General features: G+C 66.5%; 54 protein-coding genes (2 of these 54 only partly in view). 11 read left to right on the forward strand and 43 right to left on the reverse strand.

Annotated elements, in window-relative coordinates:
* Both ABD53_RS04765 and gatB read right to left on the reverse strand, forming a co-directional pair.
* A protein-coding gene (locus tag ABD53_RS04765; protein WP_152670583.1) for an IlvD/Edd family dehydratase crosses the window boundary here: on the reverse strand, positions 1-1,272 show its 5' portion. 114 nt of this gene lie to the left of the window's left edge; 1,272 of the gene's 1,386 nt are visible here — the first part of the coding sequence; the start codon lies at positions 1,270-1,272; its stop codon lies off the left edge, out of view.
* 3 nt (positions 1,273-1,275) lie between these two features.
* Positions 1,276-2,760 carry an Asp-tRNA(Asn)/Glu-tRNA(Gln) amidotransferase subunit GatB gene (gene gatB / locus ABD53_RS04770; protein ID WP_053057682.1) on the reverse strand — a complete coding sequence of 495 codons (1,485 nt, stop codon included), beginning with the start codon at positions 2,758-2,760 and terminating at the stop codon, positions 1,276-1,278.
* A gap of 154 nt (positions 2,761-2,914) precedes the next feature.
* Between gatB and ABD53_RS04775 the strand changes: the two genes are divergently transcribed.
* Complete coding sequence (locus ABD53_RS04775; RefSeq protein ID WP_047864606.1) at positions 2,915-3,832, forward strand: GGDEF domain-containing protein; 918 nt, start codon at positions 2,915-2,917, stop codon at positions 3,830-3,832.
* A gap of 23 nt (positions 3,833-3,855) precedes the next feature.
* Here the strand turns inward: ABD53_RS04775 and gatA are convergent, their stop codons facing one another.
* The 14 genes from gatA to nth all read right to left on the reverse strand — a co-directional run bounded on the left by gatA (position 3,856) and on the right by nth (position 18,534).
* Positions 3,856-5,322: an Asp-tRNA(Asn)/Glu-tRNA(Gln) amidotransferase subunit GatA gene (gene gatA, locus ABD53_RS04780; protein ID WP_047864607.1), complete on the reverse strand. Its 1,467-nt coding sequence runs from the start codon at positions 5,320-5,322 to the stop codon at positions 3,856-3,858.
* A gap of 2 nt (positions 5,323-5,324) precedes the next feature.
* The gene (gatC, locus tag ABD53_RS04785) at positions 5,325-5,606 is read right to left on the reverse strand and encodes an Asp-tRNA(Asn)/Glu-tRNA(Gln) amidotransferase subunit GatC (RefSeq protein ID WP_047864608.1); all 282 of its coding nucleotides are present in this window, start codon (positions 5,604-5,606) and stop codon (positions 5,325-5,327) included.
* 88 nt (positions 5,607-5,694) lie between these two features.
* Positions 5,695-6,438 (reverse strand): GNAT family N-acetyltransferase, encoded by a 744-nt coding sequence (locus tag ABD53_RS04790; RefSeq protein WP_047864609.1) that lies wholly within the window; start codon positions 6,436-6,438, stop codon positions 5,695-5,697.
* A gap of 5 nt (positions 6,439-6,443) precedes the next feature.
* Positions 6,444-7,286 (reverse strand): bifunctional methylenetetrahydrofolate dehydrogenase/methenyltetrahydrofolate cyclohydrolase FolD, encoded by an 843-nt coding sequence (gene folD, locus ABD53_RS04795; protein ID WP_047864610.1) that lies wholly within the window; start codon positions 7,284-7,286, stop codon positions 6,444-6,446.
* A gap of 10 nt (positions 7,287-7,296) precedes the next feature.
* Positions 7,297-8,919 (reverse strand): putative manganese-dependent inorganic diphosphatase, encoded by a 1,623-nt coding sequence (locus tag ABD53_RS04800; protein WP_047864611.1) that lies wholly within the window; start codon positions 8,917-8,919, stop codon positions 7,297-7,299.
* Between the two features lie 97 nt (positions 8,920-9,016).
* On the reverse strand, positions 9,017-11,254 hold the full coding sequence (gene pcrA / locus ABD53_RS04805) for a DNA helicase PcrA (protein WP_047864612.1): 2,238 nt from the start codon (positions 11,252-11,254) through the stop codon (positions 9,017-9,019).
* 43 nt (positions 11,255-11,297) lie between these two features.
* On the reverse strand, positions 11,298-11,999 hold the full coding sequence (locus tag ABD53_RS04810; RefSeq protein WP_053057683.1) for a class I SAM-dependent methyltransferase: 702 nt from the start codon (positions 11,997-11,999) through the stop codon (positions 11,298-11,300).
* A gap of 10 nt (positions 12,000-12,009) precedes the next feature.
* Positions 12,010-12,468, reverse strand: a complete 459-nt coding sequence (locus ABD53_RS04815; RefSeq protein WP_053057684.1) for an RrF2 family transcriptional regulator — start codon at positions 12,466-12,468, stop codon at positions 12,010-12,012.
* Positions 12,469-12,680: 212 nt separating this feature from the next.
* Positions 12,681-13,406, reverse strand: coding sequence for a phosphate signaling complex PhoU family protein (locus ABD53_RS04820; RefSeq protein ID WP_047864613.1), 726 nt, complete (start codon positions 13,404-13,406; stop codon positions 12,681-12,683).
* 84 nt (positions 13,407-13,490) lie between these two features.
* Entirely contained in the window at positions 13,491-14,255 is a 765-nt protein-coding gene (gene pstB, locus ABD53_RS04825) for a phosphate ABC transporter ATP-binding protein PstB (RefSeq protein WP_047864614.1), read from the reverse strand.
* Positions 14,256-14,485: 230 nt separating this feature from the next.
* Positions 14,486-15,361: a phosphate ABC transporter permease PstA gene (pstA, locus tag ABD53_RS04830; protein WP_053057685.1), complete on the reverse strand. Its 876-nt coding sequence runs from the start codon at positions 15,359-15,361 to the stop codon at positions 14,486-14,488.
* Entirely contained in the window at positions 15,358-16,323 is a 966-nt protein-coding gene (gene pstC / locus ABD53_RS04835) for a phosphate ABC transporter permease subunit PstC (protein ID WP_235401342.1), read from the reverse strand. Before pstC ends, pstA begins: the two co-directional genes overlap by 4 nt.
* A gap of 154 nt (positions 16,324-16,477) precedes the next feature.
* Positions 16,478-17,680, reverse strand: a complete 1,203-nt coding sequence (gene pstS / locus ABD53_RS04840; protein WP_084709313.1) for a phosphate ABC transporter substrate-binding protein PstS — start codon at positions 17,678-17,680, stop codon at positions 16,478-16,480.
* Positions 17,681-17,853: 173 nt separating this feature from the next.
* A complete protein-coding gene (gene nth, locus ABD53_RS04845) occupies positions 17,854-18,534 on the reverse strand; it encodes an endonuclease III (RefSeq protein WP_235401344.1) in 681 nt (226 codons plus the stop codon).
* Positions 18,535-18,681: 147 nt separating this feature from the next.
* Here nth and ABD53_RS04850 point away from each other — a divergent pair, with 147 nt between their 5' ends.
* The gene (locus ABD53_RS04850) at positions 18,682-20,322 is read left to right on the forward strand and encodes a protein O-mannosyl-transferase family (RefSeq protein WP_235401346.1); all 1,641 of its coding nucleotides are present in this window, start codon (positions 18,682-18,684) and stop codon (positions 20,320-20,322) included.
* 28 nt (positions 20,323-20,350) lie between these two features.
* Here ABD53_RS04850 and ABD53_RS04855 read toward each other — a convergent pair whose 3' ends face one another.
* The 20 genes from ABD53_RS04855 to ABD53_RS04950 form a co-directional block, all read right to left on the reverse strand.
* Entirely contained in the window at positions 20,351-20,941 is a 591-nt protein-coding gene (locus ABD53_RS04855; RefSeq protein ID WP_235401367.1) for an LOG family protein, read from the reverse strand.
* Between the two features lie 44 nt (positions 20,942-20,985).
* A complete protein-coding gene (locus ABD53_RS04860) occupies positions 20,986-21,942 on the reverse strand; it encodes a UDP-glucuronic acid decarboxylase family protein (RefSeq protein WP_047864617.1) in 957 nt (318 codons plus the stop codon).
* Entirely contained in the window at positions 21,935-23,380 is a 1,446-nt protein-coding gene (locus ABD53_RS04865; RefSeq protein ID WP_084709315.1) for a UDP-glucose dehydrogenase family protein, read from the reverse strand. Before ABD53_RS04865 ends, ABD53_RS04860 begins: the two co-directional genes overlap by 8 nt.
* 117 nt (positions 23,381-23,497) lie before the next feature.
* Positions 23,498-24,883, reverse strand: a complete 1,386-nt coding sequence (locus tag ABD53_RS15705; protein ID WP_152670586.1) for a sugar transferase — start codon at positions 24,881-24,883, stop codon at positions 23,498-23,500.
* 104 nt (positions 24,884-24,987) lie between these two features.
* A complete protein-coding gene (locus tag ABD53_RS04875; protein WP_047864618.1) occupies positions 24,988-26,139 on the reverse strand; it encodes a glycosyltransferase in 1,152 nt (383 codons plus the stop codon).
* Between the two features lie 4 nt (positions 26,140-26,143).
* On the reverse strand, positions 26,144-27,094 hold the full coding sequence (locus tag ABD53_RS04880; RefSeq protein WP_152670587.1) for a sulfotransferase: 951 nt from the start codon (positions 27,092-27,094) through the stop codon (positions 26,144-26,146).
* A gap of 15 nt (positions 27,095-27,109) precedes the next feature.
* Positions 27,110-28,861 (reverse strand): flippase, encoded by a 1,752-nt coding sequence (locus ABD53_RS04885; protein WP_047864619.1) that lies wholly within the window; start codon positions 28,859-28,861, stop codon positions 27,110-27,112.
* A gap of 120 nt (positions 28,862-28,981) precedes the next feature.
* Entirely contained in the window at positions 28,982-30,355 is a 1,374-nt protein-coding gene (locus ABD53_RS04890) for a sulfatase (RefSeq protein ID WP_047864620.1), read from the reverse strand.
* Positions 30,356-30,442: 87 nt separating this feature from the next.
* Positions 30,443-31,090, reverse strand: a complete 648-nt coding sequence (locus ABD53_RS04895) for a hypothetical protein (RefSeq protein ID WP_047864621.1) — start codon at positions 31,088-31,090, stop codon at positions 30,443-30,445.
* Between the two features lie 79 nt (positions 31,091-31,169).
* The gene (locus ABD53_RS04900) at positions 31,170-32,663 is read right to left on the reverse strand and encodes a sulfatase (RefSeq protein ID WP_053057689.1); all 1,494 of its coding nucleotides are present in this window, start codon (positions 32,661-32,663) and stop codon (positions 31,170-31,172) included.
* 150 nt (positions 32,664-32,813) lie between these two features.
* The gene (locus ABD53_RS04905) at positions 32,814-33,617 is read right to left on the reverse strand and encodes a WecB/TagA/CpsF family glycosyltransferase (RefSeq protein WP_053057690.1); all 804 of its coding nucleotides are present in this window, start codon (positions 33,615-33,617) and stop codon (positions 32,814-32,816) included.
* Between the two features lie 17 nt (positions 33,618-33,634).
* Positions 33,635-34,612 carry a sulfotransferase gene (locus ABD53_RS04910; RefSeq protein ID WP_160309628.1) on the reverse strand — a complete coding sequence of 326 codons (978 nt, stop codon included), beginning with the start codon at positions 34,610-34,612 and terminating at the stop codon, positions 33,635-33,637.
* Positions 34,613-34,637: 25 nt separating this feature from the next.
* The gene (locus ABD53_RS04915) at positions 34,638-36,212 is read right to left on the reverse strand and encodes an O-antigen ligase family protein (protein WP_047864623.1); all 1,575 of its coding nucleotides are present in this window, start codon (positions 36,210-36,212) and stop codon (positions 34,638-34,640) included.
* Positions 36,199-36,861 carry a CpsD/CapB family tyrosine-protein kinase gene (locus tag ABD53_RS15710; RefSeq protein WP_053057691.1) on the reverse strand — a complete coding sequence of 221 codons (663 nt, stop codon included), beginning with the start codon at positions 36,859-36,861 and terminating at the stop codon, positions 36,199-36,201. The genes ABD53_RS04915 and ABD53_RS15710 overlap by 14 nt, the downstream gene beginning before the upstream one ends.
* On the reverse strand, positions 36,854-37,603 hold the full coding sequence (locus ABD53_RS17185; protein WP_160309629.1) for a YveK family protein: 750 nt from the start codon (positions 37,601-37,603) through the stop codon (positions 36,854-36,856). The genes ABD53_RS15710 and ABD53_RS17185 overlap by 8 nt, the downstream gene beginning before the upstream one ends.
* Positions 37,593-38,399, reverse strand: coding sequence for a tetratricopeptide repeat protein (locus tag ABD53_RS04930; RefSeq protein ID WP_047864625.1), 807 nt, complete (start codon positions 38,397-38,399; stop codon positions 37,593-37,595). Before ABD53_RS04930 ends, ABD53_RS17185 begins: the two co-directional genes overlap by 11 nt.
* 239 nt (positions 38,400-38,638) lie before the next feature.
* Positions 38,639-39,565 (reverse strand): LPXTG cell wall anchor domain-containing protein, encoded by a 927-nt coding sequence (locus ABD53_RS17610; RefSeq protein ID WP_053057692.1) that lies wholly within the window; start codon positions 39,563-39,565, stop codon positions 38,639-38,641.
* Positions 39,566-39,790: 225 nt separating this feature from the next.
* On the reverse strand, positions 39,791-40,357 hold the full coding sequence (locus ABD53_RS15720) for a CAP domain-containing protein (protein WP_160309630.1): 567 nt from the start codon (positions 40,355-40,357) through the stop codon (positions 39,791-39,793).
* Between the two features lie 244 nt (positions 40,358-40,601).
* Positions 40,602-41,378, reverse strand: coding sequence for a hypothetical protein (locus ABD53_RS04945; protein ID WP_047864626.1), 777 nt, complete (start codon positions 41,376-41,378; stop codon positions 40,602-40,604).
* Positions 41,379-41,593: 215 nt separating this feature from the next.
* Positions 41,594-42,136 carry a hypothetical protein gene (locus ABD53_RS04950; protein ID WP_152670589.1) on the reverse strand — a complete coding sequence of 181 codons (543 nt, stop codon included), beginning with the start codon at positions 42,134-42,136 and terminating at the stop codon, positions 41,594-41,596.
* A gap of 119 nt (positions 42,137-42,255) precedes the next feature.
* On the opposite strand from ABD53_RS04950, the gene ABD53_RS04955 reads away from it, so the two are divergent.
* From ABD53_RS04955 to ABD53_RS04975, 5 genes are read left to right on the forward strand one after another with little or no spacing between them, the layout of a single operon-like run.
* Entirely contained in the window at positions 42,256-43,635 is a 1,380-nt protein-coding gene (locus ABD53_RS04955) for a M20/M25/M40 family metallo-hydrolase (protein ID WP_053057694.1), read from the forward strand.
* Complete coding sequence (locus ABD53_RS04960; protein ID WP_047864628.1) at positions 43,625-44,221, forward strand: hypothetical protein; 597 nt, start codon at positions 43,625-43,627, stop codon at positions 44,219-44,221. Before ABD53_RS04955 ends, ABD53_RS04960 begins: the two co-directional genes overlap by 11 nt.
* 34 nt (positions 44,222-44,255) lie before the next feature.
* The gene (locus tag ABD53_RS04965) at positions 44,256-45,413 is read left to right on the forward strand and encodes a hypothetical protein (RefSeq protein ID WP_047864629.1); all 1,158 of its coding nucleotides are present in this window, start codon (positions 44,256-44,258) and stop codon (positions 45,411-45,413) included.
* Between the two features lie 20 nt (positions 45,414-45,433).
* Positions 45,434-47,503 carry an ATP-binding protein gene (locus ABD53_RS04970; protein ID WP_047864630.1) on the forward strand — a complete coding sequence of 690 codons (2,070 nt, stop codon included), beginning with the start codon at positions 45,434-45,436 and terminating at the stop codon, positions 47,501-47,503.
* A gap of 29 nt (positions 47,504-47,532) precedes the next feature.
* Entirely contained in the window at positions 47,533-49,170 is a 1,638-nt protein-coding gene (locus ABD53_RS04975) for an alkaline phosphatase D family protein (RefSeq protein ID WP_047864631.1), read from the forward strand.
* A gap of 20 nt (positions 49,171-49,190) precedes the next feature.
* Here the strand turns inward: ABD53_RS04975 and ABD53_RS04980 are convergent, their stop codons facing one another.
* Complete coding sequence (locus ABD53_RS04980; RefSeq protein WP_047864632.1) at positions 49,191-49,448, reverse strand: type II toxin-antitoxin system RelE family toxin; 258 nt, start codon at positions 49,446-49,448, stop codon at positions 49,191-49,193.
* Positions 49,445-49,660: a hypothetical protein gene (locus ABD53_RS04985; protein WP_047864633.1), complete on the reverse strand. Its 216-nt coding sequence runs from the start codon at positions 49,658-49,660 to the stop codon at positions 49,445-49,447. Before ABD53_RS04985 ends, ABD53_RS04980 begins: the two co-directional genes overlap by 4 nt.
* Before the next feature lie 140 nt (positions 49,661-49,800).
* Between ABD53_RS04985 and ABD53_RS04990 the strand changes: the two genes are divergently transcribed.
* The 4 genes from ABD53_RS04990 (at position 49,801) to ABD53_RS05000 (ending at position 55,035) form a co-directional block, all read left to right on the forward strand.
* Positions 49,801-50,268 carry an ASCH domain-containing protein gene (locus tag ABD53_RS04990; RefSeq protein ID WP_053057695.1) on the forward strand — a complete coding sequence of 156 codons (468 nt, stop codon included), beginning with the start codon at positions 49,801-49,803 and terminating at the stop codon, positions 50,266-50,268.
* A 24-nt stretch (positions 50,269-50,292) separates the two neighbouring features.
* Positions 50,293-50,919 carry a hypothetical protein gene (locus tag ABD53_RS16810; protein WP_152670590.1) on the forward strand — a complete coding sequence of 209 codons (627 nt, stop codon included), beginning with the start codon at positions 50,293-50,295 and terminating at the stop codon, positions 50,917-50,919.
* A gap of 106 nt (positions 50,920-51,025) precedes the next feature.
* The gene (locus tag ABD53_RS17415; RefSeq protein ID WP_235401370.1) at positions 51,026-52,177 is read left to right on the forward strand and encodes a metallophosphoesterase family protein; all 1,152 of its coding nucleotides are present in this window, start codon (positions 51,026-51,028) and stop codon (positions 52,175-52,177) included.
* Complete coding sequence (locus tag ABD53_RS05000) at positions 52,174-55,035, forward strand: AAA family ATPase (protein WP_047864636.1); 2,862 nt, start codon at positions 52,174-52,176, stop codon at positions 55,033-55,035. The genes ABD53_RS17415 and ABD53_RS05000 overlap by 4 nt, the downstream gene beginning before the upstream one ends.
* Here ABD53_RS05000 and ABD53_RS05005 read toward each other — a convergent pair.
* The 5 genes from ABD53_RS05005 to ABD53_RS05020 all read right to left on the reverse strand — a co-directional run.
* Positions 55,032-55,739 (reverse strand): MOSC domain-containing protein, encoded by a 708-nt coding sequence (locus tag ABD53_RS05005; protein ID WP_235401348.1) that lies wholly within the window; start codon positions 55,737-55,739, stop codon positions 55,032-55,034. The genes ABD53_RS05000 and ABD53_RS05005 overlap by 4 nt on opposite strands.
* A gap of 24 nt (positions 55,740-55,763) precedes the next feature.
* Positions 55,764-55,922, reverse strand: coding sequence for a hypothetical protein (locus tag ABD53_RS17195; protein ID WP_160309631.1), 159 nt, complete (start codon positions 55,920-55,922; stop codon positions 55,764-55,766).
* A 108-nt stretch (positions 55,923-56,030) separates the two neighbouring features.
* Entirely contained in the window at positions 56,031-56,441 is a 411-nt protein-coding gene (locus ABD53_RS05010) for a type II toxin-antitoxin system VapC family toxin (RefSeq protein ID WP_047864637.1), read from the reverse strand.
* The gene (locus tag ABD53_RS05015) at positions 56,438-56,677 is read right to left on the reverse strand and encodes a hypothetical protein (protein ID WP_047864638.1); all 240 of its coding nucleotides are present in this window, start codon (positions 56,675-56,677) and stop codon (positions 56,438-56,440) included. The genes ABD53_RS05010 and ABD53_RS05015 overlap by 4 nt, the downstream gene beginning before the upstream one ends.
* Before the next feature lie 57 nt (positions 56,678-56,734).
* On the reverse strand, positions 56,735-57,671 hold the 3' portion of the coding sequence (locus ABD53_RS05020) for a PH domain-containing protein (protein ID WP_047864639.1). It continues 638 nt past the right edge of the window; 937 of the gene's 1,575 nt are visible here — the last part of the coding sequence; its start codon lies off the right edge, out of view — the gene reads right to left on this strand; its stop codon occupies positions 56,735-56,737.

Consider the following 57,671-nt stretch of genomic DNA (forward strand, 5'->3'; position numbering starts at 1 on the left):
GCGGTCCTCCATCTCCTGGGCGCTAACGTTTGCCCGGATCCTCTCTTCCAGGAGATCCAGGCGCAGGCTGTCCCCGTCCCGCAGGCGGGAGATCACACCCCCACCGGCGGCCTCGGGCCACACCGGGGAGGCCCACGCGCCCCGGGCCCCGTCGGGGGCCAGGCCGTCGGTAAAGACGGGGATATCTTCGAGACCGGCCTCCCGCAGGGCTCCGGAGAGCCGGTCCAGCCGCCACAGTCCGGGAGCGCCCCGCCCCCCGAGGCCGCCGACCACCAGGATCTGCCCCTCCTCCAGAGCGCCGTTCTCCACGGCGCCGAGCGCCTCTTTCTCGGACCAGAAGACCCGGCACTCGCCCCGAACCTCCTCTGCCCCGGGCATCTGCCGGCAAGGCGTCTCGGTCGCCGAGGCCCGGCCCTCGATCAGGACCAGCCGGGAGCCCGAGAACGGGCCGCTCCCCTCGTCCTCTGAATCTTCGACCGCTTCGGGGAGGGAGGTCTTGAGACGGCCGGAGACGGTCGGGGCGTGGTGCAGGTCGCCGGAGATGTGCGCCAACAGTCCCGGCACGCCGCGGCGGCCGAACCACTCCGAGGCAGGCTCGGCGACCACCGGCGTCTCCGGGATGAGCACCCGGAGCATGCGGGCGCATCCCGCTACCCCGGCCTCCCGGCCCAGGGCGGAGAGGTGGATCACGGTCTCCGGTCCGCCGCCGAGGGAGAGCCCGGCGCGCAGCGCGTTCGCCAGCGAGAAGCTAGAGACCAGCCTGCGGGCCGTGGGCTTGCCGGCTCGTCCGAGCTCCACCGCCGTCTCCGCCGCAGATAGAGTCTCCTCGGCCCCTTCGGTGGGCCCTGCGGAGAACGGCACGAGACCGAGCGCCGCCATGCTGGCCGAGAACGGCGCGGGGGTGCCGTTTAGCGGGCCGCCGAGCGGAGCGTCGAGGACCACGGGCAACTCCGCCCGCAGCGCGGCGGAGATCAGCCCGGCGAGCCGCTCCGGTGGACCATCCGGGATCAAGAGCGCCGCCGCGCCGGTGGCCGCGAGACCGAGATGTGCGGCGTCCGCGATCCACTCCCGCACGAGCGCGACGCCCCACTCCGGGGAAAGGGGCGGCTCCGGGAGGTTTACCGGCTCGCCGCCGGCCTCCCTCACGGCCTGCATCAGGCCCGGCGAGTCCGCGGGGACGGCGATCCGGGGAGCCGGGCCGCCGCTTTCACCGGGCGTGGCCCGCGCGGCGTCCTGGGGGTTTTCCGGAGAAGGCTCGGACACGGCAGACACAGGCTAGCCGGAGAGCTTCTCCAGGATAAGCTCCCGCGCCCGGCCCCCGTCCGCGCTACCACGGGTCCTCTTCATCACCTGGCCGACGAGGAAGCCTATGACCTTCTGGTCGCCGTTCTCGACACGCTCCGCCTCCTCGGGGTTTGACGAGATCACCTCGTCCACGACGCCGCCGAGCTCGTCGCCCCCGATCTGGGCCAGCCCCTCGCGCTCGACGATCTCGGATGGCTCTCCTTCTCCGGAGAAGACCTTGCCGAGCACCTCCTTCGCGGCGGCCCGGGAGACGGTTCCGTCCTCGACGAGGCAGATGATCCCGACCATCCGCTCCGGCGTGACGCGGGTCTCCTCAACGCCCATGTCCGCGTCGTTGAGGTACGACTGGAGCTCGACCGATACCCAGTTCGCGGCCTGCTTGGGGTCGACCCCGTCGGCCGCGGCGACCCGCTCGTAGTAGCGGGCGAGGGCGCGGTCGGAGGCGAGGACGCCGGCGTCGTACTCGGAGAGGCCGTACTCGGAGACGAAACGGGCGCGCATCGCGTCGGGCAGCTCCGGCATCCGGCTTTCGAGGTCGGCGACCCAGCCCGAGTCGAGCGCGAGCGGCATCAGGTCCGGCTCCGGAAAGTAACGGTAGTCGTGGGCGAACTCCTTGGTGCGCAGCTCGTGCACCTCGTCGGTCTCCGGATCATAGTGGAGCGTGCTCTGGGAGACCGTCCCGCCGTCTTCGAGGACCTCGATCTGGCGCTCTATCTCCCTCGCGAGGCCGCGCTCTACGAAGCGGAAGGAGTTCATGTTCTTGAGCTCGGTCTTGGTGCCATAGGAGCCGTCGGGGTTGCGGATGGAGACGTTGGCGTCGCAGCGGAGCTGACCCTTCTCCATGTCGCACTCGGAGACCCCGATGGACTGCAGCAGCTCCTTGAGGTTGTTCGCCGTTGCGCGGGCCGCCTCGGGCGAGGGGATGTCGGGCTCGGTGACGATCTCCATCAGGGGGGTGCCGCCGCGATTGTAGTCTATGCGCGAGCCGGTGGAGCCATGCATCCGGCCCGACTCGCCGGTGTGTACGTTCTTCGCGGCGTCCTCTTCGAGGTGCAGCCGGGTAATTCCGACGCGGACCGTGCCATCCGAGGTCGGCACGTCCATGTGGCCGCCGGTGCAGATCGGCTCGTCGTACTGCGAGATCTGGTACCCCTTTGGCAGGTCGGGGTAGAAGTAGTTCTTGCGGGCGAACACGGCCCTGTCGGCTACCCGGCAGTTCAGCGCGAGACCAGCCATCACGCCGAGCTCGACGGCCCGCTCGTTGGTCACCGGGAGCGCGCCGGGATGTCCGAGGCATACCGGGCAGGTGTGAGTGTTGGGCTCGTCGCCGTAGGTCACCCGGCAGCCGCAGAACATCTTGGTCCGGGTGGCGATGTGGGCGTGGAACTCCAGCCCTATTACCGCCGTGTAACCCTGCCCCTCACGCGCCGTCTCGACCTTCTCGGTCTTCTCCAACCTCACACCTCGTTTGCCTCGTTTACTCCGTTTAAACCGTTCGCACAGCCCGGTCTCGTCCCGCCACGCGCCCGGTACCGGATCACACCCGCCGCATTCAGACCGTTAATTCTAGCACCTGCCCCGCCGTATCCGGGTGCTATATTGTCTCACGATGCAGGAGACAGAGCCGCAAAATCAGACGCAGTACGAGCTGCAAAACGGGAGATGCGAAGCCTCCGGCGGAGACGGCGCGGGGGACGTTGGAGAGGATCTCGCACACTTCGTAGTGCTGCAGGGTCCGAGCTTCGGCGACGTTTGCCGGCTGGAGGGCGAGGACCTCGTACTGGGCAGCGACCCATTCCGGGCGGACGCCGTGATCCGGGACGCCACCGTGGAGCCGCGCCACGCCGAGGTCATAGCCTGCGGCGACTGCGGCTACGTGGTGCGCGACCTGTCGGGCTCCACCCGGGTCAACGGGGAACTGGCGGACGGCAGACACACCCTCCTGGACGGCGACCGGGTGTTTCTGGGATCCAGCGTGCTCGAGTTCTCCTGCGGCGACCCGATAAAGTCCCGCTTCCACGACTCGCTGAATCGCCTGATAAACGAGGACTACCTCACGGGCCTCTTGTCCAAGAGCCGCTTCAACGAGGAGTTCGAGCATTCGCTGAAGGCCGCGCGCGCCGACCGTCAGCCCCTCTCGATACTGATGGCCGACATAGACAACCTGAAGAAGATAAACGACGCCCACGGACATCTGATAGGGGAGTTCGCCGTGGGCGAGGTCGGCAGCGTGATCGGCAGCCTCCATCGCGCGGACGGACGCTTCGCAACCCGCTTCGGCGGCGACGAGTACCAGAGCATCCTGCCCGGCCTCACCCGGGAGGAAGCCCTCGGAGTCGCGGAGAAGGTGCGGTCCACGGTAGAGGAGTACACCTTCAAGCGTAACGGCGTCTCCACGAACCCCACCCTCTCCATAGGCGTCGCCACCTATCCCGGAGACGGCGACACGCCGGAGACCCTGACCAGGGCCGCCGACGCAGCCCTGTACCGGGCAAAAAGCTCCGGCGGTAACACGGTAAGAGATTAGATGCCGACACCGGGAGCCGGCGTCTAGGAGGGCCTGATCTCGAATCCGAGGTCTGCCACCTTCTCGGCAGCGCGGGCGGCGCGGAGCATGGTCGGCTCGTCGAAGTGGTTCGCCATTAGCTGCACGCCGACCGGCAGGCCCTCCGAGAGCCCGCCCGGCACGCTGACCGCCGGTACACCGGCGAGGCTCGCCGGTACGGCGCAGATGTCCTGGAGGTACATCGCCAGCGGGTCGTCGGACTTCGCACCGAGCTCGAAAGCCACCGACGGCGCGGTCGGCGATAGCAGCACGTCGTATTGGGCGTAGGCGTCGCGGAAGTCCTCGATAATGCGGGTGCGCACCTTCTGGGCCTGGGCGTAGTAGGCGTCATAGTAGCCGCTCGAGAGGGCGTAGGTTCCGAGCATGATCCTGCGTTTGGCCTCCGGCCCGAACCCGGCGTCCCGGGTGCGGCGGTACATCTCGTGTACACCCTCGGCTGGCTCTCGCAGCCCGTAGCGCACCCCGTCGAAGCGGGCGAGGTTGGACGATATCTCCGCCGGAGAGATTATGTAGTAAGCCTCAAGAGCGTAGTACGTGTGGGGCAGCGTCACCTCCCCGACCTCGGCCCCCGCCTCCCGGAGACCGTCGGCCATCCTCTGCGTAACCTGACGCACGCCGGGGTCTATACGCTCGTCCATGAGCTCCGTGACGAGACCGACCTTCAGTCCCTCCACCCCATCCTCTATCGTGGCGAGGTAGTCCGGCACGGCGGCGGCGGCGGTCGTGGAGTCGCGGGGGTCGCGGCCGGCTATCGCGCCGAGGAGCATGGCCGAGTCCCGCACGTCGCGGGTTATGGGTCCGATCTGATCCAGGGACGACCCGAACGCTATGAGCCCGTAGCGCGAGACGCGTCCGTAGGTAGGCTTGAGCCCGACGACGCCGCACAGAGATGCGGGCTGCCTTACCGAGCCCCCGGTATCGGAGCCGAGCGCCCACCAGCCCTCTCCGGCGGCCACCGCCGCGGCCGACCCGCCCGAGGAGCCGCCCGGGACCCGCGTCGTGTCCCAGGGATTGTGGACGACGCCGTAGGCCGAGTTCTCGTTGGAGGAGCCCATCGCGAACTCGTCGCAGTTGGCCTTGCCGACCATTACGAGATCCTCGCCGAACCTGCCGAGCACGGTCGCGTCGTAGACCGGCTCGAAGCCTTCCAGCATCTTCGAGCCCGCCGTGGTCCTTACGCCCTTCGTAGAGAGGTTGTCCTTGACCACGAGCGGCACGCCCTCCCACGGCTTTACCCCGCCGGAGCCGCCGTTAGAGAGCCGGGAGTCGATCCTGCCGGCGCGGTCCAGCGCGATCTCCGGCGTGGGCGTGATAAACGCGTTGATCCCGCCCTCCGCCTCCGAGACGCGGTCGTTGGCGGCTTCGGCGGCTTCGCGGGCGGAGACCTCGCGGGAGGTTATCTTGCCCGAGAGCTCGCGGGCGGATAGCTTGAGTAGCTCGCCTGCGCCCACGGCTAGTCTATCCTCGGGACGCCGAATAGATCACCCTCCGGCTCGGGGGCCGGCGAGAGCGCCTCCTCGCGTGAGAGCTCCTCGCGGGGCTCGTCGGGGCGCAGCACGTTCACGGCGGCGAGCGGGTTCGCCGTGGGCCGTACGCCGGACAGGTCGAGCCCCCCGATCTTCTCCACGCTGTCCAGGATCGCACCGAGCTCTCCGCTCATCCGCGACACCTCCTCCTCACTCAAGCCGAGCCGGGCTAGCTCGGCCACGTGCCGCACCTCTTCTTCGGATATCATCTGAACGCTCCTCTGCTCTTACCTGCTGCTATTAACCGGCTCTTATCAACCAGGACCCCGCTCTGCCGCGATCCCGGCCCCGTCCATCTTAGCGCACCGCTCCCGGGGCCGTATCTGTGTCACCGGCTCCCGGATGGAACACGGCGGCCTCGTCCACCGGCACGAAGCCAAGCCTGGCCGCGAGCGCGAGGGAGGCGGCGTTCGGCTCCTCCGCCCCCCAAACCGGGATGAGCCCCTCCCTCTCCATGATCCCGACCATGTAGGAGACGCAGGCCGTCGCCAGCCCGAGCCTGCGGAAACCCTCGGCGGTGGCTATGGATACGTCCCACAGGGTCTCCGTGCGGGCGGCGGCGTAGCAGAAGGAGACAGGGGCGCCCTCGAAGGTGGCGGCGGCCACGGGCGAGCGGCGGACGGCGATCCTCAGCTCCCGGCGCAGCTCCTCGGAAACCCCCTGTAGGGACTCCTCGACCTCGCGGTCCCCGATCAGCCGCACCGTATCCCCCGACGTCTCGGGTACTCGCAGGCCGTCGTCTCCGGGCAGGTGCAGGACGGCCCGCACGACCTCGTAGCCTGGCAGCGCCTCTGCCACGTACCCGCGATTCTCCGGGGCGCACAGCACGGCCCGCGCCCCGGAGAGCCCGAGAGCGGCCTCGCGGATGTCGCCGGCCGCCGGCTCTCCGAAGATGCAGACTAGCCCGTCCTCCGCGTCCGCCACCACGAACCCGTCGCCGGAGGCTCCGGACACCTCACCGCTGCCGGAGAGCAGCAGGGAGCGGGTTTCGAGCCAGCGGGGGGTGTTCGGGACCCTGCGCAGAAGCTCTGTATCCCGCACGGTGGCTATCTCCCCCTCGCCGCCTCCAGCGTGTTGTAGAGTAGCATGGCGCGGGTCATCGGGCCGACGCCGCCCGGGACCGGGGTAATGGCGGACGCCTTCGGCTCGACGGCCTCGAAGTCCACGTCTCCGGTAAGTCCGCCCTCCTCTGTGCGGTGGATGCCCACGTCCACGACGACCGCGCCTTCCTTCACGTGATCCGCGCCGACCACGCCGCGTTTTCCGGCCGCCACGACCAGGATGTCGGCCCGGCTGGTAACCTCGGCGAGGTCCCGGGTCCGGGAGTGACAGATGGTGACGGTCGCGTTCTCCCGCAGGAGGAGCTGGGCCGCGGGCTTTCCGACGAGGTTGGAGCGGCCCAGCACGGCCGCCCGGCGGCCCTCGATCTCGACGCCGCTGCGTTTTAGTAGCTGGAGCACGCCGTGCGGGGTACAGGGCAGCAGCGCGGGCAGCCCCAGCGCGAGCCGTCCCGCGCTCAGGGGGACGAGGCCGTCCACGTCCTTGTCCGGTGAGATCCCGGCCAAGAGCCCGTTCTGGTCTACGTGCTCCGGCAGCGGGAGCTGCACGAAAAAGCCCGAGACCTCCTCGGCGGCGTTAAGCTCCTCCACCAGCCGTTCGAGACCCTCCTGAGAAGCGTCCTCCGGGAATCGGTGGACGCGGGACTCTATACCCACCTCGGCGCAGTCGTTCTCCTTGTTGCGGACGTAGGTCACGGAAGCCGGGTTCTCGCCGACCAGGATCACGTCCAGCCTCACCGACACACCCTGACGCCCTAGCTCCGCCACCCGGCCCGCTACCTCCGAGCGGACCTCGGCGGCGATGGCCTTGCCGTCTATGATCTCCGCCATCCCGTACCCCCTAGAACGCCGAGAGCAGCTTCGGGGCGACCTGCTTCTTGCGGCTCATCACACCCGGCAGGTCTATTACGCCGCCGTCCGCCTCGGCCTCGAAGGCCCGCTCCACGGAGGCGCAGTCCCCGGCGCACAGGAGCTCGGTGCCCTGCTCGATGATGTCGGTGACCATGAGCGCCGTGAACAGGTAACCGTTCCGCTCGCGCTCTTTTTCGAGCGCCTCGAGCAGCTCGCCCTTGCGCTCCAGCAGACCGCTGCCGACCGTCTCCACCTGGGCGATGGACATCTTCGCGCCGCCGGAGACCTCGTACTCCTTGGCGTCCCGGGCCGCTATCTCCTCCGCCGACAGCCCCGAAACGTCCGAGGAGGCCTCGAACATCGCCATGCCGAACTCCTTGTGGTCCAGGTCTAGATACTCCTCCAGGTACTCGACCACCTCGTGGTCGCGGTCGGTGGTCGTCGGAGAGTTGAGGACTACCGTATCCGAGAGTATTGCGGAGAGGAGCATCTTCGCCGTGGACGCCTCGGGGTCGAGGCCGGTCTTCCGGAAACGCTCCGTTATGAGCGTCGCCGTGGAGCCCACGGGGTCGAAGGTCGCGGCTATCGGGGTCCGGGTCTGGATGTCGCCGACGTGGTGGTGGTCCAGTATCTCCACGACCTGCGCCTCCTCCACCCCGGCCACGCTCTGCCCGACCTCGGCGTGATCCACCAGTATCACGCGCCGGGGGTCCGGGTTCAGGAGGTTCGTGCGGGTCACGACGCCGAGGGGCACGTTATCCTCGTCAACCGCGATGGCGGCCCGGTAGTGGACCTCCATCACCCGGTCGGTTATGTCGGTCAAAAGCTCGTCGGGCGAGACGGTCAGGGGATGCTCGCTCATCACCTCCCCACACGGGACGGAGAGCTGGATCATGCGGCTCGTGACGTAGGAGTCGAGTGAGGAGAGCACGACGGCGGTACCGTTCCCGCGGGCCCTCTCCAGGACCTCCTCCTCCGGCCGGGCCCCGTTTGAGACCACGAGCACCCCGACCCCGAGCTCCAGGGCCCGGAGCTGCGCCTCCTTGCGGTCGCCGACGATCACCACGTCGCCCTCCCGCATGGTGCCCCCCATGGACTCGACGCTCATCGAGACCACCCACAGGGTGCCGAAGACGTCCTTGCCCTTGCCGGCGACCAGCTCGCCTTCGAGAACCTCGACTATCAGGTCCACGGATACGGGGGTCTCCGAGAAGCTCGACGCCCCGCGCGACTCGCGGATGTACATCCGGGCCAGGTCACGCTCGGTAATGATCCCGGCCAGGGTCCCGTCGTCGTCCACTATCGGGACCTGGCTTATGTTCTTCTGGGACATCACGAGCCCGACGTTGCGCAGCGGGTCGCGGGTGCCGGCGGTCGTGATCTCACCGCTCATCACATCCTTTACCCGCAGCATGATGTGCTTGATCTGCTTCGGAGCCCTGGCCCCGCTCTTGTCTAGCGCCCACTGGGTCTGGGAGTTGACCCGGCCCAGGCAGGCCGGAGCGTAGAGGTTGTCCGGGTCCACCAGGTTCTTGTACTCGGCGTACCCGATGGCCGAGGCTATGCTATCCGTGTCGGGGTTCTTGTGCCCCGTGATGTAGACGTGCGCCAATGCTCCTCCTTGTGCCACTCGCACCGCTTATCCCGCTCTACCCGTGCGTCCCTTGCCCGGCCTCCGGGCTCGCGAAACTCCCGAAGACTCCGGGGCCCTAGGAGACCTTGCTCAGGGGCGCGAGACCCGGCACGAAGGTCTTCTCCTCGGAGCCGAACCGCACGACCACCTTGCCGCCCCCGGTGGAGACGACCTCGCCCTCGCCGAACTTGCCGTGCCTCACCCGGTCGCCCTTCGAGAACCCTCCGTCTCCGGCGTCCCCGGCGTCGGAGGCGGCACTCCGGTTCCCTCCGCCCTTACCGGTGCCGGACGAGGAGAGCGCGCTGCCCCAGCCCCCGCGCCCGACGGTCTGCCCGGATCGCGAAGAAGCTCGCGAGGAGGAGCCTGGAGAACCGCCCATCGAACCCCCGACGCCGGACCGGAACTCGTCCGGGATCTCATCCAGAAAGCGCGAGGGCATCTGGTACTCCCGATCGCCGCCCCAGCTCGAACGCAGCTTGGCGTAGGTCAGGGTAAGCGTTTTCATGGCCCGGGTGATGCCGACGTAGGCCAGCCGGCGTTCCTCCTCGTCGTTCTGCTCGTCCAGCGAGCGCGAGTGCGGGAAGGTACCCTCCTCCATCCCCACGATAAACGCGTGCTCGTACTCGAGGCCCTTGGCGTTGTGCAGCGTCATCAGGGTCACCGTCCCGCCGGAACGGGCCGCGTCATCCAGCTTGTCGGATTCGGAGTACAGTGCCTGCTCCTGCAAGAAGCCGTCCAGCGTGGGCCCGGGCTCGGTGCGCTCGTACTCGGCGGCGGCGTTAAGTAGCTCGGCCAGGTTTTCCAGCCGCGCCTCGGACTCGACGGTATTGTCCTCCTGAAGCTCGCGCCGGTAGCCCGAGTCGTCGAGCACCGCCCCAATGAGCTCCGACGGCGGTATCTCCTGAGCGGCGACCCGCCAGCCCTCGAAAAGCTCGCGCACCGTGGCGCACGCCTTCTGCGCCTTGCCCGAGACCCCGGCCTCGGCGGGCTCATCCAGAGCCTCGTACAGCGAGATGCCGTTGCGGGCCGCGTACTCCCGCAGCTTCGCCACGGAGGTGTCGCCGAGACCACGTTTGGGGACGTTGACTATGCGCTCCAGGGAGACGGAGTCGGCGGGGTTTGCGATCACGGATAGGTAGGAGACGGCGTCCTTGATCTCGGCCCGCTCGTAGAACTTCTGGCCGCCCACGATCTGGTACGGCACCCGCTCGCGCGTCAGCACGTCCTCCAGGGCCCGGCTCTGGGCGTTGGTGCGGTAGAAGACCGCGACCTCGTCCCTCGAAGCGCCCTCTTCTACGAGCCGCTCTATCTCGGAGACCACGTATCGCGCCTCGGCGTACTCGTCGGCGGCGGTGTGGACCCGGATCTTCTCGCCTTCTAGCCCCTCAGTCCACAGCTCCTTGGCCTTGCGCGAGGCGTTGTTTGCGACCACGGCGTTCGCTGCCCGAAGGATAGTCTGCGTCGAGCGGTAGTTCTGCTCCAGGCGCACGACCTTGGCCTCGGGGTAGTCGCGCTCGAAATCCAGGATATTGCGTATATCCGCTCCTCGCCACGAGTACACGCTCTGATCGTCGTCACCCACTACACAAAGGTTGCGATGCGAGGCGTCGGAGGCAAGCAGGTTCACGAGCTTGTACTGGGCGTGGTTGGTGTCCTGGTACTCGTCCACGTGGATGTAGCGGAACTTGGTCATGTACCGCTCCTGCACGTCGGAGAACATCTCGAACAGGGAGACCGTGTTCATCAGCAGGTCGTCGAAGTCCATGGCGTTGTTCTCGTACAGGCGCTTCTGGTACAGGTCGTAGACCTCGGCGATGTTCTCGGCCATGTAGCCCTCGGTCCGGCGCAGGTAGTCGTCTGCGGAGAGGAGGGCGTTCTTTGCCGAGGAGATCTGGGACTGAAACGCCCGCGGGTTGAACCTCTTGGGGTCCTTGTTGAGGTCTATGATGCAGCGCTTGACGAGCCGCTGCTGGTCTGCGGCGTCGTAGATGGTGAACTCGCGCTTGTAGCCGAGCTTGTCGGCGTGCGCCCGCAGGATGCGCGAGCAGAAGGCGTGGAAGGTCGAGACCCACATCTTCTTCGCCTCGGGACCTACTAGCTCGGAGACGCGCTCTTTCATCTCGCGGGCGGCCTTGTTGGTAAAGGTGATGGCGAGTATCCCGTCGGGCTCTGCGAGGCCCTGATCCAGGATATGCGCGATGCGCTGGGTCAGCACGCGGGTCTTGCCGCTACCGGCTCCGGCGAGTATGAGTAGCGGGCCCTCGACGTGGGCGACGGCCTCTCTCTGGGCGGGGTTTAGCGAGTCCAAAAGCACTGCACGGGGAGTATAGCAGCGAGACGCGTCTCTGCTGCAGGGGTTAGCTCCGGTACAGGCGGTGGATCGTACTCCTCACCTCGGGCTCGCCCTCGACGGTGCGTACCGTAGCCTCCGACTCGAAGCCCCTGCGGCCCATCTCCTCGAGAAACTTTCCGGCCTCGCGGCGGCCCGGGTCGGCGAAGAGCGCCTCGCCCTCCGGTGTGAGCAGGGCCTCGACCACGTCCGCCAGAGGCTCGACGTTGCGCGGCTCGTACAGGACGTCGGCCCCGAGCAGCACGTCGAAGCGCCCGGCCTCCGTGGCGTCTCTCCAGGTCTCGGGGACACGCCAGTCGAGCATCGCAGCGGCGAACGAGCAGCCCGTGTTCTCCCGGGCGTTGTGGAGGGCGAAGTCCAGCGCGGCCTCGTAGTGGTCGGTGACGGTGACCTCCGCGCCGTTCGTGAGCGCGGCCATCGCCGGTAACCCGACGCCACAGCCGACCTCGACGACCCTCTTGCCCGAGAGGTCCATCCCGGAGACGTGGCGGGCGAGGGCGATGGAGCTCGGCCACAGGTCGGCCCAGTACGGCAGCCGCTCGTCGCGGTCGAACTCGGCCTCGTCTATCAGGGCGTCGGCGGTCTCGGGCTGGTAGACACGATACACCTTGCCGCCGACCATGACGGAGGGCGTGGTAATACCGGTCCTGCCGGCGACGTGCCGCTCCAGATTCCGCGAGTGCTGCTCCGGGCGATCCAAACGGTCCAAGTCGCGGCTGCTAGTTGCCGGAGGGATGGGCCACGGCGGCGTCGTGATCGGCGCGGCTCCGGCTCTCCTCCTCGGCGAGCTCGGCGATGGTGTAGCGGCCGAAGACGTCCTCTATGGCGACGCGGGCCTCGTCCCAGATCTTGCTCGTCACGCACAGCGGCGCGTCGGCGATGTAACACACCCCGCCGGCCGAGCACCGGGCCGGACGAACCTCGCCGTCAAGTATCTCGACGATGTCGAGGACCGTGATCTCCTCGGTGGGCACCGCGAAGCAGAAGCCGCCCCTGGCCCCCCGGCGGCTCTCCAGAATCTCCGCCCGCCGCAATTCGCCGAAGAGCTGCTCCAGAAAGCGCTCCGGTATCTTCTGCCGCCGGGCGACCTCCGAAACCCCTAGCGGGCTCTCGCAGCCTTCGACCGCAAGCTCCACGAGCGCCCTCACGGCGTACTTGCTTTTCTGGGTAAGCCTCAAAGTGAAAGAACCATCCACATCGTAGTGTAAGTTACCTTTTCCGCCGCCCGGGGGATTCCACAAACAGATTTCCAGACCCGGCGGCCGGAGCTTTATTTACGTGTAATTCTACCAGAGTCCCGGGGAGCCTAGCCAGAAATTTCGCCGGCCGGTGCAGTGAAAGAGATTGCTCGTCGTTATACTCGTTATACGTCAGTGTACGTCAGTGTACGTCAGTGGTCCTCTTCGTCCTCGTCTTCCTCGTCTCCCTCTGAGTGGAGGTCGCGGTCGAGGTACTGTCGCATGGCGCTCTCCATGCGTTCGCCGGTCACCAGAAAGACCGTACGGCCGCCGATGTCCACCCCGTGGTCGCTGATGCGTTCGAGGTAGTGGACTATGAGCGCGGCCCGCATGCGCCACTCCGGCGAGCCAGCCTCGGAGACGGCGGGGTTTACCACGAGGTTCATGGCCTCGGAGTAGAGGAGGTCCACCTTGTCGTCGGCGGCCTGCAGGTCGCGGGCCCGGTCTATGTCGCGGGCCTCGAAGATCTCCAGCCCCTGGTGAAACAGGCTCCGGGCGGAGCGGGCCATCTCCAGGAGGGCGACGGTGAGGTCCTCGTCGCGGTCCTGGTCGGCGGTGTCGGCGATTGCGCGGCAGATGTGCTCGCAGAGGGTGCCGACGCGCACGATGTGGTTGGTGACCGCCTGCACCGTATACACGAGCCGCAGGTCGCTCGCCACCGGGGCCTGGCGGGCCTGTATCAGCATGCACGCCTCGTCGATCTCCTCCCCCCGGGACTTGAACCGGGCGTCCACGCCGAGCTCTTGGCGGGCTATTCCGGCGTCCTGGGACTCCATGGCCTCGACCATGTTGCCCAGGCAGGACTCCACCTCCTGGCCGAGGGCTACGATCTCGGCGTAAAGCTCGTCAAGCTCTCTCTGGAAAGACTCGCGTGGCACTTCTACCTCCGGTACTGCTCTCTACGCTGATTAGTTACCCGGAGGAAGCCGGGGCCAAGCAACCCTACGCCCCTCCCTACGGGCCTAGCCGAAGCGGCCGGTGACGTAGTCCTCGGTCTCCTGGCGGGCGGGGTTGGAGAACATCTTTTGCGTCTCGTCAAACTCCCAGAGCTTGCCGGGCTGCCTCATACCGTCTATGTAGAAGAAGCCCGTGTAGTCCGAGGCGCGGGAGGCCTGCTGCATGTTGTGGGTGACGATCACGATGGTGTAGTTCTGCTTGAGCTCCAGCATCGCGTCCTCGATCTTCTGCGTGCTCATTGGGTCCAGGGCGCTCGCCGGCTCGTCGAGGAGTATGATCTCGGGCTCCACCGCCAGCGTGCGGGCTATACAAAGCCTCTGCTGCTGCCCTCCCGAGAGCGAGGTGCCGCCGGAGTTCAGCTTGTCCTTGACCTCGTCCCACAGCGCGGCCTGCTTGAGAGTCCGCTCCACGATCTCGTCCAGATCGCTCTTCTTGCGGCGCTTTTCGAGCTTGAGGCCGGCGACCACGTTGTCGTAGATGGTCATCGTGGGGAACGGGTTCGGCTTCTGGAAGACCATCCCGATCTTGCGCCGGATCTGGACCGGATCCAGGTCGGAGTCGTTTATGTCCCGGCCGTCCAGGTACAGCTTGCCTTCCATGCGCGCCCCCCGGACCACCTCGTGCATCCGGTTCAGACAGCGGATGTAGGTGGATTTGCCGCAGCCCGAAGGGCCTATGAGGGCCGTGATCCTGTTCCGCTCTATGTTCATGGAGATGTCGTCGAGAGCCTTGAACGAGCCGTAGTACGCCGCCAAATTCTCCGCGACCATCGCGTTATCCGGGGGGCCTTGCCGTGACTGCTGTGACGGCCTACTGAGCTCTCCGGCCTGTTCGTTGGGCTGAGACACACCCCGCTCCCGCTCTGTAGCTTTCCGGTCCGTTCGATTCGTTTTGCGGTCCGCCTTGCGATCCGCCTTGCGATCCAATCCGTCCGTCACCCTACATCAACCTCTCTCCGGTCGCTCGCCGACCACCACGCTCGCCAGACCGTACCTCTGCTCTACCGGGCACGGCGGCCCCTGAAGAGCACTCGCGCCGTCAAGTTTAACGCCACCACTATGACCAGGAGCAGCAGCGCCCCACCCCAGGCCGTCTCAAGAACCTCACCCTGGTAGGAGGATTGCGTGTACACGACGACCGGCAGCGCGGCCATCGGCCCCTCGAACGGGTTCAGGTTCGTGAAGTTGTTGGTCCCGACGGTAAACAACAGCGGCGCTGTCTCCCCGGCGGCCCTGGCGGTTGCCAGGATCACACCGGTTACTATCCCGCTCATGGCGGTCGGGACCACCACCCGCAGTATGGTCTTCCAGCGCGGCACACCCAGCGCCAGCGAGGCCTCCCGGAGATCCCCGGGCACGAGCGAGATGATCTCCTCGGTGGCCCGCGTGATCACGGGCAGCATGAGTATCGCGAGCGCCATGGAGCCGAAGATGGCCGCGTCCTCGCCCGTGGCCACGACGAACACGGCGTAGCCCACGATGCCGATAACCACCGAGGGCGCGCCGGTCATCACGTCGGCGACGAACCGCAGCGCGTCGCCCAGGCGGTTGTCGCCGTACTCGGCCAGGTAGATCCCGGACAATACTCCTACCGGGATGGCCATCAGCGCGGCGATGCCCACGATGATGCCGGAGCCGATTATGGCGTTGTATACCCCGCCGCCGTCGCCGTAGGTGGAGGGCGTGTCGGTAAAGAACTGCGCGTCCCAGGCCGGTATCCCCTTGAGAAACACCTCGATGATGATCGCGGCCAGCGGGATTATGGCGATGACGGTACAGGCGTACGCCAGCACGGTCATCGTCCTGTCGGCCAGCTTACGCCGCCGGTACTCTCCCGCGTTTCTCGTAGCTCTGGTAACGCCGCTCGTGTTGCTCATACGTTCGACTCCGAGGGTTGATTGCTAATACCGGAGACCAGCAGCCGGGCCCCCACGTTTATGAGGAAGGTGATCAGGAACAGTATCAGCCCGATCTCAAGCAGCGAGGACCGGAGCACGTCGCTGGTCGAGGCCCCGAACAGCGAGGCGATGGCCTGGGCCATCGAGGAGCCCTGCTGAAAGAGCGAGGTGAACATCACCTGGGCGTTTCCGAGCACGTAGGTCAGGGCTATCGTCTCCCCGACCGCCCGCCCGAGGCCGAGGAGTATCGCCCCGAGCACGCCGCTGCGGGCGTAGGGGAGCACCGCCGTCTTGAACATCTCCCAGCGGGTCGCCCCGAGCGCCAGCATGCCCTCGCGCTGGGTGTCAGGGACCGCGCTGAGCACGTCGCGCGAGATCGAGGCAACAGTGGGCAGGATCATGACCGAGAGCACCAGGCTCGCGGTAAATACCGTGGAGAGCACGAAGTCGCCCGCGAAGATTGGCGTCCAGCCGAGCGTGGCCTGCAGGGGCGGCACCACCCAGTCCCGCAGGAAAGGGGCAAAGACGAAAAAGCCCCAGATACCGTACACGATAGAGGGTATGGCCGCGAGTATCTCCACGATAAAGCCCACCACGGAGTTTATGCGCGGAGACGCTATCTCCACCAGAAAGGCCGCTATGCCGACTCCGATCGGGCCCGCCAGCAGTATCGCTATGCCGCTGGTGACCAGCGTGCCGTAGATGACCGTGAGCGCGCCGAAGACCTGATCTCCGTTGCTCCAGGTCGGATCCCAGAGAAAGCCGATGCCGAACATCTCGCGGGAGACCTCGCTCTGCCGCCACAGGACGACGAAGATCGCCAGGATGGCCAGCGGCAGTATGAGAGACAGCAGGAGCGTGAGCCCCTGGAATACGGTGTCGCCCTTGTTGCCCCGCCGCAAGTTCTTGAAAAGCTCGGAGATTTTCGAGATCGTGCTCAACCCGTTCCCCCCCTGGGGCGGGAATCGTCCGCTACCAAGATTACCAAGACCCTACTCTTCCCCTCTCGCGCCGCCGTGTAGACTAACAGTGGCAGATCCTTTCAAAAAGCTAATCCAAAAAGCTAGAGATGGCCTCCCCGCAGCCGCCCGGAGGTTATCCATCAGAGGTGGTCTCCCCCATCACCGAGCCGCCGGTAGTACCTTCACCCTCTATCGTGGTAGTGCCGCCTCCGGGGACACCGCTGTCCTTGTAGCACGCTTCGCCTCCGGCCTGCATCTTCTCGATCTGGCCCTGACTCTTCCGGGCCAGGCTCTCGGGTAGCGGCACGTAGTTGTTCTCGGGGGCGAGCTTCTGGCCGTCGGTGATCATGTAGTGCGCGAGCTTTGCGACTCCCCGACAGGTTGCGGCGTCCTCCATCCGGGTCCTGACCAGGAGCCAGGTTATGCTGGTGATCGGGTATATGTTCTCCCCCTGAGCGTCCGGCGTATACTGCGTGAGCACCTCGTCCAGCGAGGGCGGGAGCTCGTCGGAGACCGCGTCTATGGCGTTGGAGGCGGTGTCGGTGTCGGGCTTTACAAACGGCCCGTCCGGGCCGCTGGCGACGCTCGCGTAGGGCAGGCTGCCCCCGTCGCTCTCGGCGTACTCCAGCCCGACGTAGCCGATGGAGTTCTCGGTCTGGGAGATCTGCTGCGTGACGCCGTCGTTGCCCTCGCCGCCGACACCGACCGGCCAGTCTATCTCGTCGGAGACGCCGGGACCCTCGGACCAGGCCCGGCTCAGGCTCGCGAGGTAGGTGGTGAGGATCTCGGTCGTGCCCGAGCCGTCGGAGCGGTGTACGGCCGTGATCCCGGCGTCCGGCAACCGCGCCTCGGGGTTCAAGCCCTGTATCGCCGGGTCGCTCCAGTTGGTGATCTCGCCGAGGAAGATCCGCGAGACTACCTCGCCGGTCAGGTTCAGAGGCTGATCCTCGTCAAGACCGGGGACGTTATAGGCCATGACGACCGCGCCGCCGACCGCGGGTACGTGTACCGGCGAGCCGCCGGCCTGCCGCAGCTCTTCCTGGTCCATGGGGGCGTCGGAACCGGCGAAGTCCACGGTGTCGTTTATGAACTCCTCGCGGCCGCCACCGGAGCCGACGGGATCGTAGTTGACCTGTACGCCGGTCTCCTCGTTGTAGGCCTGGAACATCTGCTGATACACCGGGTCGGGGAACGAGGCTCCGGCACCGGACAGGTGTCTGACCTCGGAGTCTTCGCCTCCGCCAGCGCTTCCGTCTCCCCCGCAGCCGGCCACGGCCAGAGACAGCGCGACTATCACGCCTAAGGTGGGCACCCTCCACGGCGAGGTCTTTCTCAACCCGGCACTCTCCCTTCTCGCACTCGTCTACCGCCGGAGACACCCGGTGGAGGCCCCCTCGGAGTGAGCCGCAAGACCGGCCTTCCAAACGACACCGTGGATAATAGAACAGCGCCGCGCACCTTTGGTTGCACTCCCGTTAACCAGAGGTTAAATCGCGGTTAAACGGCAGTTCAAACTGTGGAAGAGGGACAGATGTCGTTCAGCACACAGGCGGGGCAATCGGGCTTTCGGGCCTTGCAGACGTTGCGGCCGTGGAAGATCAGGAGGTGCGAGAAGGCGGCCCAGTCCTCCTCGGGCACGAACTCGACGAGGTCGCGCTCCACCTTCTCTGGGTCGTCCTGCTCCGTAAGGCCGAGCCTTCTGGAGAGCCGTTTTACGTGGGTGTCCACTACGATTCCTTCGGGCTTGCCGAACGCGTCGCCGAGCACGACGTTCGCCGTCTTACGCCCGACGCCCGGCAACTTCACGAGCTCCTCGAGGCTGTCCGGTACGCGCCCGTCGTGGTTCTCGATCAGGCCGCGCGCCATGCCCTGGATGGACTTCGTCTTGTTGCGGTAGAAGCCGGCGGGGCGTATCTCCTCTTCGAGGGCCTCCGGCTCGACTCCGGCGTAGTCCCCGGCGGTGCGGTAACGCTCGAATAAGCCGGAGGTAACCTGGTTTACTCGCACGTCGGTGCACTGGGCGGAGAGGATGGTGGCGACCAAAAGGTCGAGCGGCGTGTCCCAGACGAGCTCGGTGCGGGCGTCGGGGTACTCGGAGCGCAGGCGGCTTATCATCTCCCCGACCGGCGCGGCCGCGTGCTGCCCCTCACCCTCCGTACCCCCCGTGGCTCCTGTAGAACGACTCCCCAAGACCTCTGGATTATATACTCCACAACTCCGTATACTCCACCGCACGCCGCCCGGCGCGGCAACCCCTCGTCGCGGCCACGCGTAGCCGACGTGCGGAAGGACGGGGTTTCTGGGGAGGCGTCCCGGGATATGGTAGGTTTCTCTGTCGTGAGTTGGAGAGTGAAAAAGGCGAGCAAGAGGTTGGGCGGGCCGTGGTCGCGCAGGGCCATACCGCCCGTCGCGGGCGCGGTCGTGGGAGCCGGGGTGTTCGTGCTGTACCTGTTGACCCTGGCTCCGGGGGTGATGCACTACCAGCGGCCCGAGGTGCTGGACTCCGCGATGCTCCAGGTCCACGCGGCCACGCTCAGCATCACCCATCCGACCGGCTACCCGACCTGGACCATGCTCACCCACCTCTTGACATACCTGCCGCCCGGCAACGAGGCCTACATGACCAATTTGGCTTCCGCGATCCACGGCGCGCTAGCCGTCGCTTTCGTGTACGCTGCCGCGTACGCGCTGACCCGCAACGTAGTCGCCTCCGGGGTCGGGGCCCTCGCCTTCGGGCTGGGGCAGGCGTTGTGGTCCCAGTCGAACCTGGCCGAGATCTACGCCCTGAACGCCCTGTTCGAGGCGCTCATGATCTTCACCCTGCTGCTCTGGCGTGCCCGCCGCGAGAGGCCGGACGGCGGTAGTGGCGACCGCTATCTGCTGGTGGCGTGCCTGCTGCTGGGCCTGGCGATGACGAACCACATGACCAGCGGTCTGCTGCTCCCGGCCGGCGCGCTCTTCGTGTTCCTGGTGGACCGGAGCCGGTTCACGGACCTCGGGCTCGTGCTCAGGGGCGCGGGACTTTTTCTGGTCGGGCTTCTGCCCTACGCCTACCTGCCCATCCGCTCCTCCATGAACCCCGACAGCATGGAGTTCGACCCGTCGAGCCCCGGGCGCTTCTTCCAGCTCGTCAGCGGCAGCTCGCTAAACGGTAACCTGATCGGCCTCCGGCCCTCCGACCTTGTGGGCAAGCTCGGCGACTACGCCGGGTACCTGGTAAACAACCTCAACTGGGCTCTGCTCGCCCTGGCGGCCGTAGGGCTCGTCTCGCTGCTGCGCCGTGACAGGGCCGCCGCGGCCTTCACGGGCTTTCTGTTCGCGGGCTGGCTAATACACGCCCTGGCCTACAACATCCTGGACGTGTACATCTACTTCATCCCCACGTACATGGTCCTCTCCCTGTGGGCCGCCACCGGGGCAGCCACGATACTCGGCGCCGTCTGGTCCCTGGCCAGCCCGCATTCGGGCTACTCGCGCAAGCTGGTCGGAGCCTCCTACGCCGTGGTCGCCGGGGCTTTCGTGCTGTTCTCGGTGGCCGGCGTCCAGCAGAAATACGAGGGCGTGGACCGCAGCGACAGCGACCAGGGACGGCGCACCATCGAGGCCGTCGCCGACAACGTGGAGACCGGGGCGACCGTGATCCAGCACCGCAGCCCGCTGTGGTACATGGTGCTGGTCGAGAAGCGCCGCCGCGACCTTACGCTGCTCGACCCCTACTACCCGACCATCGGTCCGGGTCACTACGATACGGTCTGGCCCGGAGACCTTACCCCCGAACAGGCCCAGCGCCGCTACGCTACCCACAACGATGACTTCGGGGTCGAGACCGCCCGCCGGGCAGCAGAGAAAGGCCCGGTCTACATCCTGGACAGCGGGCTGGTAAGCGGCCAGGCCTTCCAGGAAGCGGGCTTCGACGTGATCCACGTGGAAGGCGGCATCCTGTACGAGCTGGTTCCGCGCGAGAGCCAGCCCGGCTAACAATCAAACAAGCTAACGAAGGTGGAGCCTACAGTTCCTCCGGGACGACCCACTTCCCGGTGGCGGGCGGGGTGTGGCTCTGTAGGAGGTTCAGCATCCTCTCCGGATCGTTCTCCAGCAGGACCAGCGAGCGGTGCTCGGCGCGCACGAAGCCCTCGCTTGCGGCGTGGTCGAAAAGCGAGACCAGCGGCCTGTAGAACCCGGCGGTATCGAGGAGGCCGCACGGCTTCTCGTGCAGGCTGAGCTGGGCCCAGGTAAGCATCTCCAGAAACTCCTCGAAGGTGCCGTAGCCGCCGGGCAGCGCGACGAAGGCGTCGGCGAGGTCGGCCATGATCGCCTTCCGCTCGTGCATCGTGCCGGCAACCCGCAGCTCGGTCAGCCCCTGGTGCCCGACCTCCTTCTCCAGCAGAGCCTCCGGCATCACACCAACCGCCTCGCCGCCGGCGTCCAGCACGGCGTCGGCGACGACACCCATCAGGCCCACCCGCCCGCCGCCAAAGACCAGCCTCATGCCGCGGCCGGCAAGCGCGGTCCCGAGCCCGCGGGCCGCCTCCGCATACTCCTCACGCGCGCCCTCGCTCGAACCGCAGAAAACGCACACCGTGCCCACCATATCCACCTTCGCCAATACAGTCCTCTCCTTTCGTCTAGACGCCCACCGCCTTAGCTCCCCGGCTGGCCCAGTGAGAGCAACGTCCTTTCGAGACCTTCTCGCGCGGGCACCCGTGGAGCCCAGCCGAGCGAGCCGCGGGCGCGGCCTATGTCCGGGCAGCGTCTGACGGGGTCGCCCTCGGGGAGTGGCCGGTATACCAGACCGCCCGCGCCGCCGCAGAGGTCGAGGATCATCTGCGCGATCTCCTTTACGGTGTGCTCCTCGGGGTTGCCGAGGTTTACCGGACGGGGCTCGCCGGAGCGCATGAGACGCACCAGCCCCTCTACGAGGTCGTCCACGTACTGGATGCTGCGGGTCTGGCCGCCGTCGCCGTATACGGTCAGCGGCTCCCCGGCGAGGACTTGGCCGAAGAAGTTCGGGACCATGCGCCCATCGTCCGGCCGCATGAGGGGGCCGTAGGTGTTGAAGATCCGGGCTATCCGGGTGTGTACGCCGTACCGGCGGCTGTAGGCTGTGGTTAGGGCCTCGGCGTAACGTTTGGCCTCGTCGTAGACACCCCGGATACCCACCGGGTCCACGTTACCCAGATACTCCTCGTGCTGGGGATGCACGAGCGGGTCACCGTAGACCTCGCTCGTGGAGGCGAGCAGGAAGCGCGCGCCGGTGTCCCGGGCGAGCTCCAGCGCGTGACGGGTCCCCTCGGAGCCCGCGCGGAGGATCTGTATCGCCCGGCTCTCAAAATCCGCGGGGCTGGCCGGTGAGGCCAGATGATACACCTCGTCCATGTCGCCGGACACCTCCAAGGGGCTGGTAACGTCCGCCTGCACGAGCTCGAACCCCTTCTCCATCAGCAGGGGCCCGACGTTCGAGACGGAGCCGGTGCTAAGGTCATCCAGACACACGACGCTATATCCTTCCGAGAGGAGCCGCTCGCAGAGGTGGCTGCCGACGAACCCGGCCCCGCCGGTCACCAGCGCGCGCCGGGGCTCCCCGTGGGCGCTAGCCACGCCCGAAGCCCTCGTAGCGCAGGCCCTGGGCGCGGGCCTCGGCCGGGTCCAGGACGTTACGGCCGTCCACGAGCATCTTCGGCTCCTCCATCTCCCGGGCGGCCCGGGCGAGGTCGAGGCTCCTGACCTCCTCCCAGTCCGTGACGATTACCGCCGCGTGGGCCCCGCGCAGCGCCTCGTGTGGATCTTCGGCAACTTCTAAATCCACCCCCGAGGAGGCCAGCACCTCCCGGGCCTTCTCTCCGGCGACGGGGTCGTAGCCGACCACCCGGGCGCCCAGAGAGCGGAGTTCCCGGGCAATGTAGAGGCTCGGGGCGTCGCGCAGGTCGTCGGTACCGGGCTTGAAGGCGAGCCCGAGGAGGGCGACACGCCGGTCTTCGAGGTTACCAATCTCCTGCTGAAGCTTGGCGACGGCCAGCCCGCGCTGGCGCTCGTTCACGGCGACGGCGGCGTCCAGGAGGCCGGGCTCGTAGCCACGCTCGCGGGCGGCGGCGCGCAGGGCGGAGACATCCTTGGGAAAACACGAGCCGCCCCAGCCCGCCCCGGCGTCGAGAAAGCGGGAGCCTATGCGGCCGTCCAGTCCGATACCCTCGGAGACGCTCGTTACGTCGGCCCCGACAAGCTCGCAGATGTTCGAGATCTCGTTTATGAAGCTGATCTTGGTCGCCAGGAACGCGTTCGCGGCGTACTTGATCATCTCCGCGCTCTGGAGGTCCGTGGTCACGAACGGTACGCCCCCCTCCGGGAAAGGCCCCGGGCTCGTGCCGTACAGTCCGCCCAGGCTGCCCACGCCGCTCATACTCGGCACTGGTTCGAAGCTCCGCTCGATAATGGGCCGGTAAAGCTCGCGCATCGTCTCGAACGCCGCCTCGGACTCCGAGCCGAGCACTATCCTGTCCGGGAACAGCGTGTCGTGTACGGCGCTGCCCTCTCTCAGGAACTCCGGGTTGGAGACCACCCGGAAGTCCGCGCCGTTACCCTCAGCCTCCGCCACACCCGACATGCCTTCCCGCACCAGCATCGAGACATAGTCACCCGAGCCGACCGGGACGGTGCTCTTGTTGACCACCAGTAGCGGCGAGCTTCTCCCGCCCGGATCGGCAGCAAGTATCCGGCCGAGATCCCGGGCCACGGCGGCGACGTTCGAGAGGTCAGCGGAGCCTCCCTCGCCCTGCGGGGTGTCCACGGCCACGAAAAGCATCTCACAACCGGGTACGGCCTCCGCCAGCGAGGTGGTAAACGAGATGCGGTCCCGGTACGTCCGGATTATGTCCCCGAGATGGGGCTCGTGGACGGGTATGACCCCGGCAGACAGCCCCTCGACGCGTCCGGCGTCGCGGTCCACGAAGGTGACCCGGTGGCCCAGGTGCGCCAGGCAGGCCCCGGTCGAGAGGCCGACGTATCCCGCCCCCACGACTACCACGTCAAATCTCTGCAAGTATTCCCGCGCCTCCACAGTTTCGGGACAACCCTATTTGCCGGGAGGTCGCGCCCCCGGACGGACAACAGGGTACAGGATACCCGCCGCCCGGTTTCAAAGGCCCGCCGGGCTCTTCTAGTACGCGCCGCGGCGGAGGATCACGGTTCCGAGGGTCTTGAGGATCAGCTTCACGTCCAGAGATAGCGACCAGTTCTCTATGTAGTACAGGTCGAGGCGGACCATATCCTCGAAGGAAAGGTCGCTGCGGCCGCTGGTCTGCCAGTAGCCGGTGATGCCGGGCACTGCGGCGAGGCGGCGCTTGTGGGGCTCGTCCATGTGCTCGAAGTCGCGCAGGGGCAGGGGCCTCGGGCCGACCAGGCTCATATCGCCGGTCAGGACGTTTATGAGCTGTGGCAGCTCGTCCAGGCTCCAGCGCCGCAGAAAGCTCCCGACGCGGGTAACCCGGGGGTCATCCTTCAGCTTGAAGAGCGCGCCGTCGGCCTCGTTCCGGTGCTCCAGCTCTTCCTGGCGGGCCTCGGCGTCGGCGTACATGGAGCGGAACTTGTAGCAGAGAAAGACCTCCCCGTCGGCCCCGGCCCGCTTCTGCCGGAAAAGCGCAGGACCGGGCGAGTCGAGCCTGATGGCGACGGCGATGGCGAGGATCACGGGCGAGAGCAGAACGAGGGCGAGCAGGGAGCCCGTCAGGTCGAGCGCGCGCTTGAGCGCCCGCTGGGTGTTGTCCAGCTCGGGGTAGACCACCTCAAGGAGCGGTAGACCCGTGTTGTCCGAGAGCACGGGCCGGCTGCTCATCAGGCCGACGGCCCCGGGGGCGACCCGCATGCGGATGCCCCGCAGCCTCACCGAGCGCAGCGCCTCCAGGAGATCCTCGTCCGGGATACGCTCCGCTCCGGCCAGGATCACGTGTCGGGCCCCGGTACGGTCCAGCGCCTGCCTCAGACGCGGGACGCTCAGACCATGGCCGCCGTTGCCTTGTATCTCCACCGCCAGCTCCTCGGCGGTAAAGTAGGCTCCGGGCGAGAGCTCCAGCATCCGGCGCACCCGCGCCCTCTCCGGCTCTTCCCCGACCACGATGGTCGGCACCAGCCCGAGTCCGCGGCGGTAGATCCACTCTATCCCCTGCTCGTACACGAGCCTGAGCCCCGCGCCCGCCACCAGCGCGCAGCCGGCGGCGGTCAGCACCTCCCCGAGAGTGTATCCCGCACCGGGATAGATCACGGTCCCGACCGTGAGTATCCCGGCCCACCACAGCACGGCCGCGACCAGTGCACCGGGGTTGCGTCGTCTCTGCGCCCGGTCGTAGAGCCCGTGGGCGGCGAAGATGGCTATGCCGAGGGCGAGCAGCACGGGCAGCGTCTCGCCTACCCCCCCGGAGCCGGAGAGATATGCCGCCAGATACACGCCGAGCGCCAGCGCCAGCGCATCCAGCGCCGCGAGCGCCATCACGCTCAGGGGCCTGCGGTAGGCGACGCCCCCCAGCAACCTTTTAAGCGCCCGTCTCACAGCCGGTTCTCCGCCATATCCGCCGTCAGCCTGTTAATCCTGTTAATACACCACGGTAGGACAGTATAAACCCGGTCCGGAATGCCGAAACGCCGGGTATCCGGCTATCTAGCTACTCTGAGGGCCCGCTCGATCCCATCCACACGCCGCTCCCAGTCGTTGCGGCGTGCGAGATCCACCCTGGCCGAGATCCGCTCCCGCGTCTCGGAGCCGGGCAGCCCCAGGAGCCGCTGCACGACCTCCTCCGGGCCATTAGCCAGGTACACGTGATCTCCCAGACCAGCGAGGGCGGGCAGCGACGAGGCGACCACCGGGCGGCCCGTCGCCAGGCACTCGTAGGTCTTGGCGGGCGAGATCCCCCGCCCCTGACCGGTTAGCCGGTACGGCAACACGAACGCGTCCACCCCCGAGAGCGCACGCGGCAACTCCGAATGCGGCACCGACCCCCGGTAGTCCACGCCGGGCTCAGAGAGTAGCCAGCGGGCGGAGCGCTCGATCTCGCCCACGAGCCGCACCGTGAAACCGGCCCGGGCGACCCTCTGTAGCACACCCAGGTCTAGCCGCTCCCCGACGTGGCCGAAGAAGCACACCGTCCGTATCTGCCGGGCGGGCCCCGCCTCCCCGGCGAGCGCGTTGAACCTCCCGAAGTCCACGCCCGGCCCGCAGAGGAACGCATCCGGGCGCACCGGGCGCACCTTCTCCAGGAGAAACCCCGAGGTGCAGCCCACGGCGTCGGCCCGCCGGAGCAGCTCCCTCTCGGTCTCCGCGATGTCGGGAGGGACGCCGGGGAAGTTCTCATAATCGTCGGAGCAGTCGTAGAGCAGGCGGCCCGGCGAGAGCTCGCGGACGAGATCCAACGTCGTGCGGGTCGGCGGATAGGCTATTATGGCCGGATGATCCCCCGCCATCCGGAGAAGATCCCGGCCCACCCGGGGCACGAGAACCCGCCGGTTCAGCCAACGAAAAGCCCCCGCCGTCGGCGGCAGGACTAGCGGCGGGTAGATCGAGAGCCTACCGGATGCTCCGAGGTTGGCAGTCCCCGCGCCGGAGCGCGCTATCCGGGACATCCGGGACAGGACCTTGCGCGCAAGCCCCGGCCCCGGACGGGGGTTCGAAAGCCCGGTCGTCTCGACGAAGACTACCGGGTGCCCGCGGGCCGCGAGCCGGGCGGCGATCTCCTGGTGCCGCTGCCACAGAAAGTCCCACCGGATGCCAGCCAGGAGGACGACCGGCTCCCTCTCGGGGGGCGGCTCCAAGAGGCTACACCCGGGCCGCGGACCTCTCGGCCGCCTCCGGGTGGACCGGGTAGCCGTAGCGCCGGAGCATGGGGTAGGTCAGCGCGGTGACCAGCCCGCGGTCGCGGGGGTCCATCTCCCCTATCCACTCGGTATCCGGCTTGAGGGCGACGCTCCCGGTCTGGAAGCGGTTGGGGTTGCCGGAGACGGTGTGGCTGACCCCGAGCTTGACCTCGTTATCGCCGGCGAGCGGCGGCTCGGCGTCCTCGTCCATCAGGCCTAAGATGCGCCCGAAGCTCTCGCGCGGGTCGGCTATGAAGTCCTCGTAGCGCAGGCGCAGGTACCGCGACGGGTCGCCGCCCCACAGCGCCTCGGCGGCCCCGTTCCAGGAGTCCCACATCCAGGAGTTCTTGAACGGGGAGAACTGAACCATGAACTCCCGGTCCGGGCTGTCGGGCTGGGGCTTCTTCTTCGCCCAGGAGTAGGCGGTCGCGCGCGGATCGCGCACGAGGTGCAGGACTCGCAGGTCTATGCCGGGCGCCATGCCGAGGGCCCGGCCGTAGGCCGGCTCCTTGGAGGAGTCCACGATCACGCGGCTCCCGGTCTCGTCCCGCAGCGCCCTGTACAACGCGCCGGTATTGTTGAGCAGAGGCCGCATCCGGTCTGCGAGCCTGCGGCGTCCGGGCTCGGCGAGCATCAGCGGCAGGTGCCGGGTGCGGGCCCCGGCGGAGAGCTCCCGCATCATCTCCTGCGGGTCCACGTTTTCGGAGCCCCCGAAAGCGCGTTCGAGCACCCGTCCCCACACCTCGCACTCCCGGAAAGGCGCGCCACAGCCGCAGAGCCGGTTCTCCACGAGGTTATTCCGCCACATGTAGCAGATCTCACCCGCCGAGAAGAAACCGTCAACCTCACCCAGAGAGTTAGCCAGGATGGTGGACCCGCTCCGGCCCATCCCAACGATATACAGAACCTTCACCCGCTCGCCCAAAGTCTAGTTAGTCCCTCCCGTATCTCCGCCGCCTCTGTTGCGCCTTCTCAGGGAACGCCGGATGACCTGCCAGTACGTGTTCAGGAACTCGCGGTCGGTCTCCGAAAGCCCGAACAGCCACAGGAGACCCAGGTAGAACACCTCGAAGACGGCTCCCGTTACTAGGATAGTAAGGCCCAGCCCCACGATACCGCCCGGCACCACGCCGAGGCTCGAGAAGCCGATCTTGGCCCCGTAGGCGATTGCGGCGGCGATCAGGGCCGCCGCAGTGGGCTTGAAATACTCGGGTGTAAACGGCCAAAACCCGAACCTGCGGCGGACCATAGTGAGCGAGATCGTGTTCTCTGTCATGAGCGCAGCTGAGACCCCGATAGCGGCACCAAGGAGTCCGAAAGACGGGGCTAGGGCTATCGTGGCGACTAGGCCGGTTATGGCGCCCGTGAAACTCGCCAGCATGACCACGTTCTGGTTGTCAGTCATCGCGAGCATCCGCGGCGAGGGCCCAACAAAGGTGGAGAATAGCTGCGCCCCGGAGAGGATAACGAGTGCGGGCCAGCCCGAGGTGAAACCGCCTCCGCCGAAGGCTTGTAGGGCCTCTACGGCGAGCAGGATCACGGGTACGAAAAGCGCGAGCGCCCCGGTAAAGGTCCAGCGCGTTACATCCTTGTATAAACGCCGCAGATCATCAATTTGGCCCTGAGAGTAAAGATTCGAGATGATTGGGGAGAAGATACCGTTGAAGGCGTAGCGCACTAGGGTTCCGAGTGTAGCTGTGCGGAACGCAGCCTGGTAAATGCCGACCGTTCCAGCCGAGGCGAACTGCGCGAGCACGAGCACACCGGTCCAGTTGTTGGTGTACTGGGTAATGCGCTGGATGCTCATCGGCACCGAGACGAGAAATAGCTCCTTCGTCTCATACTTCGGCTTTACGCTGCGGTCGAAGAGCGGCGGATACAGCTTTCGCAGGAAGTACGCCGCCAGCACCACACCAGCCATCATGGAGAGCGCGAAGCCGACGTATATACCAGTGATCGCCCACGTCGGCGGTCCACCGTCCTGGCTGTTGCCTTGAGAAAAGAGGAGAGTCGCCACGAAGACCCCGGCCACCAAAACGAAGTACGCTAGTGGACGCAGGATCTGCTGCACGTAGGTGGCATAGGTAACAGTTTGAAAACCCTGGGTAGCCCACACCAAAATGCTCATCAAAGCGAAGAACGGGAGCGCAAAGACGACGAGCCGCATCAGTGGCGCGGCCTGCGGCAACTTCAATAGCTCCGACAGGGAGCCGGCCCCGATAAATAACGCCACCGCCAACACTAGGCTTATGCAGAGCGTGATCGCGACCGACTGGATGATCGCGCCCCGCACCCGCTCGTTATCCCCCTGCGCTCGGTAGTGAGAGACGTAGCGCACCACGCCATTGTCGAAGCCGAACTGCGAGAGGATGTTTACAAAATTCGCCACCGCCATTGTTAGCGTATAGCGTCCAAAGAATGCCGCGCCTAGTGTCCGCGCTACGGCGGACTGGGTAAGAAACCCGAGCACGCGTCCCGTGCCCTGGCCGATGGTGCTTATGCCGCCACCACGGGCGACCCGGCCTACGTAGGAGTCCTCGCCCTTGCCGTACTCCGTCTGCACAGAGGGAGCGCCCGAGAGGCCGTCACCGGAGCTTTCACCTTTGGAGTCGTGATCCCCGGGCTCCCGATCTGGCTCGACCGGACGATCACTCTTGTACTCCCCCTCCGAAGCGCTCATGTCTCGTCCGATTCTCTGCGGGTGTGTGGTATGGCCTGAATCACAGCGGCCAATGATATTCCCTAATCGACCGGCGTTCAATCTCCTCTGAGAGCATCCTGCGGGCGGCTACAACGCGGCTCACGCCCGGGCCCGCTCGGTGGCCTCCTCGCGCAGTGGCGGGGGCTCGCCGCCGGCGTCGGCCACTATGAAATCCTCGTACATGCGTTGCACGACATCGGGATTCTCTCCGGCGATGTTGTTTTTCATCTCCGGGTCCTGGCGCAGATCGTAGAGCTTGGGGGCGGACAGGTCGTTTACGCAGAACATGGCGTAGTCCTCGTCGCGGCACCAGGAGTACTCGTCATAGCCGAGGGTGAAGTGCGGCCGCTCCTCTTCCGGAGGCCCGCCTTCGAGCACCGGTGTGAGATCCTGGCCGTCCATCTGCTCTTTCTGGGGGACGCCGAGCGTGGCGAGCACGGTCGGGGCGATGTCGTGGGTGGAGGCGTAGAAGTCGCTGGTCTCTCCCGCCCCCTTCCCTTCCGGATGGCGCACGTAGTAGATGATGTCCGTCATCTCCGGCCACAGCACGTTGAAGGGCTTTCCGGTATAGCCGTGCTCGCCGAGCGCCACGCCGTGGTCGGAGAACACCAGGAGCAGGGTATCCTCCATCAGGCCGAGATCCTCCATCTTGTTCACGAAGTCCCCGAACCATTTGTCGGCCATAGTGACCTCGGCGGAGTAGAGGGTCTTCATGCGCTCTAGCTGCGCGCCGGTGAGGTAGTCGCTGGTGTCGTAGTTCGGGACTGTCGGCTCCCGGCCCGCGTAGCCGCTGGCGTAGAGGTCCACGTAGCTCTGGGGCGGGTCCCAGGGCTCGTGCGGGTCGAAGGAGTCCACCACCAGGAAAAACGGCTCCCCGTCTCCTTCCGCGACGGTGTCTAGGTAGTCCATGGCGCGGGCGAATACCTTGGGGGAGAAGTAGTCCTCCTCGCCGTCCCGGCTCGCGACGTTGGCGAGGTACTGGCGGGCCTTCTCCACGAGCAGCTCGTAGTTGCCCGGGACGGTGTAGCTCTCGACCTTCCTCTCCGGCACCGAGAGCCCGGAGCGGTACTTGTCCATCTCCTGGCCCCGGATAAAGTCGAAGACGTCGAAGCCGCGCTGGAAGTTGTAGGAGGGCTTGTAGTAGTGATAGTTGTCCGTTATAAGGGCGGTCCGATAGCCGTTATCCGAGAGCGTCTCGGCGACGGAGACCTGATCCTCTGGCATCGGCTGCCAGCCGGCGGAGAAGTTCACCTCCTCCGGGGTCGGCATCCAGCCCCTGAAAGGCCAGGTCCTCTTCCCGGTAAACACGGCCCGCCGGGCGCAGATGGTGGGGATGGACTCGGGATAGGCCCGGGTAAAGCGCATCGAGTCCCCCGCCAGCGCGTCCAGGTTCGGGGTCTTTATCCAGTCGTTGCCGTAGACCCCGACGTGATCCTTGCGCAGGCTATCCAGACACACTACTACGACGTTCATCCCTGTCTCTCCCTGTAAGAGTCGATCTTGCGGCGGTGGATCGCGCCGGGGCGCGGTCCCTCTCTTCCTAGCTCCGCAGCCAAACCGCTACCCGGCCTCGCCGGCGGTCCGTCCACCGGCTTTCTTGTCGCGGCGGTAGCGACCGAGCACGAACCCGACCACGTCCCGGACGAACACTACGGCCCCGAGCCACACCCAACCGAGGCCGAAGAGAGCCCACAGCGCGGCCCCGGTGGAGCCGAGGTCCACGGCGAAGGCGATCAAACCTCCCATAGCGGCGGCCAGGAACGGCGGCACCGTCCAGGACGGCACCGTGCGGTCCTTGAGCGCCGACACCCCGAGCACCACCGACCCGGCGGCCGCCACCAGCAGCCCGATGCGGAACGCCCGGTAGCCGGGCGCGGCGAGTATGAAGACGTCGTCCACCCCGAGCCAGAACTGCCCGACGTTACCGGCGGCCACCAGCGCCAGCCCCAGGGCTACCACGAGAAAAGAGGCCCAACGCAGCAGCCCGCCGCCGGTGATCCCCCGCAGGTGCAGCCCCACCACCCCTACCAGCAACAACAGCGGCGCGGTGGCGAAGAGCTGCCAGAAACCGTCGGCTCCGGAGGGCAGCCGGCTCTCGGCGAGCGTTATGCCCATCGGCGTGAGCGCCCACAGACCGCCGCCGGGGACGACCATCATGGAGGCCAGCCACACGGCCGCCGCGACCAGGCCAGACAGCAGCCTCCTCAACCTCCGCCCCCCACACGCACCGGCGGGGCCTGGCCCACGGCGCGGACAGCCTCCACCCTCACGCTCAACGTCCCGACCACTAGTAGATCGGAGGCGGCTCGCCGCCCGCGTCGGCCACTATATAGTCGTCGTACATCTTGCGCACGGTTTGCCGGTTGTCGGATGAGATGTCGTTGTCCATGTTCGGATCCTCGCGCAGGTCGTAGAGCCTGGCCTCCGAGCCGTCGTTTCGTATGATGAGCGCATAGTTTTCATCCCGGGCCCAGGAGTACTCGTCGTAGCCGAGGGTGAAGTGCGACCGTTCCTCTTTCGGAGAGTTCCCTTCGAGTACCGGGGTGAGATCCTGGCCGCTCATCTGCGGGGGTTGATCTATGTTCATATTGGCCAGAATTGTGGGCGCGATGTCGTGGGTGGAGGCGTAGAAGTCGCTGGTCTCTCCCGCCCCCTTCCCTTCCGGGTGGTGTACGAAGTACGGGATGTCGGTCAGCTCGGGCCACAGCGCGGTGAAGGGCTTCCCAGTATAGCCGTGCTCGCCGAGCGCGATGCCGTGATCCGAGAGCACGAAGAGCAGGGTGTTCTGCATGAGGCCGAGATCCTCCATCTTGTTCATGAAGTCCCCGAACCATTTGTCGGTCATCGTGACCTCGGCGGAGTAGAGGGCCTTCATGCGCTCCAGCTCGCGCTCGGAGATCCAGTCGCTGTCGCCGTAGTTCGGGACGATGGGCTCCCCGCCGCTATAGCCGCCGCCATACTGGTCCACGTAGCTCTGTGGCGGGTCCCAGGGCTCGTGCGGGTCGAAGGAGTCCACCACCAGGAAAAACGGCTCCCCGCCGTTGCTGGTCACCAGGTCCAGGTAGTCCATCGAGCGGGAGAAGACCATTGGGGCGAAGTAGTCTTTCTCCCCGCTGCGGCCGGCGACGTTCGCCCGGTACTGGCGGACCTTGTCGCGCATGCTCTGGTTGTTGCCGCTCACGGTGTAGCGGTCCACCTCGGAGTCGGGGATGTCTAGCGGCGAACGCCAGTGGTCGCGCTCCTGACCCCGGATGTAGTCGAAGATGTCGAAGCCCCGTTGGAAGTTCATGGAAGCCTTGAACAGATGCTCGGTATCGGAGATCAGGGCCGTCGTGTACTCGTTGTCCGAGAGCGTCTCCGTGACGCTGACCTGATCCTCTGGTATCCGCTGCCAGCCGGCGGGGAAGAAGGTCTCGCCTTTCTGCGGCACCCAGCCCCTGAAGGGCCAGGTGCGGGTGCCGGTGTAGACCGCCCGCCGGGCGCAGATGGTCGGGATGGACTCGGGATAGGCCTGCGTAAAGCGCATCGAGTCCCCCGCCAGCGCGTCCAGGTTCGGGGTCTTTACCCGCTCGTTGCCGTAGACCCCGACGTGATCCTTGCGCAGGCTGTCTAGCATCACCACGACGACGTTCATTCTGGAGCCTCCGCGGGGCATGTAGCTATCGCTGCCGTTGGTCGCGGCGACCGAGGAGCCCGCGAGCGCGAGGCCCGCTCCCCCGGCGCCGGCGGCCTTGAGAAAATCCCGCCGCGTTACCCTCCGGCCGGGGCTACCCTCGGACAATATCCGCCCTCATGTACCTCATGCGTCTCATGCACCTCGTGTATCTCACGTATCTCTCGCACTGCCCCTCCGGGGCGTCCGCCCCGCTACTCTACGCTCGTACCCGCCAGAGGTTTCCGGTATCTCGCCCCCGGGCTGGCGGAGAGTCTACTACGATAACCGCCGCGGTTCCCGGCTTCCGGGCCCGCACCCGTGCAGGAAACGCTGGCGCAGAACGCGGGCGACGAACAGGGGGTTGCCGAGGAGGTACCGCCGCCACAGCCGCCCGGGCTCTAGCAGGAGCCGGGCGAACCACTCGAAGCCGTTGTCAGTGAGGATTCTCGGGCCGCGCCGGGCGCGCCCGGAGACGTAGTCAAATGCCGCCCCGCCGGAGAGCGCGACCCCGGCTCCGAGCCGGTCCCGGTTGCGGGAGAGCCAGCGTTCCTGCAGCGGCATCCCGAAGCCGACCACCAGTATGTCCGGGGCGGCGGCCGAGATCTCCTCCAGCACGGCCTCGTTCTCCCCGGAGTCGGGGGTCCCGTCGAAGTAGCCGTGGCCGGTGCCAGCTATCCTGAGCGCGGGATGGCGCCGGCTCAGCCTGCGGGCGGCCTCCTCTGCGACGCCGGGCCTGGAGCCGATCAGATACACGGAGAGGCTCTCCCGGGCGGCGAGCCCGGCCAGGCTCCACAGCCAGTCGGCGTAGGTGATCCTCTCCGGCGCCGGTAGCCCTAAAAGCCGGGCCCCGAGCGCGACCCCGGCGCCGTCGCAGAAGATCAGCGCGGCCTCGTTCAGGATTCTCCGCAGCTCCGGGTCCAGGTAGGCCAGGTTCAAACAATGGACGTTGACGTTGAGCACCAGCTCCCGGCCAGAGTTCTCCGGGGCGCGGGCGAGACGCAGGACCTCGCGTTCGAGATCCGCCTTCCCCACGAGGTCCACGCCGACGCCCAGCACCTCTATGCGCTCTATACGCTCCACGCGCTCTGTGCGCCGCCCTACGACTTCCGACCCACGATCTCCCAGGCCACCTCCGTGTCGGGCATCGGGGACGCTCCGTAGATACGGTCCAGCCCAAACAGGCCGAGTATGTTCATTGCGCGCCGGACCTGCTCCCCGGTAAGCTCTCCGCGCCAGCCTCCGACCGCATCCCCGCCGGATACCACGGCGCTGTCCGAACGGCTCAGCTCGGAAGGACTCCGCAGCGCCTCCGGCCGCACGTCCCGCCTCCCCGTTCCAAGATACCGGGAGATCCCGTGCAGCTCGTCCCGCGGGCTCTCGCACAGACGCTCGTAGAAGACGAGATGGGCGCGGCTCGGCCCGAGCTGTGCTAGAGGCGCATAGTTCTCGATACACCAGGCGAGGACGTGGCGCTCGAAATCCATCGAACCCGTGGACCCCGTACGAAGCGCGCGTATCTCGCTCGCAACCGGGGCGAGGAAGTCCTGTACGAGATCTGGCTGCTCCAGAAACTCCTCCAGGCGGGGCCGCCAGCCGAGCCGCACCCTGGAGAGGGCCACGGCGCAGGGGTGACGGAGGATCAGGACTATCGGCATCTCGGGGAAGCTCGCCGCGAGCCACCCCAGAAAGAGGTTCGCGCGGATGTCCTTGATCAGGCGCTTCCGGGCCACGAACTTTCGGTGGAAACGGTCCGTCCAGGGTCCGTGCACCTCGCCGCAGACGATCCTGCGCGCCCTTTCGCGCAGCTCGGGGTTCTCCTCCGCCGGTCTCATATAGCGCCGGTAGCCGAAAGGCCGCGCCAGGGGTACCTCGGCGGGGTTGAACGGCTCGAACACGTAACGGTACCCGTCCCCGGCGTCACGGCGGTTGGTGTGACTAGTGTGATTGATGTGATTGATAAGCTCGGCTAGCCAGGTCGTCCCGCTGCGGCCGCTGCCGGCCACGAACACGGCGTCGCGGTGGTCCCCGCCGAGGTCGAGGTACAGCGGGCTCATGAGCCGCTCCGCCCCCCTCACCGCCCTCTTAGCTCGCGAACCCACGCTAGGCCCGGGGCTTCTCGTGACCCTGTAAGGAGGCATGCTTCACGGCGACCGCGGCCAGGATAAAGAACAGCAGCGTCGAGGCCGGAATGTACCAGTGCCACTCCAGCGCCGAGGAGAACAGGTAGACGGCCACGGCCCCGGAGAGCCCGGCGAGGAGCGTGCGGGAGCCCTCCGCCTCCTCTCCCGGACCGCTACCGGGTGTGCGCAGGGCCGCCACTGCCGTGTACAGCGCGAGCACCACCGCAAAGCCCAGCATGGCGACGAAGGCGAAGACGCCGGTCTCGGTGCCCTGCTCCAGGTAGAGGTTGTGTACCTGGTTGACCCCGGCGTCTATGGGCCTCTCCTGGAGCCAGGTGTACTGGAACGTGCCCGCCCCGGTCCCCGTCAGCGGGTTCTCGCGCCAGGCCTGCAGCCCGACCTTCCAGTAAGCGTAGCGCAGGGAGTCGAACGAGGTCAGCCGTTCCTGGAGGCCGCTCGGGGCGCTCTGTCCGGCGGACGCCTCCCCGCCGGACCCGGAGAAGGCCGCGTACCCTCCCACACCGCAGAGCAGGACCACCGCGGCCACCGCCCCCGCGCCGAGCAGCCGCCGCGTGCCCCGGTCTATCCCGTACCGTCCCGCTATCCAGGCGTAGAGGGCCTGGAGCAGGAAGGCGGCGGCGACGGCCACTATGATGTCGACTAGGAAGGCGTCGCCGGCGGCGGTGGCTACACGGTCCCGGACGGACTCCTGATACAGGGCCTCGTGGCCCCGGGTGCGGTACAGCAGCCACAGGAGCGGGGCAGAGACGAGCAGCAGGTTCGCGAGGCTCTGTAAACGATTGCCGCCGACAGCGAAGAACAGGATCAGGCCGACCCCCAGCGAGACGAACCCGCCCCTGGAGAAGGTAAAGAACAGCGCGACGCAGAGGCAGAGCGTGAGGGCGGCGTAGAGGCCGCGCGCGAAGGGATTCCCGAGGCTTCCCAGGCGGGCCAACCCGAGCATTATCCCCAGGGCGGCCACCAGGGCGAAGGTGTTGGCGTAATCCAGCGTGGAGCCGATCCTGCCCGGCGACACCGACTGTATCGGGAACCGTACGGGGTCTATCTTTTGCAGCAGCCCGTAGCCGGCGACCGGCAGTATGACGAGGAAGATCCCGTCCACGATGGGCTCTATCTGACGCCGGTACGAGACGGCCGCCAGAGAGATGGCGAAGGCGGCCAGGTACATCGCCGAGCGCAGCAGCTCCCGAACCGTCAGTGACTCGCCTATGGTCCAGGCCAGCGACAGACCTTTCACTACAACCAGCGCGCCGAGCAGCCCGATTAACACCCAGCCGACCGGCGGCACCTGGGCGTAGTAGCCACGCGCCAGCACGGTGAGCAGTGAGAAGGCCAGTATCCCGGCGGCTACGGGCAGCCACGCTTCCTCGAAGTAGAGGCCGCTTCTGAGCATCCCGTACAGGGTGACCCCCAGCAGCGCCAGCAGGGCCAAAGCCCTGAAGGCCACGAGCCGCCTGCCGCCCCTGCTCCGGACGGGCTGCTCGGTTGTCTCCTCCGGACCGCGCTCCTCGCTGCGGGTGTTACGGATGTCCATTCAACACCACCCCGAGCAGCTCCGCCCCGGCTTCCTCCAGGCTCTCCGCTGCCTCCCGTGCTGCCTTCCTCCCCGTCCGGGTCGAGTGGACGACCAGCAGGACCCCGTCGAAGCCGCCGGAGAGGACGGGAGAACTCCGGACCCCCCCGTAGCTCGGGGCGTCGAGCAGGACCACGTCATGGACCTCGCGGAGCCCGCCGACCATCCGGGTGAGACCCATATCCTCCAGGCTCTGCACGGGGCTCTCCGGTATGGGTCCCGTCGGCAACACCAGCAGTCCGGGCACGGGCTCGTGCCCACACTCCGCCGGCTCCGCGTCCGACTCCAGAGCCGTGGTCAGCCCCGTAAAGTTCGGCTCTCCAAGCATCTTGTGCAGCCGGGGCCGCTGGAGATCACAGTCCAGCACGGCCGCGCGGAGCCCCATACCGGCCAGCGCACCGCCGAGGCCGAGGCAGACGCTCGAACAGCCCACGCCCTCGCCCGCTCCGGTTACGACCACGCTCCGGGGCGGCCCGGCGAGCGAGCGCAGGTTACCGGCGAGCTCAGCGTAATGCGCGCCGTACCCGAGAGGGTCCAGCAGCCGCATCGTCTCCGCCAGGGACGGCTCGGCCGGAGACGGGGCTTCCGGGTCTGTCCCCTGCCTATGCATCCCCGGAGGTCCCGTCTGCCACGGTATCCAGCTCCGCCGGATCACGCCCGCCATACTCCGGGATGACCCCGAGGACCGGCGCTCCAAGCGTGATCTCGGCGTCGCGCGCGTCCCGCCAGCGTTGATCCCGGCTCCCGAGCACCAGCGCCAGGACGCTTCCGGCGGCCAGCCCCGGCACCACGGCCACGAGCCCGACCACGACAAGCCCGACATCCGGCGACGCCGGCGGGCTCGCCCGCCGGGCCACCTCTGCCCCGGCGTTCAGCGAGCCACCGGCCAGCCGGCTCTCGTCCAGCCACTCCACGCGCTCCACGAAGGATTCGGCGTACGCATTGGCCCCCTCCGCTGCTATATCCGGGTCCCCGGCCGAGAAGACTACGTCCAGCCTCCCATCCCCCGCGGCTTCCACGTCGAGGCTCCTCTCGAACTCCTCGATACCGGCCTCCCAGCCGATACTCCGCATGGCGCTCCGAGACACCTTTTCCGGCCCGGCGGTCAGCCGGATCTCCTCTATTCGTTGCGCGGAGAGCTCTTCCGCGCCGGCTCCGCCGAAGCCCTGCACTTGCACGAGCGACTCGGCGGTATACCCGGACCCCCTGAGCGCCCCGGCCGACACCGCGAGGGCGATCACTACGAGAGCGGTACAGACGACCAGCCCCCACCGGTGACGCACGGCGTGGAGGATCGCCGCCGGATACCCGCCCCGCTCTACTTCCCGCACCGTGCCGTCTCTAGTAGACATCGCTGCTTATGACGGTCTGCCGGTAGCCTTCCGGGTCGGAGGAGATCAGGGCCAGAATCGTCTGCGCCTGCTCTGAAGAGCTGTTTGCGACTATTTGATACGCCTCGCCGTAGCGCCGCTCGACCACCAGGGCGTCGGCGATGGCGAGCTCCACCGAGGTAAGAAAGCCGAGCTGCTGCTGACGCTGCTGACCCGCCATCCCCTGTAGGCCGTTCTCGGCCCGGCTCCGGGCCCGCTGGAGCGTACGCACGCCTTTCTCGGGCTCCCCGGTGCGGACGTAGATACGGCCGAGGTCGTACAACTGATCCACGTCCAGCTCCCCGGAAGGGATCTGCTCGTATCTGGCCTTGGCTTTCTCCAGCTTCCCGGCGCTCAGGTAGGCCGTCGCGAGCTCCACGTTCGTGTCCGAGGATCTGGGGTTCAGCTCCAGCGCCCGCCGATAGCTCTCGGCGGCTTCCAGGGGCTGGTTCATGTAGTCCATCCTGAGATCGCCAAGCTCCTGCCATACCTCGTGATTGTGAGGCTCACGCCCGGTGGCGCCCTGCAGCGCGCGTTCGGCCTCCCGGTTACTCCCCTCGTTGCGCAGCATGTTCGCCTCAGCTTGGAGTGGATCGGCGGAGAACGGGTCCAGCCTGGAAGCCATCTCCACGTTGTGCATCGCACCCTCCGTATCACCGGTAATGGCGAGCCTTTGCTGCTCTTCCAGATAACGGGTAGACAGGTACAGCGAAGCCGAGATCACGGTCAGAACGACAACCACGAACATCACGGAGAGTCTGAGAAAGGCCTGATTCACACTGGCTCCGTTGGCTCGCTCACTACTCGCCGCCTCTCACAGAGGATATACGGGCCCGTCCCCGGCCACAAGCCGGTCACACCGCCGGACGCCACAGTACACCACGGGCTTACAGAAGGTTACAGAAGCTAGCGCAAGAGTACACACAAAAGAGGGGCGGACCCCCTTGGGAGTCCGCCCCTCTCTAAAACCGTGCCCGGATACTACCCGGGCCGGCTCCGGTTAGCCCTTGGGGCTAATTACCGGACGATCCTGCGGGCCAGCAGGCCACCAGCCACGAGCAGGGCACCAGCGCCCAGCGTGAACAGGGAGGCACCACCGGTATCCGGCAGAACCGAAACCGCGCCGGCGTCGGCGCTACCAGCCTCGGCATCGCCAGCCTCGGCGGTCGCGGCGGCGTCGCTCTCGGCGACGGCGTCGGCATCGCCAGCAGCGCCAGCGGTAGCGCTAGCGGCAGCCTCAGCGGTGGCGTTGGCAACAGCCTCGCCAGCACCGGCAGAGGCGGCAGCCTCGGCGGCGGCGTTAGCGACAGCCTCGGCGTTGCCACCCTCGGCAACGGCGGTAGCTACGGCCTCGGCGACAGCGGTAGCCTGGGCCTGGGTGCCACCGTTAACGATGACAACCTCGGCGGCCTCATCGGAGACCTCCTCGGCCTCGGTGACCGTGCCGTCGTTGTTCACGTCCTCGACAACGCCGTCGTTGTCGACGTCGCCAACGTTGTTGTCGTCACCAGCAGCACCGTTCTGATCGGCGTTCTGGTTGGCATCCTGGTCCTGGGAGATGTTCTCACCCAGAGCCTGCTGGTTCTGCAGGATGCACTGCTGCACGACGTTGATCGTGGTGTTGTTCTCCTGGGCGATAGCCTGGGCGTCACCCTGGGAGATCGACGCGTCGTTGTTGCCATCGCCATCACTGTCGATGTCGATGTCGGCATCGTCGTCACCACCGTACTGTGCAGCGGTGTTTTCATTGGTGACGTTGAAGCTGTCATCAATGATGTTCTGGCACAGCTGGGCGTTGTACTGCGCGCTGGTGGCGTCGCCACCGGCACCACCCTGGCTGTCGTCCGAGGCGTCGCCGCCCGAACCAGCATCCTGGGCCATTGCCGGCGATGCTGCGAGCAGCACCATTGCCAGCATAGAAGCCATTAGCATGAGCTTCCTCAAAACACTTCCTCCTTCTTGGAGTCCTTCACGACAGTTGGCATTCTTCCACCCAAAACCCAGCATGTCAACGCTAGAGTCTCGATTTTTTCCGATTTCTTTAACATTTCTCAATATTTCGGGGCTCTTTTGGGGATTTCTCGGCGGGTTTCGTCCGCCGGAAAAAGGTTGGGCTTGCACTGAATTCGTGCAAGCCCGGTATTGTACCGTAGAGGGGTAACGGCTGTCCTAGCGGCGGCGGAACCCGAAGTCCACGGTGTACATCCTGGCGTTGTCGTGGGACTTGTACTTGCCGTTGGCGACCCCGATCCCGACCTGTCTGTAGCCACGGTTCATTATGTTCTTGCGGTGGCCTTTGGAGTGCATCCAGGAGCGGTGGATCTTTCTGGGGCTACCGAGTGAGCCGGAGCCCCAGCCGATGTTCTCCCCGATACGGTACACGGACATGCCTCTTGGTGTGTAGCCTTCACGCCTCACGCGCTGTGCAAGGGTGCTCCCGCCCTTGGAACGGTGGGAAAAGTAGTCCCTGGCGATCATGTCGGCGGAGTGTTTGCGGGCCGCCCTTAGGAGCCGCTGCTGGATGCAAAGGCGCGGCTTGTCGTTTCTGACGCGGACCCTGTTGTGTAGCGCGAGCGTCTGTTTCTCCGCGGGCCTCAGGTACACCCGCTTGTCGTTACAGGCCTTTACGTACCCGTTGTACGAGCTGCCGGCCCGTGCGTCCCTGGACTCCAGGACGGCCGCAGACACGGCGACGGTGAACAGAGCGACGGCCATCAAGGCCAGTGCGTAGCGCAAGAGATCCCCCTCCATTTGGCTGTGTTTGGCTGTGTTTGGCTGCGATCCTCGACCGCGGTTCGTCCGCGGCTCCCGTGCAGCATCGTTATCAAACCGTTACCGAAAGTTTTTCGGCTCGGGGGGCCGGGGGCTTTAGTCCGGGCTCGAATCGGGGATGATCCACGGCGCGGGGCGGCTTTGCGGGGCGCGAAAGCGTGGAGTGGCGAGCGCTGGTACTCGTTTGCTTTTTGCTCTACCTGTTACTTTATTTGTTGATGGACCTTATGAAGGTGATTATGAAGACCGCGGAGACCAGCATCAGCAGCCCGGCCGCCACGACCCCGAGCCCGGCGAACAGGATCTTGACGGGGCTGGCGAGGTCCAGCGCCCCGGTCGCCCACACGAAGACGAACAGCGAGGCGAAGAAGGTCAGCAGGATCATGATCATGCCGCCGGGGAGGTCCCGGATCTGTATCGCGGCCCGTTCGACGGCGTAGGGCATGCGGGATTTGGGGTAGCCGGTCCGCCGGACACTCTCCAGGGCGGCGCCGAACTCCTCGTCTCCGGCGAGCCCGATCACGCGCGCGAGATAATAGGCGTCCTTCGGCCCCTTGCCGAGCCTGAGAATCTCCAGGTAATTCCGGCGGTAGATCTCGACCGCCCCCGAGTGCGGCGCGGCCAGCTGTTTCAGGAAAGCATACGTGTCGAGGCGTACCGCGTAGCGGCGGGCAGTCTCTTGGTGCGAGCCCTCCGCACCCGGGGCTCCGGACCCGGGGGACTCGGTAGCCTCGGAGGCTTCACCCGTGTTCTCGGCCGTGATCTGGGCGACCTCCAGAAAGAACATCTCCCGCGAGAACTCTATGGCGCTCTGGCGCTCGCGGCGGCGGGAGGAGATCTCCGTCCTTATACCCCGCGAGCGGTACTCCCCACGCCTTAGCTCGTAGACGTAATCCTGGTAGAAATCCCTGTCCTCGAGGCTCCCGGCTTCGTCGCGGAGCTTGTATGCCTCTTCAAGCGTCTCTGGGATCTTTTTGTCGTCCATAGGTCCCGGTCTCTACGCTCTCTCTGAGCCCCCGTCGTGTCACCTTGCGTCGTGGAATCCGATAATCGTCTGAATAATACCATGAGCCGCCGCGCCCTAAACAACCCTGAACAAACTCCTCCCCGCAAAGCTCCGAATGAACCTCTTGGCGAGGCTCCGGACATAGGGATCCCGCACGGACCGCCCCGCTTTCCCACCTTTCCAGGGCTCTGTTACTACAGGGACTCCGAGTCTCTGGTCCCTCCAAGCTCTCCGGGCCCTCCGGGTTCGGCCTCCCACAGAGAGTAGAAGATGCCGCCGCTCCGCGTCCTGACGCGCAGATGGCCGCCCCCCGCCAGCTCTCCGAGCAACGCGTCCGCCTCCGAGACGGTCAGCGAGGTCTGCATCGCGGCCTGCGCCGGCGAGAGCTCTCCGCCGTCCCGCAACGCCTCTAGAAGCTCCCGCTCCCGCTCGCCCTCCAGAGGCTTGGACGCGCCGGAGTCGGCAAGCCCCGCAACCCCGCGCGCAAAAGCCCCGAGCGCCGGAAACAACAGCCACCCGAAGATAAAGAGCATCCACCATAAATCGGTAAACGCAACGAGAAAGAATGCGACCAGCAGCACTACCCCGCCCGTAACCGCCCCGGCGACGGCTTGCCCTTTCGGGCTCAGGCTGTCGAGATCCACCCCGATGTCGTCCCAGAACTCCTGGGCGTCGCTCTTCTTGGCCTCGTCGGCCTTCTCCACCTGCCCCTTGCGCCCGTAGTCTCGGCCAGCCATCTCCACATCAATATAACAGCCGCTACATCCGCCGGCCACGTTACCGCAGACGAAGATGCTAACCTCTGCCGAAAGTCTGGAGAGTAACTAGGAAGATAGGAAGACCTGGAAGGAGTCCGATGCCGGGCGACGTAGGACAGATGGTGGAGGGCGAGAGAGACGCGCTGCTGGAGGAGCTTTCGGAGTTTTTGCGGATGCCTTCGGTGTCGGCGGAGGAGAGGCCGGAAGAGGAATTCAGGGGCTGCGCCGAGTGGGTGGCGGAGAAGCTGCGGGAGGCCGGGGCGGAGGCGAGCATCATGGAGACCGCCGGCAACCCGGTCGTGTACGCCGAGGTAGGCTCGGGGGAGAAGACTCTGCTCTCCTACGGCCACTACGACGTGCAGCCGCCCGACCCGCTGGAGCTGTGGGAGACCGACCCGTTCGGGCCCACGGTGCGCGACGGCTCCATGTTCGCCCGCGGCATCGCCGACGACAAGGGCGACGTGATGGCCCGCATACAGGCGCTCCGCCTGTACCGCGAGGCCCACGGCGAGCCCCCCTTCAAGCTGAAGTTCCTCATAGAAGGAGAGGAGGAGGTCGGCAGCCCGAACCTCGCCCCCTTCGTGCGGGATAACGCCGGGCTTCTGCAGGCCGACGCCTGTCTGTGGGAAGGCGCGATGACCGACGACGCGGGGCGGCCCCTGATCTTCTGCGGCACCAAGGGCATGGCCTACGTCGAGCTGCGGGCAAAGGGCGCGTCCCACGACCTGCACAGCATGTACGGCGGCATCGCTCCGAACCCGGCGTGGCGGCTCGTGCAGGCGCTACGGACCATCAAGGACGAGAAAGGCGGGCTCACGCTGGACGGGCTGGCCGAGCTGGCCGAGGAGCCCACGCAGGCCGAGCTCGCGGCGATAGCGGAGATCCCCTTCGACGACGCCGCCCTCCGCGCCTCCTGGGAAGTGGATAGCCTGGACCGGGGCCTGACCGGCGAGGCGGCGCTGCGAGAGTACCTCCTGCGCCCGACGGCGAACATCGCCGGGATACAGGGCGGCTACACCGGGCCGGGCTCCAAGACCATCGTCCCGTCCGAGGCGTTCGTGAAGATGGACTTCCGGCTCGTCGCCGGTCAACACCCGGACGAGGTGGTGCGGCTAATACGCGAGCACCTCGTCCGGCGCGGCCTCTCGGACGTGGAGGTGGTGGATCTGCACGGCGTCGAGACCGCGAAGACGCCGGTAGACGCGCCCGTTGTGCGGCAGGCGGTCGAGGCGTGGGAGGACGTCGGCTCGGCGGAGCCCGTCGTGTACCCGACCATCGGCGGCTCCGGTCCGACGGCTTTGTTCACCAACGAGCTCGGCGTGCCGACCATAATGACCGGCTGCGTCGTAAACCCGGAGAGCCGCATCCACTCTCCGAACGAGTCCGCCCGCGTCGAGGATTATCTGGCGGCGGTCTGCTACTTCGCGGCGTTTTTCGAGAGGTTCGGAGGCTCTAGGGGCGCCGACGATGAACGGTGACACCGGGGAGCGGAGGGGGCTGGATCTCCCGGAGTCGGTCAGGAAGAGCCTGGCCGGGTCCGTGGTCGAGCGCGGGGTGCAGGCGCGGGCGATCTCGACCCAGGGCCGGGAGTCCATGAAGCCTCCCCAGTGTCACCTCGTCGTGGCCGCCGAGCAGAGGGAGATCGAGGACATCCGCGGCCCGGCGCGCATAGTCCGCCAGCTGGAGTTCTACAAGACCTTCTACGGGCCCGTAGTCCGCATAGCATTCTCCGTCGAGCCGGAGGAAGGCGAGCCCCTATCCGGCGGCACCCTGCTAAACATCTCCCAGGTCTCCGGCGACGCCGCGCTCGCCGGGCTCGGACGCCAGAAGACGCTCTACGTCCACTTCTACGCAGCAGATCCCGAGGGCCGGGATCTCACCTACGTCTTCTCCAAGGAGCTGACCAACGGCGAAGACCAGCGCTCCGAAGCCAAGAAGATCCTGAAGCTGGCCCGCGACGCCCATGCCGGGACCCCGGAGGAGCGCCGCGGCTTCCGCGCCGCCGTCGGCCTGGCCGAAAAGGAGTTCGCCCCGCCGGAGGACGCGGGAGAGGGCGAACGGTAGTGTTGAATCCGCCTCGTCCGTATACTCCTGCTTAATGTCTGAGACCGCGAAGGACTCACGAAACGGCGCCGGAGGCTTCGCGGAGCTGCTGGAGTCGGCGCTCCGGCACGCCGCCGCCGACGGGGTGCGCCTCTCGGCGGGCTCCTCGGATCTCGAAGCCGCCCACTTCGCGCCCGAAACCACTGAGGACCAGGAGACGCGCAAGAATGCCCTGAACCCGTTCGAGGCCGATCCCGTGTGCGAGCGCCATCCGGGCGAGCCCCGGGGAGAGAGCGGGCTCTCGTATTTCCTGGACGGCGTACAGTCCACCCGCGAGATATGCCGCGTCGGGACCGTGCCGGTGGTTACGGTAACCGTCGCGGCCGCGATAGTCCGCCGGGAGAATCGCCGGCTACACCGTTTCCCTGTCGAAGGCGTGCCGCAGGTGGTGCGGGCCGTGGTGCTGCCCGGACGCACGGAGGACCCGCAGGCCCGGGCGATCTTCGAGGCCGCCAAGGAGACGCTACCGCTAATGGACGACGCCTCGGACGTGCCGGAGGAGGCCCCGGCGGGGCTCGTGGACTCCACCCGCTACGATCCCGAGGTGGACCCCTCGGATTATGCGGGTCTAAAGACACGCGCGTACGTGCGCGCGAGGGCTCTGCGCGAAAGCCTGGAATCCGAGCTTCTGCGGCGCTGGGCGCGGCTCGGGGTGGACGATGGCTGGATCGCGGTGGACGGCCAGCTCCCGCTGGACGAGACACGGGCGGTGGGGCTAATAAAAAGCTCCACACGGCCCTTCCTGCGCGGCGACGAGACCCGGATGCTCCTGGATCTCAAACCCGGCCATCGAACCACCGCCTTCGTGCCGCCGTGGCGGGCGGAGCGGGCAGACGCCGGGCATACGGAGGAAGAGCGGGCCTCGTGGTACCTCAGGATGTGGCCGCCGGAGACCACGGGCGAGGGGGCAGACGCCACGAGCGGCCTCGTCCGGGTCGAGGCGGCCTCGGACGCCGGGTGGAGCCCGGAGGAGTACGACGAGATCACACGCTGGATACTCGCCGAGCGCGCGCCGCTGGCTAAGCCCGACCCGCGGTGGCCGTCCATGATCCATCCGGTCCACTACGTCGAGAAGATCCTGAAACCGCTCGTAAACGGCGGACGGCGCTCACAGGCGAGGATAGACCGGCTGCTCACAGAGCTAGCATCGTAATAACCGAAGGGGAGGAAAGCTTGCAGGGAGATAAGGAAGGTAGAAGCAAGGCGCTGCACCCGGAGTTCCTGGACGCGGAGTCCGGCCCCGTCGGACGCGTGGTAACCAGCGAGGAGTACCCGGCCACGGCCCACGAGTTCTACTTCTGGACCTCAGAGGACGAGGCCGCCCAGAACCTGGACATCGGTCACATCGTGGCCGCCGAGGCCGAGGACGCCACCGCGATAGCCGTGCTCGACGACCCCCGGCGCTACTCCGACCTGCAGAGCTTCCTGGACGACTTCTACGCCCGCGACGGAGACGCCACCTTCGACGCGCTCACGGGCAACGTCGAGATCCTGGTCTTCCGCGCCCGAGTCCTCGCAACCCGCCACCGCGACCCGCAGAAAAAGAGCCGCCGACCCGTAAAGAGCGGTCCGGTATTTTTCGCAACCGCAGAGGCTATAGGCTTCGCCCTCGGCACCGACGACTTCTCCGGCACCCGGATACCGATGCTCCTGCACGAGAACGGAAACGAGACCGACGGCGTCCCCCAGCGCACACCCTTGTACGCCGACGCTGACTATCTCCTCGGCCCCGAGGCCGGGCACCTGAACATAACCGGCATGAGCGGCCTCTCCACCAAGACCAGCCACGCGCTGTTCACCATCAACAGTATTTTCCAGACCGACTCGGACAAGAAGGTCGCCGCCCTGATGTTCAACGTCAAGGGCGCGGACCTCCTCTTCCTCGACAAGTCCACCGAGCCACCCGAAGACGACCCGGATCTCGCCGAGCGCTACGAGAAGGCGGGCCAGCGCGGCCTGCCGGATGACGAGCGGCACATGTACGAGGCTCTCGGCCTGGAGATGCAACCCTTTGAGAACCTGAGCATCTTCGCCCCGCTCGCCTACGGCGGAGACCGGGGCGACAAGACCGTGTACCCGAAGGAGATCGGGGCCAGGAAACTAAACACCCTGCGCACGGCGCGCGGCGAGGACCACATCGTCCACCCAATCCTGTGGGACCTCGGCGACGTGCTCCCCCACGCCGGGCGCATCTTCGACCCGACCGACTACGACGACAAGTTCCGGGGCTTCGTGGAGTTCCTGCAGTCCGAGCGCGTGGAGACCATGCGCGACTTCCAGGTGCTGCTCGACGAGGCGTACGAGAAGCTGCAGGAGGACGAGAGCAGCTACTGGCGCGGCCACCACCGGGCGACCATAAACAAGGTCGAGAACCGTTTCGGCGGCCTGCCCAGCAAGTGCCAGGGCGTGATGGTGAACGGCCGAGTCGACTACGAGGGCTCCCCCACCGTGGACGACCAGTTCTCCGACCGCGAGATGCGCGTCGTGGACATCTCGCGCCTGACCGGCGTGCCCCAGGACCTGGTGGTCACGAAGGTAATAAAGAGCCTGTGGGAGCGGGCCGAGCGCGGCGAGCTCGGGGTGGACAAGCTCGTGATCTTCGTGGACGAGCTGAATAAATACGCGCCGTCGGGATCGAAGACATCCTCGCTCAAGGACACCCTGGTAGACATCTCCGCGCGCGGGCGTCACCTCAGCCTAACGTTGTTCGGGGCGCAGCAGTTCAGGAGCAAGGTAGACGACGAGGTCGTGGGCAACGCGGCGACCAGCGTGTACGGCAGGATCGGGGACGAGGAGATCACGAACTCCAGCTACCGCTCCTTCTCAAAGACCACCCATGACGAGCTGTTGCAGCTAGAGAAGGGCCGACTGCTCCTGCGCCACGCCCACTACGCCGTACCCGTCTTCGGCAGGTTCCCGCGCCCGCCGGTCCTGATGGGTAAGCAGGGCACGGACATCTTCGGCGAAGGTCGCCAGGAGCCCGCCCAGGCGGTGTTATCCGTGATGCGCAACCTGATGAAGAGCCCGCCGCGGATACAGGAGATCCGATCCGAGATAGAAGACATCGAGCCCTCACGCGTCCACGAGAAGCTGGACGCCGTGCAGGCCGCCCACCGCTCCGGCCAGGGCCCGGCGGACCCGTACAAGAACTTCCTGTGGAACGTAAAGCCAAAGAGCCGCAAATCGAACGGCCAGCGGGATACGTCCCGGATCATGTCCGGCCTGGATCGGATGAAAGATTAACAGGATAAGCCCGGTAAAAAGTCGCGCCCATGCCTGATCTCATACTCGGTCCAATGCTCCGCTACGTCGGCGCAGAGGAGGCAACCATCTGGGTCGAGACGAGCGGTCCCTGCGAGGTAGAGATACTCGGCCACTGCTCGCACACCTTCTCCATGGAGGGTCATCACTACGCGCTCGTCGTCGTCCGGGGGCTGGAGGCCGGTGAAGCGTACGAGTACGAGGTACGGCTGGACGGTGAGAGTCGCTGGCCCGAGGAGGGTTCTCCGTTCCCGCCGAGCATCATCCGCACCATAGGCTCCGCCGGAGAGCTCCGGCTCGTGTTCGGCTCTTGCAGGATCGCACTGCCCCACAGCCCGCCGTACACGCTGGAGAAAGACGAGGATGAGCGCGGGCGCGAGACGGACGCGCTGCACGCGCTGGCACTCAGGATGGGCCGTGAGACGCCGGATCGGTGGCCTCACGCCATGATGCTCCTCGGGGATCAGGTCTACGCCGACATGCTCCCGCTTGCGACCCAGGGTTTCATCCGCTCGCGGCGGGACGTCGAGGAGCCGCCGGGCATGGAGGCCACGGACTTCGAGGAGTACACGCGGCTGTACCGGGACTCGTGGGGAGTGCCCGAGATCCGGTGGCTGTTCTCCACGGTCTCGGTGTCCATGATCTTCGACGACCACGAGATCCAGGACAACTGGAACGGCTCCTACCTCTGGCTCGAACGGAACCGCCGGAAACCCTGGTGGAAAGAGAAGATGGCCGGGGCGCTGAGCGCGTACTGGATCTACCAGCACCTCGGCAACCTCTCCCCCGACGACCTCGAACACGACCCGCTCTGGCCCGAGGTAAAGGACTCCTCAGAGGCCGGCCCGACGCTGCGGGACATGGCGCTGCGGGTAACCGAAAACCCGGAGGCGTACCGCTTCAGTTTCTACCGGGACCTCGGCAATACGCGTCTCATAGCTATGGATACGCGGGCGGGGCGCAAGCTGGAGCCGGGCAACCGGCGCATGATCCACGACGCCGACTGGGACTGGATCTCGGCCCACGCCGCCGGAGACTTCGACCATCTCCTCCTCGCGAGCTCCATCCCCTACCTCATGTCCCCGGGAGCCCACCACGCCGAGGCCTGGAACAACGCCCTCTGCAACGGCGCCTGGGGCAAAAGACTAGCCAACGCCAGCGAGAGGCTCCGCACCCGAGAGAACCTCGGCCACTGGAGCGCCTTTCCGATCTCCTTCAGACGGCTCACCGAGCTGCTACGTTCAGTCGCCGCCGGGGAGCGCGGAACCCCACCGGCCTCGATAGCCGTCCTCTCCGGCGACGTACACCACGCCTACCTGGCAAAGGCCGGCTTCCCCTCCAGCACCACGAGCCACGTCTACCAGGCAGTCTGCTCCCCCATGCGCAACCCGCTGGACAAGAAAGAGCGCCGGGTCATGAACGTGGCCTGGTCGCGCGCCGGCAAGCACCTCTTCCGCGCCCTCGCCCGCCTAGCAGGGGTAGAGAAGGCGGAGATTTCCTGGTCTCTCACCCACCCCTCACCGTGGTTCAACAACCAGGTCGCAGCGCTGGAGATCTCGGGCCGCAAGGCCCGCATGCGCCTCGACAAAAGCGCCCTCGGAGAGGGCTCGACCCCACACCTTGAGACGGTCTACGAGAAGGAGCTATAGCGTCCCTTCCAAGCAGCGCCTCAACGGCAAGCCTCCCGCCGGTGCGCTACGCGAATGACGATTATCTCCCCGGCAACCTCATCCAGCTCGTAGATGATCCTGTAGTCACCTACACGCACATACCACGTGTCAGTGTAGCCCTGGAGTTTCGTAGAGCCGGGCGATTTTGGATCGTCCGCGATAGCGTCTATCCCGTCCATTATCCGTTCCCGGTCCTGAACCTGGATGCGGGCTAGCTGCTTCTGAGCCCTGCGGACTACCTCTAAGCGGTAGCTCAATCCTCTTCCGAGACGCGCCCCTCCCGGATCTCACGCTTGGCCTGCTCCCAGGGGATACGCTCTTCCCGCCCGGCGCGAATATCCTCCATCACACGCTCGCTCTCCCTGGAGTCCTCCAGATCCTCCAGTGCCTCCAGCAGCTTCTCATACTCTTCTATGTCGAGGATAACCTTCGTACGGCGGACCTCGGCGTCGGTCACGAACTCTCTCATGCCATTTATCCTACCATCCTCTCGGGATCAACCTGACTGCTACCGCAGTCTCCCGAAAGACCTAACCCTGTTCTCATAAGTTTCACTCCGGTATCCTTTTTCTTGAGCTTGAGGCGGGACTGTATATCAGGGGAGAAGATTTGCGCGGAGATCACATCGAAGCCTTCTGGCAGGAGTATCTGAATATCCTTCCGCCAGACTCGACCGTGCGCAGCGAGAGCTACGATGCAGAGAGCTTCGGCGACTCACCCGAGATGGCTGACGAGATCGGCGCACTGGTAGCAAACGGAACCAAGACGGCGACCTGCTCCGCGCTGTGGGAGTGGGAATCCGAAGACGAGCCTCTCCCGGAGCCAGGCACAAAGTGTGTCATCCTGGACGGTCGGGACGAGCCGCTGTGCGTTATCGAGACCACCGAGGTCGAGATCCGGCCATATAGTGAGGTGGACGCCCGCTTCGCCTACGAGGAAGGCGAAGGAGATCGCTCGCTACAGTACTGGAGAGACGAGCACTGGCGCTTCTTCACCCGCTCGCTGGCGGAGATAGGCGAGGAGCCGACGCCCGAGATGCCGCTGGTGTGCGAGCGGTTTCAGATAGTGCATTCGTGAGTTTGATAGCTACACTAGGTTTGTATGACTATGAGATTTTGCTTCCCTCAACTCAACAAAATTCATGAGATTTCCAAACGGCCAATCTTGGCAGTGGATCTCGGATTTGCTAATCGTAAGAAGTCTTGCGGGCTTGCCTCTCAGGAAGTGCAGAGCGAAGAATGTCAAGTCAAAGACCTGGACTTCGGACATTGTGTCCAGCGTACGGTCGAGTTTCTTTCGGAGAACAAAGATTCAGTACTTATTGTTGAAGCGCCACTCTCTGGTCTATTCGACTTTAAAGGCAACCCTAAAGGTCGCTTACCGTTTGAGAAAGGCGAGACCGGCACTAATCCAAGGTATTGGTACACAGGAGCCGGAGCCTCAGTTGGCCTCGGGGCGATATTCTTTTTCTCTCGCCTCCGTGAGCGTTTAGGCTCGACATCCAACGCAACGGTGAGTGTGGTCGAGGGATTTATCTCATTCAAGACCAGCCCAACCAAAGATTCCGAAGATGCGCTTGCCCTATTAAAGGCTTTTCGCAACTCGCACGAGGAGGGATTATACGAGGTTACAGCAGGTATGGATGAGCGTTCGACTAGTTTTCTCAGTTTCGCCGGTCTCTGTTTACCGGAGGCTTCCTGTCCCCTCGTTCTGGCTGTGGACGTATGAACGCTCCACAAGTGTTTGTAAAACTGTAACACAGAACGTAGAAGCTACGACTAGAATCGCGTAGCTTCTGAAAAGAAAGGATCGAAGTATAGTCCGCATAGCCCACATCTCGGATACGCACCTCGGGTACAGCCGCTACGCGCGGCTCGACCCGGCGACCAACCGCAACCAGCGGGAGGTGGACGTGCAGCGGGCCTACGAGCGGGTGGTGGATGAGGCGCTCGCACGGGACGTGGATCTCGTGTTGCACTCGGGGGACGTGTTCGACACGGTGAGGCCGGCGACGCACGTGATTATCCACTTCCTCAAGCAGACAGCCCGAATAACGGCTGGCGCGGGCATCCCCTACCTGGTCATAGCGGGCAACCACGAGACGCCGCGCCTGCGCACCACGACCGCCGCCCTGGAGTACGCGAACCTCGTGAACGCCGTCTCCGTCCACGGCTTCGAGCAAGAGTACCTCGCCCAGGAGATTGACGGTGTGACGGTCGGGTTCACGCTTGTACCGCACGGAGCGCTCGCCGACGTCGGGGCGGTTACGCCGGACCGGGACGCGGACGTGAATATCCTCGTTACGCACGGGCTGGTGCCGAACCTGGAGAGCCGCCAGCACGAGATGGGCGAGGCCAACCTGCACGCCGGGATGCTCGAAGGCCGCTTCGACTACATAGCCCTCGGCCACTACCACGACTCCCATGAGCACAAGCCGAACGCCTTCTACGCCGGGGCGACCGAACGGTTCGGCTTCGGTGAGGTGGCCTCCTCGACCGGGTTCTCCATCGTCGAGTTCGATTCCGACGGGCTACAGAAAGTCGAGCACGTGCCGGTACAGGCGCGGGACATGATCGACCTGGACGTGATCCACGCCCGCGAGCTGGACGCCACTCAGCTCACCGAGGAGATCCGGAAGCGCACCGAGAGCGTCGAGCTAGACGGCGCGATGGTCCGTCTGCGAGCCTACGACGTGCGGCGCGGCGTCGCAAGCGGCGTGGACCGGGAGCTAATACGCGACCTCCAGCGCCGCTGCCTCTCCTTCGACCTCGACCTCCGCCCCGAGGAGCGCGCCGACGCCCCCGGCGAGGATAGCGAGCGTCCCTCCGCAGCCTTTGGGCCGCTCACGGAGGAGTTCTCCGCCTTCGTCGCCGAGCGCCGGGAGCAGGGGGATCTGGAGAAGGAGTTCGCCGAGGAGTTTCTGGAGAAGGGCAAAGCGTACCTGTCCCGGGCGGCGAGCAGCGAGCCCGCGGAGGAGGATAGTTGAACCTCGAACGGCTGTACATCCAGAACTACAAGCAGCTCCGGGAGCCGATCGAGCTGAGGCCGCCGGAGGGTGCTATAGGCGTGATCGGGGCCAACGGCACCGGCAAGTCCAGCCTGTTCGAGAGCATCCTGTGGGCCTTCTTCGGCACCCGCTCGGGAGACCAACGTATCTCCAATGCTCTGATCCCCTGGTCCGGCGGCTCCACCAAGGACCCGACCGTCGTCGAGGCTACGCTCTCCATCGGCGGCCGCCCCTACACCGTCCGCCGCCAGCTAAGGAGCGGCCAGACCACCGCCGAGGCGAAGGACCCGGACGGCTCCGTAGTCGTGAGCGGGGCGTCGGACGTGACGAAGTGGGCCCAGGCGCACCTGCTGGGGATGGACCGCACGGCGTTCGAGGCGACGTTCTTCGCCCGTCAGAAGGAGCTAAAGTTCTTCGCCCAGGACGACGGCATAAGCCGGGTGCGCCGCGTCAGCCGCATGCTCGGCATCAACAGCGTCGAGGACGCCCAGAAGCTCCTGCGCGACGACCGCAACGGCCTGCGCGCCGAGGCCCGGAGCATCGAGTCCCGCCTCGAGGAGGCCGACGTCGAGGGCCACAGGCGGGAGCTGGAAGAGGCCCAGACCGAGTCGGGGCGCATAGAGGAGGAGCTAGAGAAAGTATCGACCCGACACGACGAGGCCGCCGCAGAGCTAGAAGCAGACCGCCAGAAGCGCCGCGCGCTGGAGGAGAGCTACCGCAAGCACGTCGAGGCGACGAACCGGTTGCGCCAGGCCGGGGGCGAGCGGGATCGCGCCGCCGACCGCGCCGAGAACGCCCGCAAGACCCTCGCCGAACTCTCCGAGGCCGAGAGTGAGCTATCCGGGCTCAAGCCCGAGGCTGAGAGACTGCCCGGCGTCGAGGAGGAGCTTGCGTGGCTGGAGGAGGAGCGCCAGAAGGCCGAGCGTCTGGAGCGCGCCAGAGAGGAGCGCAAGGAGTCCCAGACCGCCCTGGCCCGCGCCGAGTCCGGGCTGTGGAAGACGCTTGACGGTCTCGACGACCCCGAGCGCCCCGAGCCGCTGTCCGGCTGGAACGACCTGTTCGGGCTGGAAGGCGAGCGGTTCTTCGCGGAGTCCGTGCGAGTCCTGGGACTGGCCGCCGGGGAGCTGGATAGCGCCGAGGGGCGCTTATCCGGGCTGGAGCGGCTGCGGGAGGATCACGCCGCCCTCTCCGAATCCCGGGCCGAGTCCGAGAGGCTCCGGGAGCGCCACGAGGCCGCGCAGACGGAGGTCGAGAGGCTGGAGGCTGAGATCGGGGAGCTCTCCGGCGGCGAGGACCTGGAGGAGCGGGAGAAGGCCCTGCGCGAGGAGGCCGAGACGCTGCGCGAGCTTTCGGCGAACCGCCGGGGGACGGCAAACTCCCTGGAGCAGGAGGCGAAGAACGTCGAGAAGGCCCGCGAGGCCATAGAGCGCGGCGCCGAGGAACACTGCCCCACCTGTCACCGCCCCTTCGACGAGGGCGAGCAGGACGAGATCCTGGAGAGCCTCACCCGCCAGGCCTCCGGCACGAGAAACAGGGCCGAGAAGAGCCGCGAGGAGGCCGCCCGCCACGCCGCCGACGCCGAGCGCGCCGAGGAGCGGCTGCAGAGGGTGGGCGGCCTCCTCAAGCGCTGGCGCGGGCTGCGCGAGGAGCTCTCCAGCGCCCGCAGCACGGTCTCGGATCGCAGGGAGTCGCTGGCCGAAGCCCAGAAACGCGTCTCCGAGCTCGAAGAGTCACTCGCCGGCGAGGAGCCGCCGGAGGAAGAGCATCTGACGGAAGCTCGCGCCTGCTGCGAGGAGCTCCGGGCGCTGCGCGACGCGCTCCCCGGAGTAAAGAGCCTCGCCCGCGAGCACGAGGAGCAGTCCAGGCGGCTGGAGAAGGTAAAGACGGAGATACAGTCCCTCTCGGAGGTGGCCTACGACGCCGAGGCTCACCGCGCCAAGCAGCAGGAGAAGACCCGCCTCGAGCGTGCCGCCGGCCGCGCCGAGGAGCTGGAGCGCCGCCTCGCCACCCGCCCGCAGGTAGAAGAGACGCTGGCCGAGGCCGAGAAGGGGCAGCGGGAGGCAGAGGATCGGGCGGAGGCCGTAAAGACCGAGCTTGCGGAGCTAGCCTTCGACGAGAGGGAGTACGCCGCCGCCGGAGAGCGGGTCACGGAGTCCGAGAAGCGGGTGGCGGAGCTGCGCGATGAGCGCGAGCGACTCGGCGGCGAGTGGAAGGACGCCGACAACCGCATCGGGCGAGCCAAGGCCGAGCTAAAGCGCCTCGACGACGACCGCAAGCTGGCGAACCGCCGCAGCGCCGAGGCCGCCCGCATGGACGAGATGGACGGGCTGTTCACCGAGTTCTTCCGTGGGCTGACCTCCCGCGTGAGGCCGGCGCTGGAGGCGGAGGCCTCCGATCTCATCCGCGAGCTAACCGACGGTCGTTACGAAAGCATGGAGTTCGACGACAACTATCGGGTCAAGCTCGTGGACCGCTTCGACGACTCCTACCCCGTCGAGCGGTTCTCGGGCGGAGAGGCCGACGTCGCGAGCCTGTCGGCGCGGGTCGCGCTGTCCAAGATCATCGCCCAGAAGAGCACCGAGTCTCTAGGCTTCCTCGTGCTCGACGAGGTCTTCGGCAGCCTGGACGCCGACCGGCGCTCGAACGTGCTAATGGCGCTGGAGCGACTCAAACGCTCCTTCGGCCAGATCTTCATCATCTCCCACGTCGGCGAGGTGCAAGAGTCCGCCCTGATGGACGAGGTGTGGAACCTCGAGGAGGACGATGAGGGCCGCTCCACGGTCAAGCGCGTCGAGCAGGGTACGGGCGCGGGAGAAGTCGCGGAGGCCCTGGGCTAGCCGGGCTGAGGACCCGAGAGCCGCGGCGCGGTATCCTCTTCCTCACCGGTGAGACGCTTCTCGAAGGTGCGCCGCCAGGAGAGGGACAGCTCCTCGACTCCGAGCAGCCGCTCCGTGGCCTCCAGGTCGTCCTCGTCGTGGTGCATTATCCGGTTCGCCTCTGAGACCGGGGCCTCCGGCGCGGGCCGCTCCACCAGGTACAGTTCGTCTCCCGCCGCGACCCGGCCCTCCTCTAGCACCCGGAAATAGAAGCCCGTGAGACTGGACTGCTGTACCCGGAGTGCGAGCTCTCTCTCGCCATAACGGGCGGCCAGCTTGTAGCAGGGCCTGCGCGGCTGGCTGACCTGCACCGCCGCCTCCCCGACGCGGAACACGTCGCCGATGCAGACGCCGGGCTCGGTAAGGCCCTGCGTGGAGAAGTTCTCGCCGAAAGCCGCCGGCGGGAGTTCCCGCCCGAGCCTCTCCGCCCAGTACGGGTAGTGTTCCAGAGGGTAGACGCAGGCCGCCTTCTCCGGGCCGCCGTGGGCCTTGAGATCCGCCTGTCCGTCGCCCGCGAGCCCGGTCCGGGAGAGCCACACCTTACCCTGAACCGGGCTCTTCACGAAGCCACTCTGGACCGCTTTGCCGCGGTTATCGAGCGGCGCGGGCAGCCCGGCGTTCAGGGAGAGTAGACTCGCCACAGCCTCCGTCTCGTCTCGCGTCAAGCTCACCACCTCCTCGCGGTTACTCTACCGGAAGTTCGCGGCGGGACCAAGCCGGGATACGAGCTCCCCGGCGTCGCGGTCCTCGAGGTCCTGCACCCCGAACTCCGCGCCGCGCCTCGACCTTCTGGTGCAAGACGAGGTCTTCGGCAGCCTCGGCGCCAGCAGGAAATCGAGCGTGCTCATGGCTCTTGAGCGGCTTACGCGGCCGTTCGGCGTGATCCCTTCACATAGTACGTCGGCGAGGTGCGGAATCTCTAAGAGGGCGCCGGCGCCGCGGCGCGGTCAAGCAATTCAGAAACCCTCCGTAACCGTAAAATCCACCACCCGCAGACCGGCCACGCGCCCAAACTCGCGCGCGTTAAGGCTCACGAGCGAAAGATCCCGGGAGCGGGCAAGCGCGGCTATAAGCAGATCGTTGGGCCCGATGGGCGTTCCAGCTCTTTCGAGATCCGCCCGGATCACCCCGTACTCCTCGGCGGCGCGATCGTCGAAGGGCTGGCTGGCGAAAGGCTTGAAGAACCTGCGCAAGACCTCCAAGTTGTGCTCGACCCACTCGCTCTTCCGGGCCCCGTAGTATAGCTCGGCCTTGGTTACGCCGCTCAGAACCACGGAGGAGGGCGCACGCTCCGCCAACCAGCGCGTAGCCTCTCGTCGGCCTTTGATCAGGGCTATGGCGGCATCCGTATCCAGCAGATACCTCATCCCGGTTCTCCGCCCAGAGCCTCTCGTATCTCGTAGTCTTCCTGTGAAGGCCGCTCTAGCTCGCCGGCCCAGCCTCCGAGCACCTCCTCGAAAAACCCTTCGGGCCAACCCTCTTCGCCGATCTCACGAGCCACGACCTCCGCCAGATAAGCCGAGACAGACATACCCCGTTCTCTGGCCCGGCTCTTCAAAGACTCCGCCGTGCCCTCCGGCACGTAAAGGTGAAGCTGCGGCACTCGTACCTCCAATCCTTTTTAGCAAATATACCACATATATTGAGTATATTTCCGGCGTTAGAGCCGGACGGGACCAAGCCAGGATACGAGCTCCCTGGCGTCGTGGTCCTCGAGGTCCTGCACCCCGAACTCCGCGCCGCCCGAGCCGGAGGCGACCCGGACCCGCAGGTGGGCGAGACCCGCCCTGCGTTGCAGGGGGTTGGAAACGGAGCTCCGGGACTGGAGCTTGCGGCGCGGGGCGAGCGCCGTGGTGCGGGCCAGGGCGCGCGAGCGGAGCACCACACACCCGGCAGCGTAGCTCCAGCCCGCATCCCGGTGGCGCAGCCAGCCCAGGAGCGCGGAGAGCGCGAGCAGCAAGAGGGCGGCGGGGTACGACCAGGCCGGTAGGGAGAGCCCGGAGGCGTAGAACGAGGTTAGCGCTAACGCGAGAAGGACGGCGGCCGGCGCGAGCGCCCGGAACACGTAGCGGCGCAGGGAGCGTGGAGGCGGCCTCTTCAGGGAAGCCGCGGTGAGCGCGCCCGAGAACTCCGGCACGGCGTCCCGCAGGAAATCCGGCGCGGCGCGGCGCGGCAGGAGCGGGAAAAGCGTGGTCGAGACGCCGGACTCGCTGCCGCCGTAGCCCGCGCTCTCCACCCGGAGCATGACGAGGCCGAGCGGCTGGCGCAGGATGCCTTCCACCAGCTGCACGGCCTGGATGCGGGCGAGCGGGATAGTAGCCTCCCGCTTCTCCAGCAGGCCGCGCCGGATATACAGGAACTCCTCGTCGCGGGAGAGGGTGAAGCCCGCGTAGGCCAGCACCGTGCCCGCTATAGCCAGCAGCCAGGCGAACACCCCTATGGCGATCGCCACGACGAGCACGGCCGTTACGGAGCTCGGGGCGAGAGAGTCGTACAGCCGCCGGACAAAACCCTCGGTAAAGAACTCGTCGAAGATCTGGGAGCCGACCGCGACGACGGAGAGGGCGACCCCGATCTGGCCGCTCGTCGCGCCCGCT

The organism is Rubrobacter aplysinae (assembly GCF_001029505.1).
GTDB classification, from domain to species: Bacteria; Actinomycetota; Rubrobacteria; order Rubrobacterales; family Rubrobacteraceae; genus Rubrobacter_A; species Rubrobacter_A aplysinae.

Bases quoted from the DNA above. Each gene is read 5' to 3' on its own strand.
- ABD53_RS04775 (WP_047864606.1), top strand. From the start codon at position 2,915: ATGCAGGAGACAGAGCCGCAAAATCAGACGCAGTACGAGCTGCAAAAC.
- gatC (WP_047864608.1), bottom strand. From the start codon at position 5,606: ATGATATCCGAAGAAGAGGTGCGGCACGTGGCCGAGCTAGCCCGGCTC.
- folD (WP_047864610.1), bottom strand. From the start codon at position 7,286: ATGGCGGAGATCATAGACGGCAAGGCCATCGCCGCCGAGGTCCGCTCG.
- pstB (WP_047864614.1), bottom strand. From the start codon at position 14,255: ATGGTCGCGGAGAATTTGGCGGCGTACTACGGCTCGTTCAAGGCTCTC.
- pstA (WP_053057685.1), bottom strand. From the start codon at position 15,361: ATGAGCAACACGAGCGGCGTTACCAGAGCTACGAGAAACGCGGGAGAG.
- ABD53_RS04885 (WP_047864619.1), bottom strand. From the start codon at position 28,861: ATGAGCGCTTCGGAGGGGGAGTACAAGAGTGATCGTCCGGTCGAGCCA.
- ABD53_RS04890 (WP_047864620.1), bottom strand. From the start codon at position 30,355: ATGAACGTCGTAGTAGTGTGTCTGGATAGCCTGCGCAAGGATCACGTC.
- ABD53_RS04915 (WP_047864623.1), bottom strand. From the start codon at position 36,212: ATGGACATCCGTAACACCCGCAGCGAGGAGCGCGGTCCGGAGGAGACA.
- ABD53_RS15710 (WP_053057691.1), bottom strand. From the start codon at position 36,861: ATGCATAGGCAGGGGACAGACCCGGAAGCCCCGTCTCCGGCCGAGCCG.
- ABD53_RS17185 (WP_160309629.1), bottom strand. From the start codon at position 37,603: ATGTCTACTAGAGACGGCACGGTGCGGGAAGTAGAGCGGGGCGGGTAT.
- ABD53_RS04945 (WP_047864626.1), bottom strand. From the start codon at position 41,378: ATGGACGACAAAAAGATCCCAGAGACGCTTGAAGAGGCATACAAGCTC.
- ABD53_RS04950 (WP_152670589.1), bottom strand. From the start codon at position 42,136: ATGGCTGGCCGAGACTACGGGCGCAAGGGGCAGGTGGAGAAGGCCGAC.
- ABD53_RS04955 (WP_053057694.1), top strand. From the start codon at position 42,256: ATGCCGGGCGACGTAGGACAGATGGTGGAGGGCGAGAGAGACGCGCTG.
- ABD53_RS04960 (WP_047864628.1), top strand. From the start codon at position 43,625: ATGAACGGTGACACCGGGGAGCGGAGGGGGCTGGATCTCCCGGAGTCG.
- ABD53_RS04965 (WP_047864629.1), top strand. From the start codon at position 44,256: ATGTCTGAGACCGCGAAGGACTCACGAAACGGCGCCGGAGGCTTCGCG.
- ABD53_RS04975 (WP_047864631.1), top strand. From the start codon at position 47,533: ATGCCTGATCTCATACTCGGTCCAATGCTCCGCTACGTCGGCGCAGAG.
- ABD53_RS04985 (WP_047864633.1), bottom strand. From the start codon at position 49,660: ATGAGAGAGTTCGTGACCGACGCCGAGGTCCGCCGTACGAAGGTTATC.
- ABD53_RS16810 (WP_152670590.1), top strand. From the start codon at position 50,293: ATGACTATGAGATTTTGCTTCCCTCAACTCAACAAAATTCATGAGATT.
- ABD53_RS17195 (WP_160309631.1), bottom strand. From the start codon at position 55,922: ATGAGCACGCTCGATTTCCTGCTGGCGCCGAGGCTGCCGAAGACCTCG.
- ABD53_RS05010 (WP_047864637.1), bottom strand. From the start codon at position 56,441: ATGAGGTATCTGCTGGATACGGATGCCGCCATAGCCCTGATCAAAGGC.